The following is a 57,671-nucleotide window of genomic DNA, read 5'->3' as shown; positions in this document are numbered from 1 at the left end:
TGAACCCTCGAAATCATGATGCGAGGGCGGCGACGTGAGCCCCTATCTTAATCGAAGCACGGCCTCCTGCGCATAATCCAGGAACGGGCCGGGATAGATCCCCAGCAACAGCACCACCGCGGCCGCGGCGGCCAGGACCATGACCACCCCGGGCGGGGCCGCCACCTGAACCGCCTCGTCGGGTTCCTTCATGTACATCACCATCACGACCCTCAGATAGAAATAGGCCGAGACCGCCGTGAAGGCCACCCCGAGGACGACCAGCCAGGTCAGGTGCGCGTGCACGGCCGCCATGAAAATGTAAAACTTCGCGACGAAGCCGGCCGTCGGCGGGATCCCGGCCAGCGAGAACATGAAGACCAGCATGGCGAAGGCCGTCAGCTTGTCTTTGCGGGCCAGCCCAGCGAAGTCGCGGAGCTCGTCCCCCTCGACCCCCTCCCGGCGGAGCAGCATCACGACCCCGAAGGCCCCCACGGTCATGAAGGCGTAGACCAGCATGTAAACCATCAGGCTGAAGACCCCGAGCGAATCCCCGACGATCAGCCCGATCAGCGCGTAACCCGCATGGGCGATGCCGGAGTAAGCCAGCATCCGCTTGACGTTGGTCTGTACCAGCGCCACCACATTGCCCGTGATGATCGTGACGACCGCCAGGAAAATGAGCAGGATGCGCCATTCGGCCTGTATCCCGCCCAGGGCTTCGATGAAGACCCGGAGGAAGACGGCGAAGCTGGCGGCCTTGGAACCGACCGAGAGGAAGGCGGTGACCGGCGTGGGGGCCCCTTCGTAGACGTCCGGCGCCCACATGTGGAACGGCACGGCCGCGACCTTGAACCCGAAACCCACGACGAGCAGGATCATCGCCAGGATCCAGCCCGGGTTCTGGAGCTCCCCCCCGTGGAGGTGCGCGGCCAGGGCCTGCAGGTTGGTCGTCCCGGACAGCCCGTACAGCAGCGAGATGCCGAACAGAAGGATTCCGGAGGAAAAAGATCCCAGTATGAAATACTTGGCCGCCGCCTCGAGCGATTTTTCCTCGAAGCGCTTGAAGCCGGCGAGGATGTAAAACGAAATCGACATCAGCTCCAGCCCCAGGAAAACCGTGATCAAGTCGGACGCGGACACCAGGATCATCATCCCGCACGTGGCGAAAAGGACGAAGGCGTAGTACTCCCCCAGCTCGATCCTCTCGCGCTTGAGATAGCCCATCGAAAGCAGGATCGTCATCGCCGCCGCAACGTAGAGGATCAGCTTGAAGAAATTGCCGAACGGATCCAGGACGAACATCCCGTTCATCACCGTCAGATCGGCCCACAGGATCCGCGACGTCCCCCAGAAGCCCAGGCCCAGCGCCGCGAACCCGAAGTAGGCCGGCACCTCCCGACGCTCTTTCGGAAGGAAGGGCTCGATCAGAAGGATGGCGCAGGCGTAGACCGCCACGAGGATTTCGGGAAGCACCGCCCCGATTTCGGTGACCGAAAAATTCATGGCCGCGTCCAGACCTCCGAGAGCTGAAACGGCGCGGCCGCGTTGACCTGCGACAGGAGGTGATCCACGCTGGCGTGCATCAGAGACAGCAGCGGGTCGGGATAGACCCCGATCGCGAACACCAGGACGAACAGCGGGGCGAGGATCGCCATCTCGCGCGTCCCCAGATCCGTCAGCCGCGCAGGGTCGGACCGGGTGATCGGCCCGAACAGCATGCGCTGAACCATCCAGAGGAGATAGACCGCGGCCAGGATGACCCCCAGCGTGGCCGCGACGGCCAGGCCGGCATGCCTCATGAAGGCCCCCAGGAGCACCAGAAACTCGCCCACGAAGCTGTTCATCCCCGGGAGGCCCAGCGAGGAGAGGGCGAAGATCGCCAGCATCGTCCCGTAGCGGGGCATCGGCCGCGCGATCCCGCCGTAGTCCGAGATCAGCCGGCTGTGCGTCCGGTCGTAGATCATCCCGACCAGGAGGAAGAGGGCCCCGGTCGTGATCCCGTGGTTGACCATCTGGAGCAGCGCGCCCTCGATGCCCTGGGCGTTCAGGACGAAGATCCCCAGCGTCACGAATCCCATGTGGGAGACCGAGGAATACGCGATCAGTTTCTTGAGATCCGTCTGCGCCAGGGCCATGTACGCGCCGTACAGGATCGCGATCACCGAGAGGGCCAGGATGAAGCCGGTAAAGGAGCGCGAGGCCTGGGGCACCATCGGCAGGCCGAAGCGCAGGAAGCCGTAGCCGCCCATCTTCAGCAGGATGCTGGCCAGGATCACGCTGCCGGCGGTGGGCGCCTCGACGTGGGCGTCCGGAAGCCACGTGTGGAACGGAAACATCGGGACCTTGATCGCGAAGGCCAGGAAAAAGGCCCAGAAGATCCAGAACTGGATCGCGGCCGGATAGGGCTGACCCATCAGCCGGAGGATGTCGAAGGTCCGACCGCCGTTGAAGTACAGGACGAGAATCGCCACAAGCAGCAGGAGGCTTCCCGCCAGGGTATACAGGAAAAACTTGATCGCGGCATAGATCCGGTTGGGGCCGCCCCACACCCCGATGATCAGGTACATCGGGATCAGCATCGCCTCCCAGAACACGTAGAACAGGACGAAGTCCAGCGAGACGAAGACGCCGATCATGGCGCCCTCCATCACCAGGAGGGCGATCATGAACTCCTTCACCCGCACGGCCACGGAGGTCCAGGAGGCCAGGACGCAGATCGGCGACAGGAGCGTGGTCAGCAGGACGAACAGGAGGCTGATCCCGTCCACGCCCACGGCGTATTCGATATGAAACGCCGGAATCCACGGAACCCGCTCGACGAACTGCATCGCCGGACTGGAGGGATCGAAGGACGGGAGAAGGGTAAGCGAGAAAAGGAAGGCGGCGGCGGTCAGGCCCAAGGCCATCCGGCGGACGCCGGCGTCGTTGCCCGGGAAGAAGGCCAGGACGACGGCCCCCGCCAGCGGAAGGAAGATCAGGATGCTCAGGAGATGGCCCGGATTCTCAATCATCGGTCGTTTTGTTCCCGCCTTTATCGAATGATCAAGTAGACCGTCAGGATCACGAAAGTGCCCACCATCATCGCCAGGGCGTAATGCTGGAGCTGGCCGCTCTGGAGAAGCCGGAGGATCCGTGCACCGGCCAGGGTCGATCCCCCCACCCCGTTGACCGCCTGGTCGATAGTCCGGACATCCACCGTCCGCCAAAGCCGGTCCGCGAGGCGGGTCGTCGGGCGGACGAAGAGCCAGTCGTACAGTTCATCGACGTACCATTTGTTGAGCGAAAGCCGGTAGAGCGCGGCCGCCCGCGTCGCCAGCCGTCCCGGCAGCTCCGGCCGGGTCAGATAAAAATACCGGGCCGTCATCCATCCGCCCAAAGCCACCGCGACCGAGACCCCCATCAACACCCACAGGAGTCCGGCATCCGGTTCGGACGGTTCGCCGGGCGAGAGGACCGGGCCCAGGATGGCCGCGATCCCGTTCCAACCGTCCACCGGCAGCCCCGCCCATCCCGCCGTGACGGACAGAGCCGCCAGCACGACCAGGGGAATCGTCATCACGAGGGGGGATTCGTGCAGTGAGGCGGCCGCCTTGGGATCGACGCGGGACGGACCGTGAAATACGGTATAAATGAGACGAAAACTGTAGAAGGCCGTCAGGAAAGAGGTCGCGACCCCCACCCCCCAGAAAAGGATCCCGGCCCCGCCGGAAAAAAAGGCCCGGAACAATATTTCATCCTTGCTGAAAAAACCGGCCAGCGGCGGAATCCCGGCCAGGGCCAGCGCGCCGATATAAAACGTGGCGTAGGTCACGGGCAGGCGAGATTTCAGCCCCCCCATCTTTCTCAGGTCCTGTTCCCCCCCCATCGCGTGGATCACGCTCCCGCAGCCGAGAAAAAGAAGCGCCTTGAAGGCGCCGTGGGTGAGGAGGTGAAAGATACCGGCGATCGACGCCCCCAGGCCGCAGGCCATGACCATGTAGCCCAGCTGGCTCACGGTGGAATAGGCCACGACGCGTTTGATATCGTTCTGGGTCAGCGCGATCGTGGCCGCGAACAGGGCCGTGGCCGCCCCGGTCGTCGCGATCACTTCCATCGCCGCGGGGGATAGATTGAAGATCGGGATCAGCCGCGCGATCATGAAGACGCCGGCCGTCACCATTGTGGCGGCATGGATCAGCGCGGAGATGGGCGTCGGTCCTTCCATCGCGTCGGGCAGCCAGACGTGAAGCGGTAGCTGGGCCGATTTTCCGACCGCGCCCATGAAAAGCAGCAGCGCGATCAGCGTGACGGCCGGCAGTTCGAGCCCGGCGATCGGGATCGTTTCGGCCGCGTGCTTCGGAAGCTCGGCAAAGACCTGGCCGTAGTCCAGCGAGCCGACGAGGCGGAAGACGAGGAAGATCCCGAGCGCGAACCCGAAGTCTCCGATTCGATTGACGACAAAGGCCTTGGTGGCGGCTGCGGCGGCCGGGGGCCGTTCATACCAATGCGCGATCAGAAGATAGGAGCAGAGGCCGACCGCTTCCCAGAAGATGTACAGCTGAAGCAGGTTTCCGGCCGTCACCAGCATCAGCATCGAAAAGGTGAACAATCCGATATAGGCGAAGAACCGGGCGTAGCCGCGGTCGCCGTGCATGTAGCCGACGGTGTAGAGATGAACGAGGGCGCTCACGATCGTGACCAGCAGCAGCATCACGGCCGTCAGGGCGTCGACGTGGATCCCGATCGAGGCCTGGAAGGTTCCCGAAACCGCCCAGGTGTACAGGGGCAGGTCGTGCGGGCCGCCTGAGAGGACCGAGCCGAAGGCGACGACCGAAAACAGCAGCGAGCCGAACACGGCGGGCACCGCGATCCAATGGGCGCGGGGCCCGAATCCGGGGCCGAAGAGCTCGCCCAGTCCGAGGACCGCGAAGGCCGCGAAGGGAAGCAGTGGAATGAGCGCGTCCGTCATCACCATTTCATCAGGTTGACGTTCTCGATATCGACCGTGGCCTTCCCGCGATAGAGCGCGATGATGATGGCCAATCCGACGACCACCTCGGCCGCGGCCACCGTCAGGACGAAAAAGACGAAGACCTGGCCGTTGATGTTCCGAAGATAGTGCGAAAAGGCGACGAAGTTGATGTTCGCGGCGTTCAGCATCAGCTCGATCGAGAGCAGGATGATGATGATGTTCCTCCGGATCAGGACGCCGACGACGCCGATCAGGAATACGATCGTGCCGAGAATCACGTAATACAACAACGGAACCATTAAGTCTCCAGAAATCGACGGAGAAGCGGGTCCTGTCCTTCGCCAGCCCCACCGTGCTCGCCACCCCGCCCGGTGTAGGGACCCCGGCTCCGCTCGGTGGGGCGCCCCGCCTGTGGCCACCCGCTTCTCAAATCTCTTTGATTCAGAATCGCCTCTCTTCCTTACCGAACATTCCCTTCTTCGCCAGGATGATGGCCCCGATCATCGCGACCAGCAGGATCAGGGAGGCCACCTCGAAAGGAAACAGATAGATGGTGTACAGGGCCCGCCCGATCCCCTCGGTGTTGCCGGGGAGGACGTCGGGCGCCGGCCCCGCGGCCGGCAGCGCACGGTCCGCGAATCCGGAGCGGTTCAGGATCAGGACGGCCTCGATCAGAATCGCCAGCCCGACCATCATGCCGACGAGATATTGCTTGTTATAACCCTCTTCGGCGCGCAGATTGAGCAGCATCACCACGAAGAGATACAGGACCAGAATGGCCCCGGCATAGACGATGATCTGAACGGCCGCGATGAATTCGGCGTTCAGCAGCACGAACAGGCCGGCCACGTGAAAGAACATGACCAGCAGCGATAGCGCGCTGTTGACGGGCTTCCGCGACGCGACCACGAGGACCGCCGTCGACACGATCACGCCTGCGAAATACAAGAACAAGACGGTTGTCATGGTGTTGTCTTCAACGGCGCGCGGCGGCCCCGCGGGGTCTCGCCCGACGCCGCTTGAAACGAACCGATGGTTTTGATCCGACCTGGAAGGACCAGGCCCGACAGGCGCGGCGCATCATTTGGCGGGATAGCCCCGATGCGCCACGTTGAAGAAGGCCGCATGGGGATGTTGGAATTCGACGCGCGTCTCCCGGGCCGGGAAGGCCCTGTCCCCGATGGCCAGCAACTGTTCCTTGTTGAGCTTGAGCCTGCGCTTGTCATACGTCGCGTATTCGTACTCTTTGGTCATGCCCAGCGCGTTGACAGGGCAGGCCTCCACGCACAACCCGCAGAAGACGCAGCGGGTCATGTCCATGGTGTATTCCCTGGCGTAGCGTTTGAGCGGCTGGCCCTCCACCTCGGCGCTGATCACCGTGATCACGCGGGACGGACAGGCCGCCTCGCACAGGTCGCAGCCGACGCATTTCTCGGTTCCGTCGTCGTAGCGCAGCAGCGCGATGAAGCCGCGATAGCCGTTGGGGAGCACCCGTTTTTCGTGGGGATACTGGATCGTGACGGGCCGGGTGAACAGATGACGGAAGGTCGACGCGAGACCCACGAGGATTTCCAGAAACAGGACCTGTTGGATGAACCGTCGCAGGCCTTTCATCTCACCCCCTGACAAAATACAGAACCGTGGACGTGACCAGGATGTTGGCCAGCGCCAGCGGAATCATCACCTTCCACCCGAACATCATCAGCTGATCGTAGCGCAGGCGCGGAAGCGTTCCCCGAATCCAGATATAGAAGAACAAAAAGAAGTAGACCTTGATCACGAACCAGAGGATCGGGGGGATGAACCCCAGCGCTTCGAAGGGCGCGTGCCATCCGCCCAGAAACAGGATCGTGGCGATGCAAGAAACGAGGATCATGTTAGCATACTCGGCCAAAAAGAAAAAGGCAAATCGCATGCCGCTGTACTCGGTGAAGAAGCCGGCCACCAATTCGCTTTCGGCCTCCGGAAGGTCGAAGGGCAGCCGGTTGGTCTCGGCGATCGCGGAGATGAGATAGATCACGAAGGCCACGAACTGGGGCAGGATGAACCAGTGCAGCAGCCCCCCGCCCTGCGCCTCCGTGATCTTGACGAGGCTCAGCGAGCCGGCCATCAGCAGCACGCCGACGATCGCCAGGCCCAGCGACAGCTCGTAGCTGATCACCTGGGCCGCGGACCTCAGTCCGCCCAGGAGCGAATATTTGTTGTTCGAGGCCCAGCCGCCCAGCAGGACGCCGTACGCGCCGATCGAGGCGAAGGCCAGGATGTAGAGGATTCCGATATTGATGTCGGTGACGAACGGGCGGAAGGTCAGGCCGAAAATAGAAATCGTGTCACGCCCGAAGGGGATCACCGCAAAACCGATGAGGGCCGGGACCAAAACCAATATCGGCGCCAGGGTGAATATGATCTTGTTGGCCTGGGCCGGGACGATGTCCTCCTTGAAAAAAAGTTTCAGCCCGTCCGCGATCGGCTGCAGCAGCCCGTGGTAGCCCACCTCCATCGGACCCATCCGGTCCTGCATCCAACCGAGGATTTTCCGTTCAAAATAGGTCAGGTACGCCACGTGGAGCAGCACCGTGACCATCACGACGCCGATCGTCACGAGCACCACGATTAAATTCAGCGCGATATTCACCATGTCATCCGTCTCCAAATTCTTGTAGGGGCCCCGCCGACTGCGCCCGGATAGGGGCAGGGCAAGCCCTGCCCCTACGTTATCTTCTCAATGATGACCTCGGCCGTCTTGAAGGCCGGGACCCGGGACGCCTTGTCCAGCTCGACCGTCAGCAGATCCTTCACCGGAGGCTCGTTGAAGGATTCGGGGAAGAAGACCATCCCGGGCGGATATTTCGCGTCGATCTTGACCGCGACCTCGACCGATCCCGGACCCTGGGGCGAACGGAGCCGCACCGACCCCCCGTCTCCCACCCCCAGCCGCCCGGCATCCTCCGGCGACATGTAGAGAAAGGACCGGTCCTGAATCGTGGTCAACCCTCCGGCCTGGAGGGACATTTTTCCGGAATGGAACAACAAGGGCCCCACCGCCAGATGAAAACGCCCGTCGGAGGGCGGCGAAACCCTTTCCACGGAATCGACGCGATACCGCTCCGAAATCCCCTCGGCCAGCCGCTCGGCCCCGTAGCGCTCCGCCGCGACGGCCGGCCCCGACCGTCCCTGAATTTCCCGCCAGCCGGGCCAGAGGCGCGCGATTTCGTGCGAGACCTCGGCGCCGTCCTGGTATTCCATCGGATGACCCATCTCGACCGCGAGCTGGGAGAGGATTTCCCAGTCCGGCCGTGTCCCGTGAATCGGCTCGATGGCCTTCCGCACCGCCTGGACGCGTCCTTCCTGGTTCGTGAAAGTTCCGTTCTGCTCGGCGAAGCTGGCGGCCGGCAATACCACATCGGCTAAATTCCCGGACTCGGTCAAAAACAGGTCCTGGCAGACGACGAACTCGGCGGTCGCAAGCGCCTCGGCCGCGGCGACCGAGGCCGGAAGCGTTCCGACCGGATTCTCGCCCATCAGGTAGAGCGCGCGGATCCTCCCCTCGCGGGCCGCTCCGAGCATTTCGATCATCGTGAGACCGGGGCCGGCCGGGATCGCTTCCCGCCAGGATTGGCGGACGCGATCCCGATCCGTTTCCCGATCCACACGGCCGAGGCCGGGCAGACGGTCGGGAACGACGCCCATCTCGTAGGCGCCCATCTCGTTATTTTCCTCGTACAACGGGGCCAGACCGCAGCCCTCCGCGCCGAGCTTTCCGCCTAGCCAGGCCAGGTCGCCCAGAACGCGTACGGTATCGTAGCCGTCCCGCGCCCGTACGATCGACTCGCCGAAAACGATCACGGCCCGTGCGGCCGCGGCCCATTCCTCGACGGCGGCCCGGATCCGCTCGTAGCTCAGACCCGTGGCGGATTCGATCTGTTTTTGGGAAATTTTCGAAACCATCTCGCGCAGCCGGGCGCTTGAAGAGGGCTCGGCGGATCCCGCGGCCGCCCTTCCCGGCTCCAACGCGGCCTTCACCATTCCGATCGCGACGGCCCGCTCCGCGCCCGGGCGGTGGGCCAGATGGCACGTCGCCAGATTGACGATGTGGCTCAAGGTGCCGACCCTCGGCCGCAGCGGCGAGGCGACGATAAGCCTCGCGCCCCTCTTCGCGGCGGCCTTCACCTTCAGCCCGACGATCGGGTTGGAATGCGTGATGTCCGTCCCGATCACGAAGACCAGATCGGCCCCGGCGATCTCCTCATACGAGGGAAGCCATCGCGGCGTTCCGGTCAGCTCGGTCATCGCGCGGGCGGCGTTCGCCATCCCGTAGCGCACGCTGCTGTCGATGTTCGGGCTTCCGAGGACGAGCCGGACGAATTTCTGGAAAACATAGAGATTCTCGTTCGTGCAACGGGCCGAGGCCAGCGCCCCGAAGGCCGCGCCGCCGTGCCGGCTTTTGATCCGGCCGAACCCTTCCGCCACGCGTTCCAGGGCTTCTTCCCAGGACGCCTCGACCAGCGGGGCGTCCCGACGGCCGTCCTGGCGCACCAGCGGCTTCGTGAGACGGTTCGGGCTGTTGACGAAGGGATAGCCGAAATACCCCTTCGCGCAGAGATCGCCCTCGTTCCGTCCCTTTCCCCAGACGCTCTTCGTCTCGTTTCCCCAGAACGAGGTCACCTCGATCACCTCGCGGGTCTGCGGCCGGCTTTCGAGCCGGAGCGAGCAGCCGTCGGCGCAGTAGGCGCAGGTCGTCTCGGTCCGGGTCAGCATCCATGGCCGGTATTCATACAGCGGAAGACGGTTGAGGAGCGCGCCGACCGGACAGATCTGGACGCAGCCGCCGCAGAACTCGCAGTCGAGCTGCTTGTCGGCGTAGTGGCCGATCTCGATTTGGTAGCCCCGGTTGACGGAGGAAAGGGCCTTCGAATCGATCACCTCGTCGCAATAGCGGACGCAGCGCATGCACTGGATGCAGCGGTTCATCTCCTTCTCGATCAGCGGGCTGAAAAACTCCTTTTCATAAATCCGCTTCTCTTCCCTGTACTGCCCGTAGGCGGTGTATTTCTGGGAATAGTTCTGGAGGGGGCACCGGCCGCCCTCGTCGCAGATCGGACAGTCCAGCGGGTGATTGGCCAGGAGAAAATCCAGGACGCCCTTTCGCGCCTCCTGCACGACGGTCGTGTTGGTGTGGACGACCATGCCCTCGGTGGCCGGGATGGAGCAGGAGACCTGGAGCTTCGGCATCTTTTCGACCGCGACCAGACACATGCGGCAGTTGCCGTCGGATTTCAACTTCTGGTGATAGCAGAAGAAGGGGATCTCGATCCCCAGGTTCCGGGCGGCCTCGATCACCAGCGTGCCCTTCGGGACCTCCACCGTCCGGCCGTCGATCGATAACTTCACCGTGTCGGTTTTGATTTGGACCGCGTCAGACAACCGTGTTTCTCCTCACCCTGATTCCGGCAGGGGCGACGCATGCGTCGCCCCTACTACAGGGATTCAATGTTTTCCAATCGTCAGCAATTCCCCGCCGCGATTTCCGACCACGCATTTTTTTTCCTTGACGTGGTATTCGTATTCCGACCGCCAGTGCCTGAGCGTGCTCAGAATCGGGGCGATCTCGGCATCGCCGAACGCGCAGACCGTCTTGCCGCCGATGTTGTTGCAGATCCGGACCAGATGATCGAGATCCTCCGTTCGTCCGTGTCCGTGCTCGATCCGCCGCATCATCTGAACGAGCCAGGAGGAGCCTTCCCGACAGGGGGAGCATTTTCCGCAGGTCTCGTGGGCGAAGAATTCCATCAGGTTGAGCGCGGCCCAGACCATGCAGGTATCCTCGTCCATCACGGTGACGCCGCCGGAGCCGAGCATCGATCCGACCTGCGCGATCGCCTCGAAGTCCATCTTCACATCGAGCGAACTTTCGGTCAGGAAGGCGGCCGAGGCGCCGCCGGGAATGATCGCCTTGATCTTCTTGCCGCCGCGGACGCCGCCGGCCTGCTCGAAGATCAGCTCCCGGAGCGTGATCCCCATCGGCACCTCGTAATTGCCCGGCCGGTTCACATGGCCGCTCACCGAGAAGATCCGCATCCCGGGACTCTTGGGCGGCGATCCGATGGAGCCGAACCATTCCGCGCCCCGGTTCACGATGTGCGGGAGGTTGCTCAGCGTCTCGACGTTGTTGATCACGGTCGGCTTTCCGTACAGGCCGTGGATGGCCGGAAAGGGCGGCTTGTTTCTCGGAAGGCCGCGCTTTCCCTCGATCGACTCCAGAAGCGCCGTCTCCTCCCCGCAGATGTAGGCCCCGGCGCCGCGATGAAGGTAGATCTCGACGTCCGTGCCGCTTTTCAGAATTTTTTCCCCCAGATAGCCGGCCCGGTAGGCCTCGGCCAGGGCCCGCTCAAGCACCCGGGCGCCGTAGACGAATTCCCCGCGGACATAGATGTAGGCGACCTTGGCGCCGATGGCGTAGGCCGCCAGGATCATCCCCTCGATCAGCTGATGCGGGTCCCGTTCGATCAGCTCGCGGTCCTTGAAGGTTCCCGGCTCGCTCTCGTCGGCGTTGCAGCAGAGATATTTGGTCAGGGCCGGGTCCTTCGGAAGGAAGTCCCATTTCATCCCGGCGGGAAAGCCGGCGCCGCCGCGGCCGCGAAGGCCGGCCCGCTTGACCAGATCGGTCAGCTGCGCCGGGGCATACTCCTTGAGGGCCTTTCGGATCGCCCGATACCCCCCCTGCCCTTCGTAGTCGGCCAGGCTTCCGGTGTATCCGGGGGTCTCTAAATTTTTATGCAGGACCTTTTCGTATTTCATTCAACCGAGTCCGCTTCTTTTTTTGCTCTGACATTGGAGCATTGGAACATTAGACCGCAACGGAGTCTTTTTTCCCTATCCGATTCTCCACTGTTCTATTGCTCCATTGCTCTGAGGCAAACGCACAAGGCGCGTTTGCCTCAATTCTCCCCCATCGGTTTCAGCGCCGGCGCATCGCCGCCCTTCAAATCCTCCAGAATCCGGTCCACTTTCTCACGCGTCAGCTTTTCGTAGAACGCCCCGTTGATCTGCATCACCGGCGCCGTCCCGCAGGAGGCCAGGCATTCCACCGTTCTCAGCGTGAACAGCCCGTCCGGCGTCGTCTGGCCGACCTCGATCCCCAGCCGCTGTTTGAGGTGGCCCAGGATATTCTCGGACCCGACCAGGGCGCAGGAGAGCGTCCGGCAGAGCTGGATCAGGAACTTTCCCACCGGCCGGTCGTTCAGCAGCGTGTAGAAGGTCAGCACCTCGTACACCTTCGGGGGCGTGAGGTCGAGCCAATGCGCGACCAGGACCATCACCTCTTCGCTGATATAGCCGAACTCGGCCTGGGCCAGGTTCAGGACCGGGAGCAGCGCCGAGCGTTTGTCGGGATAATGCGTCAGGATCTCCTCGATCTGTTTGCGGGTCTTCTCGGAGAATTCCAGTTTTTTCGTTTCGGGATTCATCATTCACAATCGGGCGTGATGAATCACGCCGCTACTGTCGGGCGGGCACATGGGTCCGTCCCTACATTATTTTGGGCGCACGCCGTGCGCCCCTACTCCCATTACGCCTCACGGCTTTTAACGATCGCATTCCCCCATTACAATGTCGTAGGTTCCGAAGATCGTGATGATGTCGGCGATCATGTATCCGCGCGCCATGTGATCGAAGGCCCCCATGTGAACGAAGGAAGGCGAACGGATCTTGAGCCGGTAGGGCTTGGGCCCGCCGTCGCTCACGATCGAGAAGCCGAGCTCGCCCTTCGGGGCCTCCGTCGCGCAGTAGACCTCCCCTTTGGGCGGCCGGAACCCCTCCGTAAAGATGATGAAATGGTGGATGAGGCTCTGCATGTCCTGCATCACTTTTTCCTTGGGCGGGGCGACCACCTGCGGAACGTCGGTCAGGACCGGTCCCTCCGGAAGCTGATCCAGACATTGCCGGATGATCCGCGCGCTCTGCTTCATCTCCTGCATCCGGACCCAGTACCGGTCGTAGGTGTCACCGTTGGTTCCGAGCGGGACCTCCCACTCCACCTTGCCGTAGGCCGCGTAGGGCTCGGCCTTCCTCACGTCATAGGAAACGCCGGAGCCCCGGAGCGTCGGGCCGGTCAGGCCGAAATTGACGGCGTCTTCGGCCGAGATCACGGCCACGTCCTTCATCCTCGAGATCCAGATCCGGTTGTTCATCAATAGCCGGTCGTACTCGTCGATCTTGGACGGAAAGTCGGCCAGGAACTTACGGAGCGGCGCGATCACCTCCGGCTTCAGATCGCCGTTCACGCCCCCGACCCGGAAATAGTTCATCGTCAGCCGCGCGCCGCAGGTCCGCTCGAACAGGTCGAGCAGGACCTCGCGCTCGCGGAAGGTCCAGAAAAAAATCGTCATCGCTCCGATGTCCAACGCCTGCGTCCCCAGCCAGAAGAGATGGCCCACGATCCGCTGCATCTCGGCGATGATCGTCCGGACGTGCTCCCCGCGCTCCGGGATCGAAACCCCGAGGAGTTTCTCGACCGCGCGGACGTACGCGAAGTTGTTCGTCATGGAACAGATGTAGTCCAGCCGGTCGGTATGGGGAATGATCTGCTGATAGGTCAGGCCTTCGCAGAGCTTCTCGACGCCCCGATGGAGATAGCCCAGGTCGGGGGTCGCCCGGATGATCTTCTCGCCCTCCAGTTCCAGCACCACGCGGAGGACGCCGTGGGTCGCGGGATGCTGGGGGCCGAGGTTCAGGAGAAGCTCCTCGCTCCGGCGGAGCGGAAGGTCCTCGGTGATCGGCCGCGGCTCGGTGTCGTGAAGGGGACCCTCGTTCAGGCCCGTCGCGGGGTTCTGTGGGGTTTTGAATTCCATCCTGCGGCTACGTCTGCGGCTCCTCGGTGGGAAGGAACTCGAAGGTGTTGCGCCACCCTTTTCCCTCGGCGGGATACTCCTTCCGAAGGGGATGCCCGTCGAAATCCTCCGGGAGGAAGATCCGCCGGAGGTCGGGATGGTTCCGGAACCGGATCCCCATGAGGTCGTACACCTCGCGCTCCAGAAAACCGGCCGCCCGCCAGACCGTATAGACCGAATCGATCTCGCAGCGGTCTTCCCGGAGGAGGGTCTTGAGCCGCAGACGATGGCGCTTCGGGATGGAGTTCAGCAGATAGACCACCTCGAACCGCTCTTCGCCCGATCCGCCTGAGGCGGAGGACCGCACGGAGTTGTCCACCGAGTAGATGTCCGAAAGGTGATCGAACTCCGTCGAAGGATCGTCCCGCAAAAACCGCGCGATCTCGACGATCCGGTCCGGCTTCACGGTCACGGTCCATTCGTTCCGGAATTCATTCGTCCCGACAAATTCTCTCGGGAACTTTTCCTGGATCTTCTGGGTGATTTCCTGAGTCATAATTTATAGGGGCTCACGTCGCCCCCTCCATCCGCCTGAGGCGGAATGGAGCCTCCCCCTCTCGCTTGCGTTGCTCGCTGAGTAGATTCCTACGGGCTTACCCGTAGGCATCTACTTTACAAACACCTTCTCATGCCGGATCTTTTCCTGAAGCATCATCAAGCCCTGAAGGAGCGCCTCCGGACGGGGCGGACACCCGGGAACGTAGACGTCCACCGGAACGATCTGGTCCACCCCCTGAACGACGCTGTAGCTGTTGTAATGATTCCCCGACGTGGCGCAGGAGCCCATCGCGATGACGTAGCGCGGCTCGGGCATCTGGTCGTAAATCCGCCGGATCACCGGCGCCATCTTCCGGCAGACCGTTCCGGCGACGATCATCAGGTCCGACTGCCGGGGCGAGGCGCGGAAGACCCCCGCGCCGAAGCGGTCGATGTCGTAGCGGGAGGAGACCGTCGCCATCATCTCGATCGCGCAGCAGGCCAGGCCGAAGGTCATCGGCCAGAGCGAGCCCTTCCGGGCCCAGCTGATCACGGAATCGACATTGGTGGTGATAAAGTTGGCCTCGAGCTGTCGGTCGATCAATCCCATTCCAACGCCCCTTTCTTCCAGGCATAGAAATAGCCGACCAGCAGAACCAGGATGAACAGCACCATCTCGATCAGGCCGAACAGCTTCAGCTCTTTGTAAACCACGGCCCAGGGATACAGGAAGACCGTCTCGATATCGAAGATGACGAAGATCATCGCGATGATGTAGTAGCGAAGCGGAAACGGCGCGCGGGCGTCCGAAAATGGGATGCTGCCGCTCTCATAAGGCGTCAGCTTGGCCTTGTAGATCCGGCTGGGCCGCAGGATTTTTCCGAGCAGCAGCGTCACGCCCCCGAACGCGAGCGCGATCGCGATGAAGACCACGATCGGAAGATAATTAGTCGGTACAAATTCTCCGGGCATCGTAAAACCTGTGTTATATCCGGGTCAATTCCCTGCGGGAAATTGACTCGTTTGAAAAGATGAAATTCTCTCTAACTCATTGAGTTCAGTATAAAACAGGCCGGGAGCTTAAACAAGAGCGAATATCATAAGAAATCACGACGATATTGTCAAGGGAGAAGGGGGGATCGAAGGGGATGAAAAAGAGGCCGGTGGCCTGCCCTGAGCGTAGGGACGCGCCAGAGCTGCATGCAATCGATCTGCGTGCATCTCATGCCTCTATCGTCACACGACAATTATCCAAGCGTGACCCTTTTTCCATTCTATCTTTTTAAATCTTTTCTGCCTTTAGATAAAAACCAAAGGCCTACGATGCATATCACTCCTCCTCCAATCATATGGTAAATAGTTCGTGGTCTTAGCGTATTAATGGCCACTGCTGTAAAAATAAGTACTCCACCTATAATTTGGTATGTCGTTGGTAAGATTTTCACCCTCCTAAATCCTCTTCACCACCAGTTATTGCCTTCATTTGTTCTTAGATGAATTCGAAATCCGGGGCAGGCTTGCTTTATGGCTATTCCGGTCTTTAGTTCACGCCGCGGACTTCGCTTTTTTATCGATCAGGCTGACCGAAAGTTTCAATCCGAACGGCCGAAGCAAACGATTGAGCGTTTCTTGCGTCGGATTGTGTCTTGGATCGATCGCCCGGACGATATTGGGACCGGGAATCTTTGTCTTTCTCGAAAATTCCTTTATCCCGTACGCACGAATGACTTTGCCGAGCACAACCTGTATCGGCAAACCCTCTTCCAAAGCCGCTTGTATGAACTCCTTGACGAATTTAGGATCACGGAGATCTTTCGCCAGGCCTTCATTCCAATCTTTCGCGCGTCTTGCCATGTCTCCCTCGCTCTAAATATTCCGACCAAAATTTTCTGGCCTGATCGATGTCCCGACTTTGGGTGCTCTTTGTGCCCCCACAGAGAAGCAAAAGCAAATTCAGCCCCTCCATCCCGAAATAAATCCGGAATCCCGGGCCGAAATCCAACCGAGCTTCCCGTACCCCTTCGCCGATGGGTTTGCAATCGCCCAAATTTCCAGATTCAAATCGCAGAATCCGGGCCTGGATGCGGGCCTTCACGGGAACATCCAGACGGTCCAGCCAGTCTCGAAAGGGGCTCCTCCCGCTTGCCGTAAGATACTCACGGACTATATAAGAGCCGGCCGCTTTCATCCGATCGTCATTACGTTAAAGATATCTTATATGATAATTATTGTCAAGGATATTTCGTCTGCGGTTCTCAAACGTCGCAAACGATCAGAGCGACAAGCGCCGGAGGCGGAGGGCGTTGGTGATGACCGAGACCGAGCTGAAGCTCATCGCGGCCGCGGCGATCATCGGGCTTAGGAGCAGGCCGAAGGCCGGGTACAAAACGCCGGCCGCGACTGGGACGCCCAGGCTGTTATAGATGAACGCGAAAAAAAGGTTCTGGCGGATGTTGCCCATCGTGCCTCGGGAGAGCCGGATCGCGCGAACGATCCCGCGAAGATCGCCCTTGACCAGCGTCACGCCGGCGCTCTCGATGGCGACGTCCGTGCCGGTGCCCATCGCGATTCCGACCTGCGCCTGCGCCAACGCCGGCGCATCGTTGATCCCGTCCCCGGCCATCGCGACGACCCGGCCGGAGGCCTGAAGACGTTTGATCGTGTCGGCCTTCTGATCCGGGAGCACCTCGGCCAGCGCCTCGTCCAGTCCCAGCTTCCGTGCCACCGCCTCGGCCGTGGTCCGGTTGTCCCCGGTCAGCATCACGGTCCGTATGCCATAGCTTTTCAAGGTTGCGATCGCTTCGGGCGTCGACGCTTTGACCGGGTCCGAAACACCGATCAGACCGGCCGGCCGCCCTTCCACCGCAAGCCAGACCACGGTCTGGCCTTCCTCTCGGAAGGGTTCGCACCGTTCGGCCAGATCGCCGGGCCTGACCCCCAGCTCGTCAAAGAGCGCGCGGTTGCCGAGCGCGACGCCACGGCCGCCGATCTTCCCGACCACGCCTTTTCCCGTGATCGACCGGAAATCCTGCGGCGACTCGAGCGGAAGGTTTTTCTCCTTCGCTCCGGCCACGATGGCCGCCGCCAAGGGATGCTCGCTGCCCCGCTCAAGCCCGGCCGCGAGTCTCAAGACCTCGTTCTCGTCGTGACCCGAAAGCGCCAGGACCGTATCGAGCCGCGGCCGGCCCTCGGTCAGGGTGCCGGTCTTGTCCAGCACGAGGGTGTCCACCTTTTCCAGAAGCTCCAGCGCCTCGGCGTTCTTGAACAGCACGCCCGCCGTCGCGCCCCGCCCGGTCCCGACCATGATCGACATCGGCGTGGCCAGACCCAGCGCGCAGGGACAGGCGATGATCAACACGGCGACGGCGTTCACCAGCGCATAGACCATCCTCGGCTCGGGGCCGACCAGGGCCCAGACCATGAAGGTGACCACGGCCGTCAGGACGACGATGGGGACAAAGTAACCCGAGACGGTATCGGCCAGCCGCTGGATCGGCGCGCGGGAGCGCTGGGCCTCGCTCACCATCCGTACGATACGGGCCAGAAGCGTGTCGCCGCCGACCCGTTCCGCGCGCATGACGAATCCGCCGGTGCCGTTGATCGTCCCGCCCGTGACGAGGTTTCCCGGCCCCTTCTCGACCGGAATCGGCTCCCCCGTGATCATCGCTTCGTCGACGGAGCTGCTTCCTTCGATGACGACCCCGTCCACGGGGATCCCCTCGCCCGGCCGGACCCGCAGCCGGTCGCCGGGCTTCACGAGATCGAGCGATACATCCTCCTCCGTTCCGTCCTCGCGAAAGCGCCGCGCGGTCTTCGGTGCAAGATTCAGGAGAGAACGGATCGCGGCGCTGGTTCTGGATCGCGCGCGAAGCTCCAGGACCTGACCCAGAAGGACCAGGACCGTGATCACGGCGGCCGCTTCGAAGTAGACTCCGACCTGCCCGTTTGCAAGGCGAAAGGATGGCGGAAAAAAGTCCGGGAAGAGCGTCGCGACAACGCTGTAGAGGTAGGCCGTTCCGGTCCCGATCGCGATCAGCGTGAACATGTTCAGGCTCCGGTTCACGATCGACCGCCACCCTCGCTCGAAGAACGGCCAACCGGCCCAGAGCACGACCGGCGTCGCGAGCGCCAATTCGATCCAACCCAGAATCCGCGACGGGACGGCCTCCATTTCCATGTCACCCGGGATGAGTTCCGACATCGCCAAGAGAAGCAGCGGCACGGTCAGGCCCAGGCCGATCCAAAACCGGCGCGACATATCGATCAGCTCCGGATTGACCTCCTCGACCGTGACCGTCCGGGGCTCGAGGACCATCCCGCAGATCGGACAGGCGCCCGGATGATCCTGGACCACTTCGGGATGCATGGGGCAGACGTATTCCATGCGCGTCGCCGGTGCCGCCACGGTTTCCGGCTCGAGCGCCATCCCGCATTTCGGACAGGCGCCGGGCTCCGGTTGACGGACTTCCGGATCCATCGGGCACACGTAGTCGCTGCCTGCCGCCGCATCGGGCCGGGGTTCGGCTGTCGACGGCTCCAGATAGCGTCGAGGATCTTCGCGGAACCGTTCGAGGCAGGATTCGTTGCAGAAATAATACGTCCGGCCGTTATAGGGATACGCCCCGGCCGCATCCGACGGTGCGATGTCCATCCCGCAGACGGGGTCCGTCACGCTCGGCGTCGTTCCCGTCCCGACCGGATCCTCTTCACTTTTGGAATGCCGATGGGCTTCGTCCTTCATTCCCCTCCCTCTTCTTTCTACCGCTATTCTAACAGGTCTCATAACTCAGGCACAACTAAAGGCTTCGGTTATCATTGACAGCCCCGTATACTTGTTGTAGGGTCTTTTCCATGCCGGACGAAATATTCGCCGTTTATAAGCCGATCGGGATCACAAGCCATCAAGTGGCGATTCGTCTGAGCGAGAAGCTCGGCACGGTCGTTACGCACACGGGCAGTCTCGATCCCATGGCCGAGGGAGTTCTCGTGCTCCTCGTCGGGCCGGTGGCCAAGAGAAGGCAGGCCGAACTTCAGGCCGTCGATAAGGAATACGAATTCGATCTTCTGTTCGGGTTTTCGACCGATTCCTACGACCAACTCGGACTCGTTACCGATGCCGCCGCCTATGAACCGGAAAATTTTCCGGAGAATAAGTTAAACGATCTCCTCGCCCGGTGGGTCGGGAAAAAAGAACAGGAACTTCCGCCCTTTTCGTCCGCGGTCATCCGGGGGAAACCGCTGTTCTGGTGGGCGAGGGAGGGCCGGATTCATGAGGTCGGCCTGCCGGTGCGGGAGATCGAGGTTTTCGAGGCCGGGTTGGTGAGGCGGAGCGAGATTACAAAAAGGGATCTTGAAGGGTTGATCATGAAGAATGTCGGCTCGGTCGAGGGCGACTTCCGCCAGGACAGAATCAAGGAACGGTGGCAAACCGCGCTGGCCGGTCATCCCAACGGCCGCTTCTCGGTCGCCGCGATCCGGATGACGGTCGGGTCGGGGACCTACGTTCGATCCATCGCCCACGAACTCGGGCGGGCGCTCGGCCTTCCGTCCATCGCCCTGCGGATTCTTCGCACACGAAGCGGCCGCTTTGATCGGACCGGCTGCAAGCTCTTATCCGATTTAATCCCGCTGTAAAACGATTCCAGCGAGCAAAGCGAGCGACCTGCCTGCCGGACAGGCTGGGAGGGAGAGGCTCCATCCGGCTTGGCCGGTGGATTAAGCGAGGATCAGGCTTGGCCTGTCCGAGCGCGGGGTCTGGGGGCATCGGAGGACGCGAAGCCCGCACGGGCCCCCAGATAAGATAAGCGGCGGCGCGAGCCCTTACAAATCAGAGCCGCTTCTTGATCCAGTCTTCGATCGCATTTCCCGCGCCCGGCGGCAGGTCGAGAAAGCGGATGCCGTAACCGGGCTCCAATTTATCCTTGGGATGGTATTTTCGCATCCAGACCACCTCGCACTTGCAACGGACCTGAATCTCGGTATCGGGAATATGGAAGGAGATGATGAAGCGCTCCCCGGGCTCGCGGGGATTGACCGATTGAATAAAAAGTCCCCCGCGGCTGATGTTCTTTGCGTATCCGAACAAATGCTGCTTTTGCCCCCCGCTGGTCACCTTGAGAATGATTATGGGGTAACGCAAATATTTGCGCTTGTCCGCGGCCTTTTTAGGCGTCTCCCTGGCCTCCTGGTTTTCCGGGTTATTTTGGTTCTCGTCCGTCGCCATAATCTCCCCGCAGTTTAATCAAATCCATCACCCGGCCAGTACATCGTTAAAATACGGGCGGAAGGTCAATCCCTCCAGCGGGGGAGGGGTGAGCCCCTTGTGCTGGATGAGGACCTTGAACACCCCGCCCATGCTCTCCCGCGCCAGCAGGCGTTTTACGGACAGCATCTCGGGACTCTCCGGATCGAACCGTTCCATCTCCCGGGCGATCCCGAGGCTCATCAGAAAATTGAGCTGATTCGTAAACCCGGTCACGGACAGCCCGGCCTCGGCGCCGGCCCGGGCCAGCCCGGTGAAATCAACATGGGCCGTGATATCCTGCTCGCCGATCCGGGCGTAGGGATCGTCGTTGACGGTATGACGGTAATAGCAGAGAAGGCTCCCCTTTTTCCGGTGCGGCGCGAACAGTTCCGAGGCCGGGTAGCCGTAATCGATCGTGATCACAAAACCCAGGTCCAAGGCCTTTCCGACTTCACGAATCCACCGGGCCGCTTCCAGATTCACCTCGGCCCGCTGGCCCTCGGCCAAGCGGATTTTCAGCCGCTTGAAATAGGCCTCCAGATCCGGCGTCGAGGGAACCTCTCTCGTCTCAACGAAGCGGTCCCCGTCGACATCGACATAAATTTCATCCAGCCCGTCTTTGGTCGCAACGACCCGATGGACCGGGAAGGCGTCCACAAGTTCGTTGGAAAGGACGCACCCGACGAGGGAACCCCCGGCCTGGACCTCCTCGATATCCGAATACCAGCGGACCGGCGACGCCAAATCGGAGAAGGCCAGCAGCGCTTTCTGCCGGGCGGCCATCGCCGGGCTGCGCTCGATCACGGCGTAACGAAACCGCCTAAAATCCTCCGGCGCATCCGTCTTCAATCCGGCCAGGATGTCCCTGGCGAGCAGCCCCTTTCCGGCCCCCATCTCCAGGATCGTAAAAGGCCCCGGCCCCGGTAGGAGCGTTTCCATCTGCCGGATCTGCTTGGCCAGCAGGCGGCCGAAGATCGGATGCACCTCGGGGCTGGTGTAATAATCCCCGCCGAGCCCGATGCGCTCTCCCGATGAGGTATAATAACCTTCTTCCGGATCATACAGCGCCCGCTCCATGAACCGGGCGAAGGTCATCCGCCCTTTTTGTCGGATCTCCTCCTGGATTTTATGAATCAGTGGGGCTCGGCCCTCGTCCGGCATACGGCCACGATCTCCTTCCCGTTCCACGGCTTTTCCGTATCCACCGCGACCACGGACCCCGCCTCCTCCGGACCGAAGGGCTCGAACGCCGAGAGTTGCCGCCGCATGATCCCGGCATCGGCATCCGAAACGTCCGTCCCCTCGGCCGTCCTTTGCGCCAGACGGGCTTCAAGAACGGCGGGGGGCGCGGTGCAATGGAGGATCACGAAAGGCAGGGTCTTTTTTTTGGCCCACGAACTTACGACCGATCGGTGCCGCATCCGGGCATATGTGGCGTCGAGAACGGCCCAGCGCCCGCTCGCGATCACGTATTCGGCCCGTTCCAGAAGGCCGTCATAGGTTCGTTCGGTCATCTCGGACGTGTAGATGCCGCGGCCGTAATCCGTCGCGCTTCGCGCCTCCGGACCCGCCCCGGCCAGCGATTTGCGCACGGCATCCGAACGAATCACGACCCCCTCCAACGACTCCGCGACTTCCCACGCGACGGTGCTCTTTCCCGTTCCGCTCACCCCCGCCATTAAAATCAGACCGGGGCGGCGGTCGGCCAGATAACGCTCGGCCAGCTCGAAGTAGGACGAGGCGCGCTCCCGGGCCATGGCCTTTTCCACCTCGGTGATATCGGGGTCCTCGATAAGAATGCAGGCCACCTTCGCCCTCACGCAGGCCCGGTAGACGAGATAGAAATCCAGCATCGACAGTCCCTGGTAGTCCTGGGTTTGCTCCAGATAGGCGTTGAGGAAGCGACCGCCCGGCGCCGAAAGGCCGCGATGGTCCAGATCCATCAACAAGAAAGCGATCTCGTTGACGACGTCGATATGATTCAGGGCGTCGTTGAACTCGATGCAATCGAAGACGATCAAGCGGCCCCCATCGAGGCAGATATTCTGAAGGTGCAGGTCGCCGTGACAGACGCGGATCGCGCCGCGCTTGATCCGCTCACGGAACAGGAGCGCTTTCTGGGTCAGAAAATGTTCCGAATACTCCCGGAGCCTCGAAAATCGCTTCGGTGGCACGACGCTCTCCTGGAATTTCGCCGTCTGCTCGAAGTTCCGGAGCACATTCTCCCCGACCGCCTCCGGTGTCCCGAATACGTCGTCGGCGCGCTCGGCGGACCGGTGAAAGCGGGCGATCCGGGAGGCCAGTTCCACGATCGTCCCGCGCGACAGTTCGTCCCGCTCGGCCATCGCATCCAGGAGTCCTTCCTGGGCGAACTGGACCATCTTCACGGCGTACTCCACCGGCTCCCCTTTCCCATCGACGCGGAAACGCTCGCCGTCCCGCGTGATCGGCACCACCCCCAGGTAGATCTCCGGCGCCAAGCGGCGGTTCAAGGCCACTTCCCGCTCGCAATAATAGCGCCGTTTTTCCAGTGTAGAGAAATCGAGGAATTTCAAATCGACCGGTTTTTTGATCTTGTAGGCAAACGGCCCGGTCAGGAAGACGTCCGAGATATGCGTCGCCAGATGCCGGATCTCCCGGACGGGATGCGGGTAAGCCGCAGGGTCCATGAGCGAGCGATACCAGATCATCCGCGCCTCCCTTTCAATCGATATCATTTTAGTCAGTTATCGATAGAAAGTCAAAGAGGCCGGTCCGGGAATTTCTCCCGGTTCAACCAAAAGAGTTGCCCGAAACGGGTTTTTTGATTTATAAACGTGGTATATTTTATATTTAAAGTATTATTCTACGGATAAACGGAGGGCAAATCGATGTCGACGAAATCCGTCAACGTGATTTGGAGAACCGCCGCCCTGGCGGTGCTTACGGCAGGTCTGGCCGGCTGCATTTATGCCAATACCACGATGCCCCTGGCCTGGATTTCCAACACCCGCCTGGACGTGAAAGACCTGACCTTGGATAATCAAGAGATCGTGGGTCAATCCACCGCCCATGCCCTGCTCTTCGGAATGATCTCGTGGGGAGACGCGGGGCTCGATGCGGCCCTGGAGGATGCGAAGCGGAAGGCCGGGGTCGAGGTCAAGGAGGTTTATGATGTAAAAACCGACCAGAGGGTGTTCAACGTTCTCGGCTTGTATATCAGCCGAACCATCATCGTCACCGCCAAGGCGGCGCATTAAACGCAGGAGGGTACGGCTCCCGTGATCCGCACGATCGTCCTGATTCTTTTCATCTTATTCTGTTCCTATCCGGCGCGGGCCGTCGGACCGCACGGCGATGGAGCCATTGGCAGCATGATGGACCGTGCGGAGCTTCCGCGGGGGTTTCCCATTTATCAGGACTACGACGCCCCTTACGCTTATCCCTCGATGACCCGTCGGGATCTCATTCCGCTGATTCAGGAGGACGAGGTGATCGAGGTCGAAGGCTCAAGCAGGATGACGGGGTTTTTCATCCCGGTCGGATTGTTCATCGGCCTCGGGCCCATGTCCGGTTTTTCGGTCGATATGGAGGATCGAAGCATCCGCGCGGCCATTGCGGATGCCCAGAAGCGATACGACGTTCGCCATCTGTACGACATCCGGGTCGACGAGCGTTATTTCTCCATCCTGGGGATTTACAACACGAGGACCACGATCGTCCACGCGAAGGCCGTCCGGGAAAGAACGAACCCGCCCCACGAAGATCCACCCCGATAGAATCGCCGGTCCTCCGAATTTTCGACGGAACGCACGCGGGTTGACTTCTCGGACCCGCGCGGATAGAATCGGGCGCATGGAAATTGTTCTCGTCATCGGGATCGTCGCCGTCATCGGGCTGTTGATCGTCGTCCTGCTGCAGGGCAAAAACAAGCCGCCGGACACCGGGATGCTGGTGATGCAGCAGCAGGTGGACGCGCTGCGGCAGCAGATCACCGAAACGATCGCGGGGAACACAACCGCCCTCAACCAGCAGCTCTCCTCCGTCACGCAGCAGGTCAACCAGCAGCTCGCCGCGATGGTCCAGCAGCTCCAGAACGCGACGGGACAGATTGGGACGCGCCTCGACAACGCCGCCCGGGTGGTGGGCGAGGTGAAACAGAACCTGGGCGAGCTTTCGAAGGCCACCCAGCAGGTGTTCGATGTCGGGAAGGACATCGCCAGCCTGCAGGAAATTCTCCGGGCCCCGAAACTCCGCGGGATTCTGGGCGAGCTTTTCTTGGGAGACCTCCTGGCCCAGATCCTCCCGCCCAACCATTTCACGCTTCAACACCGCTTCAAAAGCGGCGAGGCGGTGGACGCGGTGATCCGGCTGGGCCAATTCCTGGTGCCGGTGGATTCGAAGTTTCCGCTGGAGAATTTCCGGCGGGTGGTCGAATCCAAAAACGACGAGGAGCGGAAGGCCGCCCGAAAAAAATTCAACGCGGACGTCAAGAAACACGCCGACGCCATCGCCGACAAATACATCCTGCCGGACGAGGGAACCTTTCCCTTCGCGCTGATGTACATCCCGGCCGAGAATGTCTACTATGAAACCATCATCAAGGATGAAAACCTCGGCGACGAAAAGAGCCTGTCGGCCTACGCCCTCGAACGCAAGGTGATCCCCGTCTCGCCCAACAGTCTGTACGCGTATCTCCAGGCGATCGTGATGGGCCTCAAGGGGCTTCAGATCGAGAAGAGCGCCCAGATCATCATCAGCCACCTGGAACGTCTGCGGGGGGACTTCGAGCGGTTCCGGAAGGAATTCGAGGTGATCGGCACGCACCTCACCAACGCCAAGGGCCGGTATGAGGAGGCCTCGATCCGTCTGGATCGGTTCGGGGAGCGCTTGATCTCGGCGGGCCAGGGGGACGCGTTGCCCGGAGAATTGAAAGACGATCCGCTAAGCCTCAATCCGCACGGCGAGCGCAACCCCTCCCCGTGAAGGCGGGGTGCTTCAATTAGTGGGCGCGGGCCCGGGTCCGCGCGGCGCGCTTCTCGGCGATGCAAACCTGGTCGCGCCCGCTGTTCTTGGCCAGATACATCGCCTGGTCGGCCATCCGGACAAGATCCCGCTTCGTCATCGCATGCTCCGGATACCCCGCGATCCCGAAGCTGGCCGACATATTGATCTGCAATCCTTCGTCCTTCAAGAACTCGTGAGCCTTCAGGCTTTTGTGCAAGCGGTGGGTGATCCGGGCGGCCGTCTCGACATCGGTTTCCGGAAGGACCACGACGAATTCGTCGCCGCCGTAGCGCGAGATGATGTCCACGTCCCTGAGGTTTTCAACCAGGATACGCGCCACCTCCACCAGGACCTTGCTGCCCATGAGATGCCCATGGACATCGTTCACGTGTTTGAAGTAGTCCATGTCGAAAAAGATGAGCGAGAGAATGGACCCGTAGCGCCGGCAGCGATTGATTTCGCGGTCGAGGATTTGGTCCAGGTAACGGAAATTATAAAGCTTGGTCAGGTCGTCCGTGATCGCCAGATTCGACATGCGCTCATAGAGGCTGGCCCGCTCCAGCGCGATCGCGGCCTGATCCACGAGTTTCCGGAGGAGATCCTGGTCGGTTTCATCGAAGGGTTTTCGGTTCTGTTTGTTGATCATTTCCAGGACGCCGATCGTCCGCTTTTTGTTGACGATCGGCACGCACAGAACGGAGCGGGTCTTGAACCGGGTGATGCGGTCCGCGGCACGGCTGAAGCGCCGGTCCTTCCGGATATCCCGGATGATCAAGGGCTGGCCGGTCTTGGCGACCCAACCGGCGATGCCCTGGCCCACTTTTAAGCGAACCTTGTTGACGCCCTTGGTCCCCTTGGCCGCGACAAAACGGAGCTCCTGAACCTCCTCATCCAAGAGCAGCAACGACCAGGCGTCGCACTTGATCAGCCGCTGCGCCCTTTCCATGATGACCCGGAGGATCTTGTTGAATTCCAACGTGGAGGTCAGGGCCTTCCCGCTGTTGATGAAGAAGGACAGTTCCTTGGAGCGTTGGGCGAGGGCGCTGCGCAGACGGCCGTTCTCGGTCCGGTAACGATTGAGAAGGTCCAGCGTCTTCATGGTTGTGCGAGTTCCCCGTAGAGTTCGGGCCGACGGTCCCGGAAAAAGGTCCAGATGTCTCGCGTTTCCTGAACCTCGTTCAGGTTAACTTCCGAAAACACGACGGCGTCGTTTTCCCCGGCGGGCGAGGCGATCAGTTCTCCGAAGGGATTGACGCAGAAACTCCGACCGTAGAACGTTTGCCGTTCCTCCTGGCCGGCGCGGTTGATCCGAAGAATGAAGACGTTGTTCGCGATGGCGTTGGCGCAGATCATCTTCTCCCAGCGGGACTGGGAAGCGAAGGCGGCCGCCGTGGGGGCGAAGAGGATCTGCGCGCCCTGCAGGGCCATGATCCGGCTGCCCTCCGGGAAAAAATTGTCCCAGCAGATCTGAATGCCGATCCGCGCTAGGGAGGTTTCAAAGACCGGGAATCCGAGATCCCCCGCCTTGAAATAATACTTCTCCTCCCACAACGGGATCTGGGGAAGATGCACCTTTCGGTAACGGCCGACCAAGGTCCCGTCTTTCTCGATCACGGCCGACGTGTTGTAGTGGGCATCCCCGTCTTTTTCGAAAAAAGTTCCGATCAACACCACGGCGTGTTTCCGGGCTTCCGCCCGAAGGGCTGAAACGGTCGGCCCGTCGATGGGCTCGGCCCACCGAAAATGATCCTCCCGGCTCTCGAAGGCAAACCAGGGCAGGTTGAAAAGCTGTTGTGTGGAGATGATTCCGGCCCCCCGTTCCGCGGCCAGGGCGATCATCTCGATGGCTTTTCGGAGATTAGAGTCGGGGTCCTTGGAGCATCGCATCTGGATGCCGGCGATCTTCAGCATGGGCTCCCGATCATTGTCCGTGGCATTTTTTATATTTCTTTCCGCTTCCACAGGGGCAGGGGTCGTTCCGGCCGACCTTCTGAACCTCCCGCTGCACCGTTTTGGGCTGGGCCGCGGCATCGCCCCGGCTGAACTGAAGGCGGGGCGGTTGGGGTAGCGCCGCCGGCCGGGCCGCCGGCGCGGGCTGATCCTTGACCACCTGGATCTTGAAGAGATGTTCCACCGCATCGGTCTTGAGGCGGTCCATCAAGGCCGAGAACATCCCGAACCCTTCCCGTTTGTATTCCACCAAGGGGTCCTTCTGCCCGTAACCGCGCAGGCCGATTCCCTCCTTCAGGTAATCCATCGCGAGGAGATGATCCTTCCATTGGGTGTCGATCACCCGAAGCGTCACCATCTTTTCCAGCTGCCGCATCAACGGCTCGCCCAATTCGGCCTCTTTATTTTTGTAAGCCTCGTCAATTTTCTGGATGAGATGCTCGCGCAGGGCCGTTCGTCCCAGGTCTTTCATCTCCGATTCGGACTCGGGATTCATCGCAAACTGGCGGGCGAGCGCTTCGTTGAGCCCTTTGAGATCCCATTCCTCGGGATAAACCCCTTCCGGACAGTACAGTTCCAGGATCTCGTCCAAACGGTCATCGATCATGCCCAGAAACAGATCGGTCAGATTTTCACCGCGAAGGATCCGCCGCCGTTGTTCGTAGATCACCTCGCGCTGTTTGTTCATCACGTCGTCGTATTCGAGCAGCTGCTTCCGGATATCGAAATTATGCGCCTCCACCTTCTTCTGGGCGTTCTCGATGGCGCGGGTGACCATGCGGTGCTCGATCGGGATCCCTTCCTCCATGCCGAGCCGTTGCATCAGGCCCGAAATCCGCTCCGAGCCGAAAATCCGCATGAGATCGTCTTCCAGGGAAAGGTAAAAGCGCGACGATCCCGGATCCCCCTGCCGGCCGGCCCGTCCCCGCAACTGGTTGTCGATCCGGCGGCTCTCATGGCGCTCGGTGCCCAGGATGTGAAGCCCGCCCAGCGTGACCACATCCGCTTTTTCGGCCTCGCATTCCTTTTTGATCCGCTCAAAAAGCCGGGCCTGCTCGTCCGGGGGCATCTCGGGTTGCTGGATGAGATGCCGTTTGAAGAGAAAATCAGGGTTCCCTCCCAGGAGAATGTCCGTGCCGCGCCCGGCCATGTTGGTCGCGATCGTCACGGCCCCTTTGCTCCCGGCCTGCGCGATGATCTCGGCCTCCTTTTCATGGTATTTGGCGTTCAAGACGGAGTGCTTGATGCCCTGGCGCTTGAGGAGCCCGCTCAACCGTTCGGATTTTTCGATGGAGATCGTGCCCACGAGAACCGGCTGACCGTTTTGATGGAGTTCGCCCACTTCTTCGACGATCGCATTGAATTTTTCGCGTTCGGTCCGGTACACGACGTCGGCAAAATCCTTCCGGATCATGTTCCGGTTGGGCGGGATCACCATCACGTCGAGATTGTAGATTTTTGCAAACTCCGCCGCCTCGGTATCGGCCGTACCCGTCATCCCGCCCAGTTTTTTGTACAGCCGGAAGTAGTTTTGGAAGGTAATCGAGGCCAGCGTCTGGTTTTCGTTGGCGATCTTCACCCCTTCCTTCGCCTCGACCGCCTGGTGCAGCCCGTCGCTCCAGCGGCGGCCCGGCATCAGCCGGCCGGTGAATTCATCGACGATCATAACCTCGCCGTCCTTGACGACGTAGTCCACGTCCCGCTTGAAAAGCGTGTGGGCCTTCAGGCCTTGAATGACGTGATGCACCAGATCGATGTTCGACAGGTCGTACAGATTCGAAACCCCCAAAAGCCGCTCGACCTTTGCGTTGCCTTCCTCCGTCAGGGTCACCGTTTTGGTTTTTTCCTCTACGGTATAATCCTCGGTTTCCTTCAGGGACGGTATGATTTGATTGATCCGATAGTATTTGTCGGTGGACTCTTCGGTCGGGCCGGAGATGATCAGCGGCGTCCGGGCCTCATCGATCAGGATGCTGTCGACCTCATCCACAATGGCATAGTGAAGCTCCCGTTGAACGCCCTGATTCAAGTCGACCGTCATGTTGTCCCGGAGATAGTCGAATCCGAACTCGTTGTTGGTCCCGTAGGTGATATCGGATTGGTAGGCCTCGGGTCGACTCACCGGCCGCAGGTATTGGAGGCGGCGGTCGGCCGCCTGGTAGGACGGGTCGAAACGAAAGGCGGCCTCGTGCTGAATCACCCCCACCGATAATCCCAGGGCATGGTAGATCGGACCCATCCACTGGGCATCGCGTTTGGCCAGGTAGTCGTTTACCGTCACCAGATGGGCTCCGAGCCCCGGCAGCGCGTTCAGATACAGCGGGAGCGTGGCCACGAGCGTCTTGCCCTCGCCCGTTTTCATCTCGGAGATCTTGCCCTCGTGCAGAACGATTCCGCCCAGGAGTTGCACGTCGAAATGCCGCATCCCCAAACGGCGTTTCGATGTTTCCCTCACCACGGCGAAGGCCTCCGGGAGGAGATCCTCCAGCGACTCGCCGGCCGCCAAACGGGACCGGAACGCTTCCGTTTTCGACCGCAGTTGCTGATCGTCCAAGGATGCGACGGCCGGTTCGAAGGCGGAAATTTGCTCCACCTTCGGAGCCAGTCGTTTCAGCTCCCGGTCGTTCTTCGTTCCTATGACTTTTCGGATCAGTAGTCCCAACATCATGAAGTCCGTTAAAAAACGATTCTATTATACTACCACAACACGAAAAAAGAACGCAAAAAGACGACGGGGATAAAAAACCCCGACAAAGCGGACGCCTTGTCGGGGTTTTCATACATCATCATTCGTTTGGTTGGTTATTGCGCCTTGGTCACATTCGATGCCTGCGGACCTTTTTTTCCTTCCACGACATCGAACTCCACCTCCTGACCCTCGGTCAATGTTTTAAATCCATCTCCCTGAATCGCCGAGAAATGGACGAAGACGTCTCCGCCGCCTTCTTGTTCGATAAACCCGTACCCTTTCTTCTCGTTGAACCACTTCACCTTTCCTTTACTCATTACGCTGACCCCTCCCTACAACGCGCTCCGGAACCCAGACCGGAACCGCGATTGATAATCGAGCAAGCGGGCCATGCAATAGTCCACCTGCTCCCCGCCAAAATGATTTTATTCAATGGAAATGGGCTAATTAAGGATGTACCTCAAGGGATTAACCGGGACACTATTGACCAAGACTTCATAATGAAGATGGGGACCGGTCGACAATCCGGTATTGCCGACAAAACCGATCACGTCCCCCCGCTTGATTTTTTGCCCGATCCGGACATTGACCTTGGACAGGTGTCCGTAGACCGTCTGCATGCCGTACCCGTGATTGAGCTTGACCATCTTGCCCAGACCGCTGTCGAATCCTTCATAACTGACCACCGCGGCCGCCGACGCCATGACCGGCGTATCGCGGCGGGCAGCCAAATCGATCCCGTTGTGCATCGCGACGCTTCCGGTGAACGGAGAGATCCGGTTTCCAAATCCCGAAGTCAACCAGCCTCGGACGGGCCAGATAGACGGGGTGGAGGCCCACAAGGAACGTCGGTCTTTCATGGCCTCGGTCAGTTCCGCGAAGCTCAATTCCTGAACCGCCGCATCCGACCTGAGCCGGCTGAGGTCCTGGTCCATTTTACGGAGGTCCTCCGGCTGAACATTTCCGGTTTCAGACACCGAATCCGTCCCGGGCTCTTCCGGCCCACCCATGCCCTTGAGCTGGTCGTTTTCAGGGGGCGGACCGATATCCGCGATCACCCGCAGCTTGGTGTCCAAATCCTTTATGCGCGTCATCTGTTTTTCCAGATCGGTAATGTTGGAAGCGAAGGTCTGAATTTGGATCTTCTGGGCCTTTGTTTCTTTCCGGAGCGACTTCAATTCCCACATATCACGGACCATGGAAAAATACTGAATAACAAAAACCACGAGAAGAATGGCCGAGACTATCGTGCTTCCTATGATGGTCCTGAGGGCCTGCTTGCTAAGGCTGAATCTGTACGCCCTGGAGGTGGGCGTCGGTATGATCATTACAGTGTACGAATCCTTCAATGTTTTCATATAGTAACCTCACAAAAATGCCGGCAGATGGTAACATACACTAAGAGGCTTGTCAAGAATTTTTTGCTCATTATAGTACCCCTTTTTCCATTTTGCTACCATCTTTATGTATTTAAGATAGCAGAAATTCCGATTCCGGCAAGCACCATTATAGGGCTTAAGATACTATATATAGACATATTTTATCAAAAACTACCCTATTTTGGGGTGTTTTCCATTCAGGTAAACCTTTAGAGGACATTCCTGGCAAACCGGCGTTGGTTTGCAATGCTCCTTACCAACCTTGACCAGCAGTGCATGGTACTCATTATAGACAGCGACCCGCGGTTGAAGTTGATCCATGAAGAATCGTTGCAGGCGATCGTAAGATACCTTGGCAGGGGTCAAGCGGTGCCGGTTTAAAACCCGCCGCGTGTAGGCATCGATGACAAAAATGGGCACATCCAATGCGTACAGAAGAATCGAATCGGCGGTTTCAGGCCCGATACCTTTCACGGAAAGCAATTGGGAACGGAGGACCCCGGACTGCTCAGACATCATGCGTAATAAATCACCCTCATATTGTTGAATCAGGAACCGCACGAACGCCTTTACCCGACCGGCCTTGACCCTGAAGTAACCGGATGGACGGATCGCCTCGGCCAAGCGCCTCACGGAGACCTTACGGAGCGCCTGCGGCGTCATGAGCCCCTCCCGTTTTAAATTGGCCACGGCCCGTTCGACATTTCTCCAAGCGGTATTTTGGGTCAGGATCGCCCCGATCATGATTTCAAACCGACTGTCCGCGGGCCACCAGTGCTGGGGGCCGTAAGCGTTCAGCAGCCGCCGATAATACCGCTCCAGTGGGGGGGTGGTTCGCTTTTTTTGCTTCATGGAAGGTCGGACCGCTACCGTGTGGTTTCACGGATCCACCGGAGGTACTCCTTGGAACCCCGACTGATCGGCAGGGCAATAATCTCCGGAACGGAATAACGGTGGAGAGATTTAACGCGTTTCACGAGACGCTCGAAGGCGGCCCGCCGGGTCTTGACAATCATCAACGCTTCCCGTTTTTGGTGAATCCGACCCTGCCAGAAGAAGACCGATTCGACCCGGGGGATGATATTGGCGCAGGCCGCCAGTTTTTCCTCGACCAGTTTTTTCCCGATGGCCCGGGCTTCCTTCAATGTTGGGGTCGTAATCATGACGACCACCTCTTTCGGCAAGGTTCAGCTCCGTTTGTAGATCGAGGGTGTGATGAAGATCAAGAGCTCATTTTGGATGTCGTTCTTGCTGTCATGCCTGAACAGCCATCCTATGATCGGGATGCGGTCCAGGAAAGGAACCCCCGAGACGGCCTTCGATTCATTTCGAGTATAGATTCCGCCGATGACGATCGTTTCCCCGTCCTTGACCATAAGATCCGTCTCAGCCGTCCGCGTATCCAGGGGGGGGATGCCCTGGACCTCCCGGGTGAAATCGGGATCTTTCTTGTCAGCTTTCACATGCATGATGACTTGGTTGTCCGGCGTGATGTGGGGCTTGACGGTCAGCTCCAACTTTGCGTCGATCTGAACCACGCCGTTGCCGCCGCCGACCGGGGTTATCCCGCCCGTCGACCCGCCCCCGGATGAGGTCGATACGGTCGTCCCGGCAATCACCACGCTTTGAACGAAGATCTCTGTCCCGGTTGCAATCATAGCCTCTTTATTATCCATGGTCAACACGCGGGGATTGGATAGGATCCGGCCGTTGCCGGAGGTTTCCATGGCCGATAATTGAAGATCCAATTGTCGGGTGTTGGACACGTTTCCAAAGGAAAACGCGCCCACGCCGCCGGACCCCAGTGTGACGGCCGCCGGGAGATTGACCACAAAGGGGTTGCCGCTCAATCCCAAACCTCCGGTCATCGGCGACGGCGTCGAACTCGAACCGCCTGGGTTTGTAATGCCTCCGGTTGCGGTATAGGTTCCCCCGTTCGTCTGATTGGTGAATTTGCCCCCCCATTGGATCCCGAGTTCCCGCGCAAAACTCGTGCTGGCCTCCACAATGCGCGCTTCGATCATCACTTCCGGCGTTTTGGTATCGAGGCTTTTCATGATGGACACGATCTTAGCGACGTTATCCGGAAGATCACGGACAATCAGCGAATTGGTCCGCAGATCGACGGATACGCTGCCCTGTTGACTTAAAAAATTCTTGATGGCCTCGGCGTTTATTTTCGCATCGCCAAAGTTTACCGGAATGATCTCCGTCGTCATATTATTTACGCCCTCCGCAAAGGGCGACTTTACCACCCGCACGATCGTCCCATCCTGAAATGAGACCAGGTTGTTGATCTTAAGGATGGCGGCAAACGCTTCGCGCACGGTGACCCGCTGGAAACTTAAGGTCAGCCGCCCACCCACATCATCCCTGATAATCACGTTGAGCCCCTCCTCCTGCCCCAACGCCCGGAGGACATCTTTCAGATCCGCATCCCGGAATTCCATGGTAAAGATGGTTTCGCCCCCCTCGCTTGACTCCTTGATTACATTGATCGTCCCCGGTCCGGTTGGAGCCGCCGCGACCATCGAATGGCTCATCATCCAAACCATGACGATCAGGATCCAAATCATCCGAACCGTTATTTTATGACGCCCCAACCCCATGGGGACCTCCTCTCAGGTCTAATGGCCCAAAACAAATTTATTGACCCGCAATTCCTTCTCCCCCGAGGGTCCTTGCAATATCACGCGATCCTCCAGGATCTCGGTGATCTGGTTTCCTTCAATCGTATCACCCGTTCGCAGAATCTTGTCGTTGATGATCGCCACCCCCCCTCCCGACCGGTAGATTATAGCGCTGAGATGGAACTCCCCCGTCTCCGATCCCGCAACGCCCGATCGGCTGGGAAGCACAAACGGATCCCGGCCCCACTGCAGGGCTTTCTCCTGACGTTCCAGCCGTTGGGTGCTGATCTCTGAATGCGGCTGGGCCCCAAGAGAAGCAGGGGTAAGGAGTAAGGAGTAAGGGGTTAGGAGCAGGAATAGAATGATCAAAGATCCCATCATGTTCATCTTTTTCACCTCACCCCTTACTCCTCACTCCCCACGCTTCACTCTTTCCCTAAATACGTTATCGTCTTCAAATGCGCCAATACCGATGGGGTCGTGTCGGGCTGCGCCTCGATTTTGATCTCTTTCACGACGACCGCGCGCGGCAGGTCTTCCAACATCAGGAGATAGTCTCCCAATTCGCGAAAGCGGGACTGGACGTCGATTTGAAGCGTCATCTGAAGATAGGCCCCCTTGTCCTCGACCGAATCCGGACGTATCGAGACGAATTCGATCTGCCGCAGATGGGCCAAGCGTGTTATTTCCTCCAACAGCGCCGAAAGCCGGCTCCCCTTCGGAAAGAGATCCCCCGCGTTTCCCGCCAACTCGGGGTGGGTCTCCTGGCCCTGCGCCGATTGACGAAGTTTTTCGGCCCGTTCTCGGAGCAAGGGGATCTGCGCCATTCCCTGGTCGATCTCGGCCTTGAGAGAAATTTTTTGCGCCGCCAACTCTTTGGCGCTGCGGACCGTCGGGATCAAGAAATAACTCAAGAAAATGAATAAAACCGCGCCGACGGTCAGGACCGCCAGACCGCGTTCCCGCACCGTGAGTTTTCCAAAGTCCAGTTTTTCAAGTGTGCCGGTCAACGTCATGGTTTGCCCGAATTAATGTAAATTTGCCGTCAACTCAAAATTCATCCCCTGGGCGCCGGCGCTTCCCTTTTCAGCATAAACCAATGCAACATACCCGTAATGGGGCGACCGCTCCAGGGCCGAAATAAAACGGTTGATCGCGGCCTGCGATTGGGCCACGCCGACGAAGCGAAGCCCGTTTTCGGTTGCGGAAACGGGCATAAGACCGCCGGATTTCGGATCCGTGCTTTCCATTCGCGTCAGCCAGACCCCCTCCGGCACCAGATAGCTTGTCTCCCGCAGGACATTCGACCAAAGGATGCGGTTTTTCAGAAGGTCCTTCATCGCCGCCAGTTGCTGCGCCGTGATTTCTTGGCCGGCCTGCGTCTCCTTGGCCAAGCCACCGACCTCCTCGTTGAGCCGGGTCAATTCCAGTTGGGTTTTGTCCCGTTGAACGGTGAGGTCCCGAACGTCTTTCTTGAGCAGGCTCTCTTTCCAAAGAAGGCCCAAGGAAAAAACGCCCAGAAAAAAAACGCCGGCGGCCACGCCCATCGGACCGGCCTTCTGTTTGAAGGAAAAAGGTTTCTCCCCCAGCAAAATCTCGGCCGCGATCAAATTGATATGCGACTTCATGGATCCTTCACGCTCAGATGTTTAATTCTCTCACCCATCCATTGTCCTCAGGGCCAGGCCCACGCCGGTCGAGAATCGGGGGGACATCAACCGAACCTCCCGGAACGCCGTTTCATCGCAGAGGATCTCGGCGAACGGGTCATCCAGTTCCACATGGGAGTCAAAATACGACGCGAAGTATTCCTGGAATCCCGGCATGAGCGCGGCTCCGCCCATCAGCACGATCTTCTTGACCGAGCCCTCGCGGAACTGGGCCCGGTAGTAATCCATGGATCGTTGCGTTTCCAGGACCATCCGGTCCACCTCGGCCTTGATGATCTCGAGCCGCCGGCCGTCCCGATCCACGGTGGAGGCGGCTGCGCCTTCGCCCGACCCTGCGCCGGAGAGCCCTTTTTGCCGTTTCAGCTGCTCCGCCTCCTCGCGTTCGACCCCCAGCCCCTGCGCGACCGCCCGGGTAATTTCCTCCCCTCCGAGCTGAACATTTCGAGTGAAACGCAAAACACCCCGTTTCGAAATGCTGATGTCCATCTTTTCGGCGCCGATATCCACAAAGACCAGGTTTTCATCCAGATCCGATTTGTAATTTAATTTGACGGTGTTGAAGAGCGCCATGGGATTGACGTCCATCGCCGTGACGGGAAGATTGATCCGCTTGAGGGATCCGAGTTGGTTCATAACGGCCGTCCGTTCGGCCGCGACCAACAATACTTCGATCCGTTTGAGATCGCGCTCCTGAGTTTCTCCGACCACGAGATAATCCAGCACGGCCTCCTCGATCGGAAACGGGATCAGTTTCTTGGCCTCCCAACGAACCGCCTCCGCCAATTCATCTTTGGGCATCTTCGGCAGCAAGATATATCGGATGATCGGGTTTCGCCCGCCAAAGTTGATCACGATCTTCTGTCGTTTGAGCCGGCCTTTTTGAAGCACATCGAGAAGAACCAGAGGCGCGTCCCCTACCGGGTCCGGTTGAGCGGTTCGGTCTGGGGGAGGCAACTCGGTCAGCCCGGCGTACTTTAGAACCAAACCCTTCCGGGTCGAGGCCAATTGGACCACCTTGATCGCGCTTCGGCCGATGTCTAATCCCAGGAGATGCCGCTTCGGTTTCACCCAAGCCAGAAAAGATCCCGTCATGGTTTCCACCTGATGCCATCCATCAAGACGACTCACCGACCGGGACGCCGCTTCCATCCAACTCCTCGATCGCCTTTTGATAGGCTATCTTGTGCTTGAATCCCCGTTTTAGATATTTCCAGATCAGTTTGATCTTCAGTGTGTCCTCTTCCGAATATTCACGCGCCTCCAGATCGCCCATCGGAACCCGTTTGGGCGTAATGTATCCCTTTTGTTCAAGGTAGTAGAGCTTGTGTCGGGGAATATCGACTTTCTTTAGAATTTCGGCGGTTTTCATTGTCTTATTCCCGCGGTCCATGTATAAATCTCGGGTATTAATCTAATTGTAAATTTATTTTTCTAAGGTTGAGTGTACCAAAATAAGGGGGGCTGTCAAGCGCACCCCAGGTCCTGTTTCGTCCTTTTCCACCCTTTCGGTTCCAGAAACCGGCGCTTTATCGTAGCCGGCCCAGAAGATAAGCATAAAAGAAGAGGAATACCGCCGCCAGTATCAGGCTGACCCCGAAGCCAAAGCGATACTTGATGACCTGCTCGTCTATCCGGGTCACCATCCGGTTCATTTGGTTGCTAATATTAAGTAACGCCTGCGGCGAAGCGATCAGCAACCCGCCTACGACCAGTGCGATCAGACCCATAAAAATTATCCAGCCCATGATTCCCTCCTATGTCATGTGTGCATGCATTGCCATGTCTCAACGTTCGGTCCGCGCCTCATGGAAAATCCTCCCGCGTGGCGCCGGTGCCAATCGAGTTTGGATTCGGACTTCCGGTGTTAAACGCGTTGACGGTGACATCCGTTGTTCGGGTGACGGATATATTGTTCGTATCTGTAATGGTAATCTGGAAGGTGGCGGTTCCAGCCGAAGCGGGCGTCGTGGGAAAGGCCAGATTGAAGGTGCCGTCCTTGGCCGAGCCCGCGACGAGGGGAAGGATATTCGTGCTCGCGCTGGGAGGTAAGATCGTCGCGGTGAAGTTGACGGGATTGGCGCCGGATACCGTCCAGACATCCTCGATGGGGGTCGTCCCAGGATTGGGCGGATTAAACTGCTCGACCATCGAATAGGTCTCCGTGGCCGGCAGACCCCAGCCTGCGGGGACCGAGATCTGGACCTGCTTGACGTCGGCGCAGCCGTTGTTCGTGATCGCCCAGCTCAACTCCTGATTGGTGCTGTTGGCGTTGACGGTGGCCGGACTCACTGTCGGCGAATACCCTCCGTACGTAACCGTACTCGACGTCACACTGGGCGTGGTCCGTGCCGTTCCTGGGCCTCCGGTCTGCTCGGTCCCGGCGGCCGATCCGGTGAAGAAAAAGGACGGTTGAGGATAAGTACCGGTGATTTGATAGACCCAGGTAAAGTCAAACGTCCCGCCGTTGGCCGGCACCGGTCCGTTGGGCGGTGCGGGGGTCGGGCCGGAGATCAACGTGATCGGCGCGCCGGCGGAGGGGGTCAATGTGGGCGTGACATTAATGATGTTGTTTGTATAATTGTCCGTCAGCGTCATCGTCACGGTTAAATTCTGACCGGAAAGGACGCAGGTTGCTGATAAATTGAGAGCGGCCACGAACTTGCCGACCGACAGCGTGGTCGATGTGGCCGTGATGGATGTGGACGTGTTGGCACTGTTTCTCGCATTGGCTGTAAAATAGATCGTTCCCGCATCTGAGGATTGGGTAGTGAAGGTGAACGTTATTGTCCCGGAGGCCCCCGCAGCCAAGGTAAGTGGGTTGGGGCTGTACACCGTCGATGTCAAACCTTGTGTCACCGTCCCGGTCTTTACGGCCGTCGGCGGATTGGGATTCGTGGTAATCGTGGACTGCGTCGCCGTGGAGTCGTTCCGCACGGTCATCACGAGTTTAAAGCTCGTACCGGCTGTGATGGACGAAATGGGAACCCCGCTCAGATCCGTGATCTGAAACCCGGTAACGCGAAGCGCTTTAAGGGTCCAAGATCCGATACTGGCGCCGCTGTTTAACGTTGCACTCGAATCGGACCTCGTCGGCGGCCACGGGCTCGTCGCGTTCTGGAAATAGGCCCGGACGTCCCTTAAATGCTGGGTCACGTCCGGGGATGAACTTCCCGCCGTCAAATTCAGCGTAAAATTCACCGCGGTCGTCGGCCCGGCGGCGCATCCGCCCGTGGCGCAGACGATCGCATCGTTCGCCGTATTGGCCCGAAATGTGATTGACGTGGTGGAAAAGGCCGTCCGCGTCCAACCCGCCGGGGCAGCCGTTGTATTCAAGAAGACCGTGCCGTAGGTGTTGATGCGGAATCGGACTTGATAGATCCGCTCGCTCACGTTCCCTCCGGTGCTGGTGTTTTTAATCTGAAACGTGACGGACACGGGGGTATCTTTCATGGTGAAAATAACCGGCGTCGGGTCGATCTCCGTCGAGCTGAAGTGGTAGGCGGCATCGGCCCCGGTCTGCCACAACCCGACGAGGATTATCGTCATCGCGAAAGGGATCCATTTCGTCTTCATCGGAGCACCCGCTTTCGTCACCGTCGGACCGTCTTCCGAAGCACGCGGTTTGCGTTTCCCACAACCACAACGGCCGTTGTCCCCGCTGAGAGGATCTCGGCCTCGTAATCCGGAGGATTCGGCGGATCGTCCACCAAAATTGGCGTGATGGGGTTTCCCGCCGCCTGGGCGGCCGACGCAGTCCCATCCTGGCAACGTTTGACGCCGTACAACGTCATCCTTCCTCCGGCCCGTACCGAACTGGTGTAAGTGATCTGCTCCCAATCGATCGAACCCGGAGTCGTATCGGTAAGAATCGAAAGCGACCCGGCCGTCAGAAATTTGGAATTATCCGCAATTTGAAGTGAGGCCAGGGAAGTGCAGTTATTCGCGAGGGCACCCACCAGGGTCGTAACCGGATAAACCAGCTCACCCCGTTCATGAGAACCGGCCGTTCCGGAAACTCCAGCGATTGTTTGGTCACGCGTGATCCCGGTGAATTGGGCGCCGCAGGCCGCGTTGCCGACGCCGGTGTAATGAACATACTCGAAGGGATCCATTCCGTCATCCCCGATCATGAGATTTCCACTCGTTGGAAACCGGTTCGTCGTATAAACGCAGATGTTTGCCGTTGTAGCCCCATCTTGAATCCGGTGCCGAAGCCGAGTCCCCGGCAGATCGGTCTGTACCGTAAAGCTGCCCGAATTCGGAGCCGTGCCCAGCGTCCGGACCGAGGTCGGCATGGGATCCGACAGGCTCCGGTACCAATCCACGTTCTGCGCCAGGTTGTACTGCTCGAATTCCAATCCGCCGTCCGCGATCCCGAACGCCAACAGACCGGCCGACTGATTCATGGCCGTGAAGCTTTCATTGCCCACGAGTGAAACCAATGCCGCGCCGATCATCGCAATGATCACCAGCATCGCCAAAACGATAATGAGGCTGGCGCCGCGCTGGGGACCGTTCATGAGACGTTTTCTCCCTTTCTTCATCAGAAACTCCGCGGGTGGACGCGGGAGCGGAACTGAACCGCCGATGGGCCGCTGCCCACCGTGAGGTCGATCTGGACCCACCAGATATCCGTCGCGGCCGGGGCGACGGCCGGGGTCGCGATCGTCGCCCCGGTGTTGTCCAAATAGGTGAAGGTCAGACCCGAAATGTTTGCGGCCAATGGATCGGTCGTCGCAGTCACCCGGTTGAGGTTGTTTCCCGCCAGGGTAAAACTGATCGTGTTGTTGCTCGTGTCCACGAACTGGAATGTCGTGGCGCCGGCTGCAAGGACGCTCGTGTTGTCCGCCACATTCCGGATCTCGCGAACCATCCGGTCCATCGCCATCCGGTTCACCTGGGTCGCCTCACGGACATTGTTCCCGGTCAGGACGCTTTCGGTGGAGTAGAAAAAGACATTGGACGCCACGACACCCACGATCCCGATCAGAACGATCGAGAGAATCATTTCGATCAATGTGACGCCGCGCTCGTTTCGCATCCCTCTCCTAATGGTTCGTGACCAATGTGACCAGGACGGCGCTCGGCACGTTCGTTCCGACGCCCACCGCTTGGACCGTGACCTCCACCTTCTTGTAATGGGTCGGACAGAGCGCCGTCGTCGTCAGGGTGCTGTTCGTGAAACAGGTGATCGTCACGCTTCGGTTATAATTCGGAAATCCGGCCACGGGATTCTCGGCCGGATAATTTCCGGCCGTGACATAGCCGAAACCGCGCGCCGGGTTCATCCGATCGCCTTCGATCTGCTCCATCCTTTCCTGCGCCAGATCGGCCGCGGTCGTCGTCCCGATCGTGTTGACCTGCCTGGCCGTCATGAAATCAACGGCGGAGAACACGCCCGGAATTGCGACCGCGAGGATCACGATGGTTAGAATCACCTCAATCAATGTAAGCCCTTTGGAGTTTATCATCGTTAATAAGTCAAGTTGCCCGTGTTCTGTTGAATTGTAATCGTGTGGGTGTTCCCCGAATAGCTCAGGGCCACGCTGCTATTGCATGCCAGGACCGTTCCGGCCGTGTCTGTCGGCGCCCCGAGGCTGTTAAACTCCATGACGCCCCCCGCCCCCCCGCAAAACGGTGTCGCCGACCCGAACCGGACGCCGTTCAACTGACCCTGCCGGTACGTGTCAAAATTGACCACGAGCGTCTGTCCTAGGCTGGATGGATCTGCGACGGGGACATCCGGGTTCGGGGAGGCATCCCGGTAAATCGTATACTGCGCCGTCGAGTCGACCGTCATGCCATAACGGCTCTGCGTGCTGATGGCGAGTTGCTGGGCATATCTCAGATCGCCCACGACCTTATTCACGGCCTGATCGAGCCTTGTGGTCGAAAGACTGGAAAGGCTGAGCGATACGACGACACTTAAGATGATGACAATAATGATGGTCAGCACCAGCTCGATCAGGGTAAAGCCGCGCTCATCTCGAAGGGTCACCATTTTTTCTTGGAGATGCGTCTTCATTCAATAAATATACCACCTCATGCAAAAGGCCGCAGACGTTTATCATCTGCGGCCTCGGCCAACGAGCGAATCGGTCCAACCGACCCCGGTCTGTATTTAATGGGCAACATAGGGAGCAAGCCCCCCCAGCACGCAAGCGGTGCTCCTCTTTCTTCAAGAAAAAGCAGGGAGAGGGGAATCCCCTCTCCCTGTCAGATTTAATCCCCGGGTGAAAATCCCTCTTCTTCAGGGCTCAAACAGGGATCCACCGCCAAACCCCTCTAACAGGTTGTCGGTCCGGCAGTAATGTTGATAAGCCCGGGGGTCGCGCTGGCGGGCCCGTTATAAGTAACAGTAATTTTCCGATCCACTCCTACGACGCAGGCATTGGTTCTCAAATCAAACGTGCAGTTGTTCGCGGCGCACGCGATATTGGCCTTGGAAATTCCGGTCGAATACAGCAATTTACCATAGACCTCTGTCCCGAAATCCGGACTCGCGGCATTGGCTGCGGCGGGAAGCCCCTTGGCCGTGTTTACGGCAATGGCCAACTGGGCCGATGCCGCACCAAAGGCCCCTTGTAAGGCCGCGTCTTTTGCATCGGTCGTGACGTTTCCGAATTGGACCATCGCCACCGCCGCAAGGACGCCCAGGATTACGATAATCAATACCAACTCTATCAACGTGAAACCTCTTTCATTCCTCAACGTCTTCATGCTCGCTCTCCTTTGTTTTGGTATAGGGTTTAGGAATCGATGATCGCTCTTTCTGTCATTCAATCATTCACCGGTCCTCTCCGTCTCACCGGTCATCAAGAACTGTCAATCACCACCTTTCGTATCCTTTCGTCGTCGAATAAACGCGGCCGTTCGCGGGATCGTAACCGAATCGATGGCCGAACGGATCAACCGGATAGCCCGCTTCATCTAAGGCATTGGTCTTCAAATATTGATCGGTAAAGATGGTTCCCTCTTTGATGGGAAAAATAAACCGTTCCTGCACCAAAACCTTCAGGTCGGCGGGAATTTTTTGTCGGGTGAGCTGATACACCTGAATCGCCTTTCGGAGATTCCCCAGCGACATCTGCATGGCCGTTTCCCGAGCCTCCTGCGCCACCCGTTGGTACTTGGGGAGCAGCACCCCGATGAAGATCGAGATCAGGACCACGACGATCAGCGTATCAACAATCCCGAGGCCCTGCTCACCTTTGAACCGCATCTATTTTTTCTGAATCCACGCTCCGGGTGGTATTTAAACCGCTTCTATAAGTAAGCAAGGCCCATGCCGACGGACCCGGGCGGTCATGGTGCGATTAATCAATCGGTTAACCCTTATTATTATAGCAGGCGCCCAAAAAAGTGAGGAATCCTGCACACAGATGTCACCGCCATTACATATATATCGGCTTTTTTTAACAGAAACCGGCTTTGACAAGCGGAATTGTGGATGCCGTCAGAATTTATCGCTTAACGGGCATACTATGAGTAATGCCCGTTACAATTATCGGGCAGCACAAGAGGGGAAGGGATACGCCGTACCCGCCGGGGATCTACCCGCCCCCCTTGAAGACATTGATCAGGTTCCACCAAGGCATAAATATGGCCAGGGCCAAAAACAGGACGACCCCGCCGATGACGGCCAGCAAAAGCGGTTCCAAGGCGGTGGACAGATTTCGGATGGAGTACTCCACCTCTTGATCGTAGTATTCGGACACCTTCATCAACATCTCTTCCATCTTTCCGGTCTGCTCGCCGACCGAGACCATCTGGATCACAACCGGCGGGAAGATTCGACTGACCTGCATGGGCTGGACGATGCCCCGGCCCTGCCGTGCGCTGTCCCGAATGTTGTCCACCACCCGCGAGATGACGGTATTGCCGACCGTCTGAGATACGATCTCGAGCGTTTGCAGGATCGAAAGCCCGCTTCGGGTCAGGGTGCCGAAGACGCGGGAGAACCGGGAAAGGGCCGTCTTTAAAAAAATGGCGCCGAAGACCGGCAGATGGAGCTTCACTCCATCCCACCAGAGCCTCCCCGCTTCCGTCCGGATGTAGCTCCGAACCCCGAAGACGGCCCCGACGATGACGGCCAGGATCAGCCACCAATAGCTTTGAAACGCGTTGTTGATCCCGATGAGGATGCGGGTCGGCAAAGGCAGTTGAACCTTGAAATTGGCATACAACGCCGCAAAGCGGGGAATCACAAAATGGAGCAGGACGATGAACGCGATGACCAGGGCGCCGATCACGATTTTGGGGTAACGGGTGGCGGCCTTGATCCGGGCGCGGGTTTGGGCTTCATGCTCGGCCAGGGTCGCCAAGCGTTGCAGGATTTCGTCCAGCACGCCGCCGGTCTCCCCGGCGCGGATCATGCTCACGTAAAGGTTGCTGAACACCGTCGGATGTTTCGCGAGGGCGTCCGAAAAGGAGCTGCCGCCTTCCACATCCCTGCGGACCTGCACGATCACCTTCTTCAGCCGTTTATTGTCGGTCTGCTCGATCAGGGCGTCGAAGCTGGTCATAAAAGGCAGGCCGGCCGAGATGAGCGTGGCGAGCTGCCGCGAAAAGATGATCAGGTTCTCGGGGGAAATCCGAATGAACCGATCGAAGAGTTCGGTCGCCCCGAACTCCCCCCGGATCTCCTCGATCGAAACGGGGTGGTAACCGAGATGATCCAGCTGGGAGGCCACGGCGTCTCGGTTGGAGGTCTCGATGGTGCCGGTGGATAATGAACCGTATTTATCCCGCGCGCGATACTGGTAAACCGCCATTTACCCCTCGATTTCTTGGGTGACGCGCAAGACCTCTTCCACGGTGGTGATGCCTTTGACGGCCGCGGCGAGTCCCTGGGGACGTAACCCGATGAACCCGGACTGGACCGCCCGATTGCGGATCGCGCTGGAAGAGGCCTTGGCGACGATCAGGTTCCGAATCGCCTCATCGATCGGGAGCAGCTCATAGATGCCGATCCGGCCCGAATACCCGGTATTCCGGCATTGCGGACAACCGGCCCCCTTCACAAGACGGACCTCCTTCCGTCCGTCAAGGAGCTTCTCCAGATCCAGGCTCTTGACCTGGTCCGCCGGCGGGATGTAAGGAACCTTGCAATGGGCGCAGACTTTTCGCACCAATCGCTGGGCCATCACCCCGATGAACGACGAGGCGACCAGAAACGGCTCGGCGCCCATATCCAGCAGCCGGGCCACCGCCCCCGCTGCGTCGTTCGTGTGCAGGGTTGAAAAAACCAAATGGCCCGTCAGCGCGGCCTGGATCGCGATCGAAACCGTCTCGGTATCCCGGATCTCGCCCACCATGATCACGTTGGGGTCCTGCCGCAGGATGGACCGCAGGCCGTTGGCGAACGTAATGCCCACCTTGGGATTCACATGAACCTGATTGATGTACTTGAGTTGATATTCGACGGGGTCCTCGATCGTGATTACATTTTTCTCGATGGAACTGATGCGGTTCAACGCGGCATAGAGCGTGGTGGTCTTCCCGCTCCCGGTCGGGCCGGTCACGAGCAGGAGCCCGTGCGGCCGACGAATCATTTTCTCGAACGTCTTCAACGTGTCCGTCGAAAGCCCCATCTCCTCCAAACCCAAAAGGACGCTGCCCTTGTCCAGCAGCCGCATCACCAACTTCTCGCCGAAGATTGTGGGCAGGGTGGACAACCGGATGTCCACGTCCTTTTCGCCCACCTTCATCTGGATCCGGCCGTCCTGAGGAACCCGCTTCTCGGCGATGTCCAGATCGGCCATAATCTTGATTCGGGAAACGACGCCGGCCTGGAGATTCCGCGGCGGGTTCATCACCTCCCGGAGCATTCCGTCCACCCGGTAGCGAATCCGCAGGACCTCGGCGTCCGGTTCGATATGAATATCGCTGGCGCCTTCCCGAACGGCCTGGGCGATCATGGTATTCACCAGCTTGATCATCGGCGTGTCGTCCCCGATGCGCTGGAGATCGATCACCTGTTCCTCCGGCATCACGCCGTATCCCTGGAGATCGGCCTCCTTCGCCGCTTCTTCCATGGTCGACGTCGCGCTGTAGAATCGATCGATGGCCTTCATCAGCTCGGTCTCCGACGTGACGACCGGCAGGATCTCCATGCCGGTCGCCCGTTGCAGATCGTCGATGGCAAACACATTCAACGGATCGACCATCGCCAGGGTGAGGGTTCGATTTTTCTTGAAGACCGGGATGACTTGATGCCGGCGGGCCAACGTTTCCGGAATGATCGTCACAACGTCCGGATCGATGATGATGCTGGAAAGCGTCACGGGCTGAATCCCCATCTGCTTCCCAAGCACCTTGATGATTTCTTCTTCGGTGACGAAGCCCATGCTCCGGAGGATCGTTCCGATCCGGCCGCCGTGTAGCTTCTGCTCGCTGAGGGCGCGATCGAGCTGTTCGCGGCTGAGCAGCCCTTCGGAGATCATCATTTCCCCGAGCATCTTCCGTTTCTGTTGTGGCAGGGGCATAGTCCATCCTCCACAGAGCCGTTCCCTGTGTAAAACGCAGCGGAATAGCGTATGGATTTAGATTTCTAATGTTTATGCGTTGTTAGATAAACGCCGGGCGAAATAACAGGCGTTCATGCATATTAAAGATAGCACACGGGGTTAGGTTGTCAATTGGAGGGCCGTCCGGAAATAATCCACCGTCATCTTCAGTCCGTCATAGAGTTCGACCTTGGGTTCCCAATCGGTCGCCTTCTTGAGCTTGGTATAGTCCAGGACGCTTCGGGTTTGCTCGCCCCGTTTCTCCGGGCCGTAGACTTCCTTGACCTTCGCCCCTGAAATATCGACCAAGTGACGGAAGAGCTGGTTGACCGAAGTCTCTTTGCCGGTGCCGACATTAAAAATCCCCTTGATGCTGTTTTCGATCACGGCCATGTGGGCCTCGACCACGTCCTCCACAAAGATGTAGTCCCTCGTCTGTTTTCCGTTGCCGTTGATGATGGGCTGGTCGTTCATCAAGGTCTTCTGACTGAAGATGGCCACCACGCCGGCTTCCCCGAAGGGATCTTGACGCGGGCCGTAGACATTGGCGTAGCGCAAGGCGACATAATTCAGGCCGGCCACCTGCTGGTAGTAGTAAAGGTAGTGTTCGCCGGCCAACTTGCTGATCCCGTATGGAGATACGGGGTGCAGCGGATGCGTTTCGGGGGCCGGGAACACCTGCTGTTCGCCGTACACCGCGCCGCCGGAAGAGGCGAAAATCACCTTCTTCGTCCCGTGCCGAACGGCGTTCTCCAGGACATTGAGAAGACCCAAAACGTTCACATGGGCGTCAAAGATCGGGTCGGCCACGGACCGGCGCACGTCCATCTGGGCCGCGTGGTGACTGATCAAATCCGGTTTTTCCTTCTTGAAGATCTTTTCGATCCTCGGGTTGAGAATATCGGCCTTGTAGAAATGGGCATCGCGGTTGATATTCTTCTTTTTTCCGGTGGAAAGATTATCCACCACCACCACGTCGTGCCCCTCCTGGATCAGCCGGTCCACAAGATGCGATCCGATGAATCCCGCTCCTCCGGTCACCAACACCTTCATGGATTCTCCTTGTTGAAATTTTTATTTTTCCGATACCATTCCACAAATTTTCTCAGACCGTCCTCGATGGACGTCCGGGGCTCGTATCCGAGAAGCCGTTTGGCCTTCCCGACATCCGCGAAGGTCAGCGGCACATCCCCGGCCTGGGACGGCATCGCCCGAATTTGCCCCTTCTTGTTCAAGGCCTGCTCGATCTTCGCCACCAGGTCCCGCAGTTCGGTGGTCCGGGATTCCCCGATGTTCAGGATTTCATACGGCCGGGGTTGCGTCAGCGCCCGGAGGACTCCCTCGACGGCATCCGAGATATAGGTGTAATCGCGGCGCGAAGTCCCGTCGCCGAATACGGGAACCGGGAGTCCCTCGTCCACCAGCCGCGTGAATTTATGGATGGCCATTTCGGGGCGCTGACGAGGACCGTAGACGGTGAAGAAGCGCAAACAGGTCACCGGGATTCCGTACAAATGGTGATAGGTGTAACACAGCAATTCTCCGGCCCGCTTGGTGGCGGCGTAGGGCGAGATCGGAAAGTCGGCCGGATCTTCTTCCGAGAAGGGAACGCGGTTGGAAACGCCGTACACCGAGGAGGAAGACGCAAACACGAAGTTTTGGACCGGGGCCGACCGGGCCGCTTCCAGAAGCCGTGTGGTTCCGTGGACGTTCACATCATGATACAAAACCGGATCCTGAATCGAAGGACGCACCCCCGCCCGGGCCGCCGCGTGAAAGACGGACTCGATGCGCTCTTCCCGGAACAATCGGGCCAGGGTCGGCTCGTCCCGGATATCGCCCTCGACCAGCCGAAAGTTCGACTGTTCGAGGGCCCATCGAAGGTTCCCCCGTTTGACAGCGGGATCGTAAAACGGATCGAAGTTATCCAGACAAACGACCCGGTTCCGCTCCGACAGCAGACGTTCCACCACATGGGATCCGATAAACCCCGCGCCGCCGGTGACCAAAACGGTCTTCATGGTTTCACAAGGTGAATGAGATACTCGACATTGCCTTTTTGTCCCGTGATCGGCGAAGGCATTACGCCCTTGGCGATCCATCCCGCCGATCGGGCAAAGCGGACGACACCGTCCAAGGCGCTTTCGCGCTTCGCCGGATCCCGGACGACGCCCCCCTTCCCCACCTCTCCTTTCCCCACCTCGAACTGGGGCTTGACCAGCGCCACGATTTCACCGCCCGGCTTCAGGAGTTCGGCCGCCTTCGGCAGCACCTTGGTGAGTGAGATGAAGGAAACATCGATCGTCGCCAGATCGGCGGGCTCCGGAATTCGGCCGGACGCGAGGGTTCGGATATTGGTTCGCTCGATCACCCGGACCCGCGCGTCCCGGCGCAAGGACCAGGCCAGCTGGCCGTAACCCACATCGACGGCATAGACGCGGGCCGCGCCGTGTTGAAGGAGACAGTCCGTAAAACCCCCGGTCGACGCGCCGATATCGACCGCGATCTTCCCTTCGAGGTCGATGCCGAAATGCTCGATCGCGGCCTCGAGCTTCAGGCCGCCGCGACCGACGTAGCGGAGGGCCGTCCCGGCCTCTTCTTCCCGAATCCGGACGGCCGCTCCATCCTCGACCGGTATCCCGGCCTTCGTCGCCCGCGCCCCGTCCACCTCGACCGCGCCGGCCAGGATCAGGGCCTGCGCCTTCTCCCGGCTGTCGGCCAGGCCGCGATCAACCAGGGCCCGGTCCAAACGATTCTTGACGCGTTTTTTGACGGGGCGGGAGATCACCGGATCAACCCACCCGCCGCGGCACTTCCACGTTTGGATGGCCCGCCTGTCTCTGCGCCTCCGGCAGACGGAGGGGGGAGAGGCCGGCCTGGACAAAGAATTGGATGTCGCGAAGAAGCGTTTCGGCCGTGAAACCGAAGCGCTCGCGCAACGTTCGGACCGCGCCGTGCTGGATAAAATGGTCTGGCAGGCCGATCCGTTTCACCTCCACACCAGACAGGCCTTCCTCTTCCAGGACTTCCAATACGGCCGAGCCGAAACCGCCCTGCAAAACATGCTCTTCCACGGTCACCAGGCGCCGCGTCCTCCGGGCCAGCTGCGATATCAATTCGCGATCGAGGGGTTTGACAAAACGGACATTCGCCAGGGCCGCCGAAATCCCCTCTTTTTCGAGCTCGCGGGCCGCCTCCAGCGAAGGGTAGACCCCGTGACCCAAGGCCAGAATCGCCACATCGTTCCCGTTTTTCAGCAACTCGGCCTTACCGATGGGAAGCCGCATCAACCGCGCATCCATTCCCACCCCGAGACCTTCCCCGCGCGGATAACGGATTGCCACCGGTCCCTCGTGTTTGGTCGCGGTGTAGACCATGTGCTGCAGCTCGTTCTCATCCTTCGGGGCCATGATCACGAGGTTGGGAATGATGCGAAGGAATCCGATATCAAAGATCCCGTGGTGCGTGTGGCCGTCTTCTCCGACGAGACCGGCGCGGTCCAGACAAAGCACGACCGGGAGGTTCTGAATGCAGACATCATGAAGGATCTGATCGTAGGCCCGTTGCATGAACGTGGAATAGATCGCGACCACCGGGCGGAGACCCGCGGCCGCCAGCCCGGCCGCAAAGGTGACGGCGTGGGGCTCGGCGATCCCGACGTCATAGCAACGATCCGGAAATTCCTGGGCGAACCGGGAAAGTCCCGTGCCCTCCGGCATCGCGGCCGTGATCGCCATGATCTGTTTATCCCGCTTGGCCAGCCGGCCCAATGTCGAGGCGAAGACCTGCGTGTACGTCGGAAAACGGGGGGTCTTGCGGGCCTGCCCTGTCTGGACTTGAAAAGGCGAGGCCGCATGGAGCGTGACCGGATTCCGTTCGGCCGGCTCGTATCCTTTGCCTTTTTTCGTGATGACATGAACCAGGATCGGGCCCTTCAAGCGGCTGATATTCTCCAGGGTCGGGAAGAGATGCTCGAAGCGGTTTCCGTCGATCGGACCGATGTATTGAAATCCCAGTTCCTCAAACAGAAGACCCGGCCCGATGAACCCTTTGGCCGATTCCTCCACCTTGTGCGCGGCCTTGATCATGGGCGGCCCGATTCGGGGGATTGTTTTCAAAAGGTGCTTGGCCTCCTCCTTCACCTTGGTATAGAACTGGCCCGTGATGATTCGGGATAGGTAGGCCGAGATCGCCCCGACATTCTTCGAGATCGACATCTCGTTGTCATTGAGGATGACGATGAAATCCTTTTTGGAGGCCCCGGCCTGGTTGAGCCCTTCGTAAACCATTCCGGCCGTCATCGCGCCGTCCCCGATCACGGCGATCACCTTGTGATTCTGTCCGAGATGATCGCGCGCCTCCACCATGCCCAGCGCAGCCGAAATCGAGGTCCCGGCGTGGCCGGCATTGAAAGAGTCGTACGGGCTTTCTTCGCGACGGGTGAACCCGCTGAGCCCCCCGAATCGTCGGATCGTGTCAAACTGCTCCCGCCGGCCGGTGATCAATTTGTGCGCATAAACCTGATTGCCGGTATCCCAGACGATCTTGTCCCGCGGCGCGTCGAAGACGGCGTGCAACGCCAGCGTCAGCTCGACAATGCCCAGATTGGTCGCGAGGTGGCCTCCGTTGATCGAGGTGACCCGGATGATTTCTTCCCGTATTTCCTGCGCCAGCGCCGGGAGGTCCGTCCGGGGAAGTTTTTTCAGATCCGACGGGCTGTTGATCCTGTCCAACAAACGCATGAATGACTCCTTCTATAAAAAGACGCCTTACCGATTGGCTTTCCGGATCAAGACTTCCTCTCGACGATGAACCGCGCGATCGCCCGGAGGGGATCCGCCTCGGGGCCGAAAGAGGCCAACGCCTCATCGGCCTCGCGGATTAGCCGATCGGCAAAGCGCTTGGACGCTTCCAGGCCCACGACCGTCGGGTAGGTTAATTTGCGATGGGCATCGTCTTTTCGAACACGCTTCCCGGTTTCCTTCTCCGTCCCTTCCAGATCAAGGATGTCGTCCGCGACCTGGAACGCCAGTCCCGCCTTCTCCCCGTAGGCCGTCACGGAAGACAGCGCTTCCGTCCCGGCCCTCCCCAGAAGCGCCCCGATCCGGACGGCGGCGCGGATCAGCGCGCCGGTTTTATGGGAATGGACATAGCGGAGGGTTTCTTCCGATACGGTCTGCGATCCGATCAGGCCCTCGGACTCCATGTCCACGAACTGTCCCCCGACCATCCCAAGGCTCCCGGCCGCCAGCCCGAGTTCCTGAATGACCGATAGCAGTATATCCGGCGGGATCGTCCGATTCAAGTCTCGATCCGAGAGAAGGGCAAAGGCCGCGCTCAGAAGCGCGTCGCCCGACAGGATGGCGGCCGCCTCGCCGAACTTTTTGTGGCTGGTGAGCCGACCGCGACGATAGTCGTCGTCGTCCATCGCCGGAAGATCGTCATGAACCAGGGAATAGGTGTGGACCAACTCGATGGAGGCCACGACCGGCAGTATCGAGTCTATTGTATCGGGGGGCCGCCCTTCTCCCGAGACCGCTTCGAAGGCCGCGATCGCGAGAATCGGCCGGATCCGTTTCCCCCCGGCGAAAAGGCTGTAGCGCATTGCCTCGTGAAGCCGCTCCGGAACGGTCATCGCGGTCGGGAGGTAAACCTCCAGCGTCCGGTCGATCCGGGCCCTCCGGTCTTCCAGATATTGCTTCAGTTCCCGTTCAATCCTGGTCTTCAGCATCGGGGATGTCTTCGTGGACCCCTTCCCGGTCTTCCTTTTCCATTTCAAAGGGCCTGGGGCGTTTCCGGCCGTCCTTATCCTGCAACAGGATCTCCACCTTGCGTTCCGCCTCTTCAAGCAACTTCAAACAATTTTTGGAAAGCCGGACCCCCTCCTCGAAGATCTTCAGCGAATCTTCAAGGGGAAGATCGCCCTTTTCGAGCTGTCCAACGATGGTTTCAAGTCGGGCCAGCGCATCCTCAAATTTGAATTGGGCCATCGGATTATCCCTCGGTTTCTTCGACACGGCAGATCAAAGCGCCTTGATGCAAGCGGACTTGCACGCGCTCGCCCGGATCCACTTCCTGCGCCTTTTTGATGAGCCCCAGCTCCGGAAGCTTCCGCGTAATGCTGTATCCGCGGCTTAAGATGGCGAGCGGGCTTAAACCGTCCAGGGCGGTCAACAGGGATTCCAGACGATTCCGCTTTTGGCGGAGATAATACCCCGCCTGGAGTTCAAAGCGCTTGGTCAGCTCCTGAGTCTGCGTCCCGAGCCGGTGCAGGCGGTCCACCGGGCTGCGGTGCCGGAGGCTCTCACGGGCATGCCGCAGGCGCTGGGCCTGTTGCCGCAACGTGTTGAACAGTCCCCGACGGATGCGCCCCTCCAGCTCGTCCAGGCGGAGCAGATGGGCTTCGATGGACTTGCGTGGATCGCGAAGCGCCCGTTGAAAAACGTTCAGACGGCTCCGGACCCTGTCGAATCCGCGTTGCATTTCGTGGCCCATACGAACCCTTTGAAATGCGACCCGATCCTGCCATTCCCGGCGGGCCTGTATCACCCGTTCGGCCGCCGCTGTCGGGGTGGGGGCCCGATGGTCCGCGACGAAATCCGAAATGGTATAATCCACCTCGTGACCGACGGCCGAGATGACCGGAATTTTGGACCGGAAGATCGCCCGGGCAACGGCTTCCTCGTTGAAGGCCCACAGATCTTCCAACGAGCCGCCGCCGCGTCCGACGATCAGGAGATCGAACGGGCCCCGGTCGTTTAATTCGTCGATGGCCGCGGCGATGGCCTCCGCGGCGCCTTCCCCCTGGACCGGCACCGGATCGATCACGATCTCCAGCCTCGCCCGGGGTCCGTTCAACACCTTGAGCATGTCCCGGATCGCCGCGCCCGTCGGCGACGTCACGATGCCGATTCGGCGCGGAAGCGCCGGGAGCGGCTTTTTGCGCGAAGGATCAAAGAGGCCTTCTTTCTGAAGGCGCTCCTTCAGTTGCTCGAAAGCCGCCTGGAGGGCTCCGATCCCCCGGGGCTCGATGGAATCGACGACGATCTGATACTCCCCCCGCGGCTCGTAGACCGTCATACGACCGTGGCACAGGACCTGCTGTCCTTCTTTTGGAATAAACTTGACGGAACGTCCCGAGGATCGAAAAAGCACGGCCCGAAGCTGCGCGCTTTCATCCTTGAGGGTGAAATAAAGGTGCCCGGAGCCCGGCATTCTCAGGTTGGACGTTTCTCCTTCGACCCAGACGTCGACGAAGCGGTTCTCCAGCTGCTGCTTGATGAGCCGCGTCAGGGCCGACACCGAAAGAATCGGGGCGTGGGAAGCGTTTGGCATCATGGCCTAAGAGGACGTGCGCTCTAATCCGTATCCTTCACCTGCAGCCGGACGATGGACTGGGCCCGTCCGTTGACATCGACGGTCAGGAGGGCGGCCGAAATCACGCACGGACCGCCGCCCATCTCGAACCGCTGCGGCATCTGGTGCAGAAAGCGGTGGATCACTTGATCTTTATTCATTCCGATGACCGAATGCATCGGCCCCGTCATGCCGGCATCCGTGAGATAGGCGGTGCCCTTCGGGAGGATCTCTTCGTCGGCCGTCTGGACATGGGTGTGGGTTCCCACGACCGCGCTGACCTCGCCGTCCAGATACCACCCCATGGCCCGCTTCTCCGAGGTGGCCTCGGCATGCATGTCCACGATGATGATCGGGGTCTCGGCCCGGAGACGTGCGACCTCGCGCCAGCCGATCTGGAAAGGACAGTCCGTGGTCGGCATGAAGACCCGGCCCATTAACTGAAGCACCGCCACCTTTTCCGTCCGGCTGAGGCTGATCACGGCCGAACCGGCTCCGGGCGTCGAATCGGGATAATTGGCCGGCCGAAGAAGACGCGGCTGCTGCGTGATATAGTCCACGATCTCCTTCTTGTCCCAGACGTGGTTTCCGGTGGTGATCACATCGACGCCCAGAAGGTACAACTCTTCGGCGATCTTGGGAGTGATCCCGAACCCGCCCGCGGAATTCTCTCCGTTGGCGATCACGAAATCGATTTCGTAGGTCTCCATCAGATGGCTGAGCTTCCGGGCCAGAATATTCCGTCCGGGCTCGCCGATAATGTCCCCGATCATTAAAATTTTCACGAAAGCTTATCCCATTAACGATGTAGGGGCGATGCATGCATCGCCCCTACGATTACCGGGCGTACTCGATGTACCGGTTCTCGCGGATCACGGTCACCTTAATCTGGCCGGGATAGGTTAATTCCTGTTCCACCTTCTTGGCGATCTCCCTCGAGATCATGGCCGATTCGGCGTCCGACACTTCGTCCTGCTTGACGATAATCCGGATCTCGCGGCCTGCCTGAATCGCATAGGCCTTTTCCACGCCCTTGAAGGAGGTGGCCAGCTGTTCCAGTTTTTCCAGGCGCTTCACGTAGGATTCGACGGATTCCCTCCGCGCCCCCGGCCGCGCCGCCGAAAGTCCCTCGGCACCCATCACCAGAACCGACTCGATACAGGTGGCCTCGATTTCCCCGTGGTGCGCGGCGACCGCGTTCACCACCTTCGGCGACTCGCCGTAACGCTTCACGAGGTCGGCGCCCAAGGCCGCATGAGAGCCTTCTTCCTCATGACTGACGGCCTTGCCGATGTCATGGAGGAGCGCCGCCCGTTTGCTCAGCTTGACATCCATGCCCAGCTCCGAGGCCATGATCCCGGCGATGAAAGCCGCTTCCCGCGCGTGGGCCAGATTATTCTGTCCGTAACTGGTCCGGTACTTCAGGCGGCCCAGCGTCTTCACGATTTCGGGATGGAAGTCCTGAAGTCCGAGGTCGAAAATGATCTTCTCGGCCTCTTCCTTCATCAGCTTGTCCAGCTCCTTCTTGACCTTCTCCACCATCTCCTCGATGCGGGCCGGGTGAATCCTCCCGTCCGACATGAGACGCTCCAGGGCGATCTTGGCGATCTCCCGACGGTAGGGATCGAACCCGGAGACGATGACGGCGTCCGGCGTGTCGTCGATGATCAGGTCGATGCCCGTGGCGCTTTCCAGGGCCCGGATGTTCCGACCCTCGCGGCCGATGATACGGCCTTTCATCCCTTCATTGGGCAGATTCACGACCGAGATGGTCGCCTCCGCGATATAATCCCGTGAAAGACGCTGCATCGCGGTGACCATGATCTCTTTCGATTCGCGTTCGGCCTTCTCGCGGGTTTCTTCCGTGATCCGCTTCATCATCTTCGCCGCGTCGTACCTCGCCTCTTCCTCCATGGCGTGGATCAACTGCTTCTTGGCCTCCTCCGCCGTGACGCCCGACAAGCGCTCCAACTGCTGCCGTTGCTCGCGGAGCCCGTCTTCCAGGGTCTTTTCTTTGTCGCGAATTACTTTCTCGCGCGCCACCTGGTCCCGGTCGATCCGGTTCAGGTCGCCCTCGCGACGGTCCAGCTGGGTGGCCCGTTTGTCCAGATGTTCTTCCCGCTGGCTCAACCGACGATCCAGCGCGGTCAGTTCCGATCGGCGCTCCCGAATTTCCTTCTCAAACTCGGTTCGCTCCTGCAGGATGCGGCTCTTGCTTTCAATCTGGGCCTCCCGCCGCTTGTTCTCCGCTTCCTGCTCGGCGTTGCGGAGGACCCGGGCGGCCCCTTCCTCGGCCTCGCGTAATTTTCGGGAGATCCCCTCTCGACGAAGATACAACCCGACCGCCACCCCGGCGGCGCCGCCCCCGGCGGCTGCGATGACTGCAATGATCCAGGTAATAATAATCGTCACCCCCTCCACATTCTGTTGAAGAAACTCCTTCGATGCTGTTTGTTGTACGGGGGAAAACAGACGGGCCGATTAGGACAGCTGATCAGGAAGACCGACGCTGGGATGGAAGGCGGAGCAAAGGCTATCGTTCGGGGGACCGGTTCCCGGAATGCGTTTCGACCGTCGCCCATGGAAAGGCGCAAGACAATCGATCATCGTTCCATTCCCGCCGCCCGGTCAAAATAGAAACCGAATTCATTCCTCCCGCCTTTTTTCAAGCTCCAAGATATTCCGGCCGGCCTCGATCCAATCGATAAAACCGCCGGAAGAATTCTCTGTCCATAAATTCAAGACCTTCCCCATCCTTATCGTCTCAGTTCAGAAGCCTCGGAACCTTTGCCCGAAACCCGTTTTCTCCCGTTTTAATTAGGCCCCCGCGATTGCCGTGGCAGAGCGGAATGTCTTGAACCCGGTTTTCCAGGTGGGCGCCGTGATGGGAATTTCAGGCTTCCCCTCGTTACGATGGGGCGTGCACACCATTCCCAGGGCATGGCTCCCAAAGACAAGGCGTTGGGTCAAAATTTCTCACCCCTCACCAACAACGCAGGGGCGACGTGTTCAGCCCTTGTAAAACTCAAAACGTTACGCTTGGCACTATAACAAACCCCAAAAAAGAATTCAAGCGAAAAATCCGTTCGGCCGCCCGGAACTCTCCGGATCCGCCGATCCGGCAGGCTTGACAATTCGAGAAAGTGGGTTAGCTTTTAAAATAGTATGGAGAAACGGTCGCTGATACGCATTCCGTTGACCAGCCGGGGAAAAGCCGCGACGCTTTTGTCGGCCGAAAGCGGGGTCATCTACACGGCGAACATCAGCCGCCAAGGCCTCTGCTTCTATTCGAAGACCTCCCTTCCGCTGGACGCGGAGGTCATCCTCGAACTTGAACTGAGCCGTCCCTCCGAAGCGGTCGCGATCGAGCATTTTCATGGACGGGTGCTCTGGAAGCGGGAATGGGATGGATTGACGGCGCACGGAATCCATCTTTCAACCCCTTTAAGCCGCTTTAAGAACCCCCGCGCCTTCGATTTGACGAGCGACCGGGAATTTCCGGAGACCGCGGACGAGCCAAAGAGCGCCGACTCGGTCCACGGAACGGATCGGCTGACAAAACGGGAGCATGAGATCACCCGCCTGATCGCACAGGGGTCCAACAATCGCCAGATCTCCGCGCGCCTTTCGATCAGCATCAAAACGGTCGAAACCCACCGGGCCAACATTTACTCCAAGCTCAAGGTCCACAACGCCGTGCAGCTACTGCGAATGTTGGAAAAAAGCGGGACCTGGGTGGTGAACCGGGATCAAGCCCCCCGCCGGTCCGCGAATCATTCAACCTAGGCCGGATTTATCGACCTTCCCCTCCCATCGCCCTTAAAACCCGTTCATACACCTCAAAGGCCATCGTGCCGAAAAGGACAAAGCGGACCAAGCGGATTCCTCGATGACCTTCGAGATAGTCCCGCACGACGCCCAGCGCAATCTGTGCCGCGGCCTCGATCGGATACCCGTAGGC

At 59.6% G+C, this 57,671-nt stretch carries 57 protein-coding genes and 1 other RNA gene; 5 read left to right on the top strand and 53 right to left on the bottom strand.

Annotated elements, in window-relative coordinates:
- Positions 1-42: 42 nt before the first annotated feature.
- From VMN77_11440 to VMN77_11360, 17 genes are all read right to left on the bottom strand, one after another.
- Complete coding sequence (locus VMN77_11440; GenBank protein HTN44397.1) at positions 43-1,485, bottom strand: NADH-quinone oxidoreductase subunit N; 1,443 nt, start codon at positions 1,483-1,485, stop codon at positions 43-45.
- A complete protein-coding gene (locus VMN77_11435; protein HTN44396.1) occupies positions 1,482-2,993 on the bottom strand; it encodes an NADH-quinone oxidoreductase subunit M in 1,512 nt (503 codons plus the stop codon). Before VMN77_11435 ends, VMN77_11440 begins: the two co-directional genes overlap by 4 nt.
- A gap of 20 nt (positions 2,994-3,013) precedes the next feature.
- On the bottom strand, positions 3,014-4,930 hold the full coding sequence (gene nuoL, locus VMN77_11430) for an NADH-quinone oxidoreductase subunit L (GenBank protein ID HTN44395.1): 1,917 nt from the start codon (positions 4,928-4,930) through the stop codon (positions 3,014-3,016).
- Positions 4,930-5,232, bottom strand: a complete 303-nt coding sequence (gene nuoK / locus VMN77_11425) for an NADH-quinone oxidoreductase subunit NuoK (GenBank protein HTN44394.1) — start codon at positions 5,230-5,232, stop codon at positions 4,930-4,932. The genes nuoL and nuoK overlap by 1 nt, the downstream gene beginning before the upstream one ends.
- Positions 5,233-5,374: 142 nt before the next feature.
- A complete protein-coding gene (locus tag VMN77_11420) occupies positions 5,375-5,899 on the bottom strand; it encodes an NADH-quinone oxidoreductase subunit J (protein HTN44393.1) in 525 nt (174 codons plus the stop codon).
- 114 nt (positions 5,900-6,013) lie between these two features.
- A complete protein-coding gene (gene nuoI / locus VMN77_11415; GenBank protein HTN44392.1) occupies positions 6,014-6,547 on the bottom strand; it encodes an NADH-quinone oxidoreductase subunit NuoI in 534 nt (177 codons plus the stop codon).
- A gap of 1 nt (position 6,548) precedes the next feature.
- Positions 6,549-7,571, bottom strand: a complete 1,023-nt coding sequence (gene nuoH, locus VMN77_11410) for an NADH-quinone oxidoreductase subunit NuoH (protein HTN44391.1) — start codon at positions 7,569-7,571, stop codon at positions 6,549-6,551.
- A 71-nt stretch (positions 7,572-7,642) separates the two neighbouring features.
- Complete coding sequence (gene nuoG, locus VMN77_11405; GenBank protein ID HTN44390.1) at positions 7,643-10,357, bottom strand: NADH-quinone oxidoreductase subunit NuoG; 2,715 nt, start codon at positions 10,355-10,357, stop codon at positions 7,643-7,645.
- Positions 10,358-10,420: 63 nt separating this feature from the next.
- The gene (gene nuoF / locus VMN77_11400; protein ID HTN44389.1) at positions 10,421-11,731 is read right to left on the bottom strand and encodes an NADH-quinone oxidoreductase subunit NuoF; all 1,311 of its coding nucleotides are present in this window, start codon (positions 11,729-11,731) and stop codon (positions 10,421-10,423) included.
- Between the two features lie 140 nt (positions 11,732-11,871).
- Complete coding sequence (nuoE, locus tag VMN77_11395; protein HTN44388.1) at positions 11,872-12,402, bottom strand: NADH-quinone oxidoreductase subunit NuoE; 531 nt, start codon at positions 12,400-12,402, stop codon at positions 11,872-11,874.
- 114 nt (positions 12,403-12,516) lie between these two features.
- Positions 12,517-13,782: an NADH dehydrogenase (quinone) subunit D gene (gene nuoD / locus VMN77_11390; protein ID HTN44387.1), complete on the bottom strand. Its 1,266-nt coding sequence runs from the start codon at positions 13,780-13,782 to the stop codon at positions 12,517-12,519.
- Positions 13,783-13,789: 7 nt separating this feature from the next.
- Entirely contained in the window at positions 13,790-14,317 is a 528-nt protein-coding gene (locus VMN77_11385) for an NADH-quinone oxidoreductase subunit C (protein ID HTN44386.1), read from the bottom strand.
- 111 nt (positions 14,318-14,428) lie between these two features.
- On the bottom strand, positions 14,429-14,908 hold the full coding sequence (locus VMN77_11380; protein ID HTN44385.1) for an NADH-quinone oxidoreductase subunit B family protein: 480 nt from the start codon (positions 14,906-14,908) through the stop codon (positions 14,429-14,431).
- On the bottom strand, positions 14,899-15,270 hold the full coding sequence (gene ndhC / locus VMN77_11375) for an NADH-quinone oxidoreductase subunit A (protein HTN44384.1): 372 nt from the start codon (positions 15,268-15,270) through the stop codon (positions 14,899-14,901). Before ndhC ends, VMN77_11380 begins: the two co-directional genes overlap by 10 nt.
- A 573-nt stretch (positions 15,271-15,843) precedes the next feature.
- Positions 15,844-16,152, bottom strand: coding sequence for a hypothetical protein (locus tag VMN77_11370; GenBank protein HTN44383.1), 309 nt, complete (start codon positions 16,150-16,152; stop codon positions 15,844-15,846).
- A complete protein-coding gene (locus VMN77_11365) occupies positions 16,124-16,486 on the bottom strand; it encodes a type II toxin-antitoxin system RelE/ParE family toxin (GenBank protein ID HTN44382.1) in 363 nt (120 codons plus the stop codon). Before VMN77_11365 ends, VMN77_11370 begins: the two co-directional genes overlap by 29 nt.
- An 84-nt stretch (positions 16,487-16,570) precedes the next feature.
- Entirely contained in the window at positions 16,571-19,039 is a 2,469-nt protein-coding gene (locus VMN77_11360; GenBank protein HTN44381.1) for a heavy metal translocating P-type ATPase, read from the bottom strand.
- A gap of 110 nt (positions 19,040-19,149) precedes the next feature.
- Here VMN77_11360 and VMN77_11355 point away from each other — a divergent pair, with 110 nt between their 5' ends.
- Positions 19,150-19,932, top strand: coding sequence for a hypothetical protein (locus VMN77_11355; GenBank protein HTN44380.1), 783 nt, complete (start codon positions 19,150-19,152; stop codon positions 19,930-19,932).
- A gap of 193 nt (positions 19,933-20,125) precedes the next feature.
- Here the strand turns inward: VMN77_11355 and VMN77_11350 are convergent, their stop codons facing one another.
- Genes VMN77_11350 through VMN77_11340 form a run of 3 tightly spaced genes read right to left on the bottom strand, consistent with a single transcriptional unit; the run spans position 20,126 to position 23,232 of the window.
- The gene (locus VMN77_11350) at positions 20,126-20,521 is read right to left on the bottom strand and encodes a PilZ domain-containing protein (GenBank protein HTN44379.1); all 396 of its coding nucleotides are present in this window, start codon (positions 20,519-20,521) and stop codon (positions 20,126-20,128) included.
- A 27-nt stretch (positions 20,522-20,548) separates the two neighbouring features.
- On the bottom strand, positions 20,549-21,703 hold the full coding sequence (locus VMN77_11345) for an SAM-dependent methyltransferase (GenBank protein HTN44378.1): 1,155 nt from the start codon (positions 21,701-21,703) through the stop codon (positions 20,549-20,551).
- Positions 21,676-23,232 (bottom strand): AAA family ATPase, encoded by a 1,557-nt coding sequence (locus tag VMN77_11340; protein ID HTN44377.1) that lies wholly within the window; start codon positions 23,230-23,232, stop codon positions 21,676-21,678. Before VMN77_11340 ends, VMN77_11345 begins: the two co-directional genes overlap by 28 nt.
- A 180-nt stretch (positions 23,233-23,412) precedes the next feature.
- Here VMN77_11340 and VMN77_11335 point away from each other — a divergent pair, with 180 nt between their 5' ends.
- The 3 genes from VMN77_11335 (at position 23,413) to VMN77_11325 (ending at position 25,507) form a co-directional block, all read left to right on the top strand.
- Positions 23,413-23,781 carry a TRL domain-containing protein gene (locus VMN77_11335; protein HTN44376.1) on the top strand — a complete coding sequence of 123 codons (369 nt, stop codon included), beginning with the start codon at positions 23,413-23,415 and terminating at the stop codon, positions 23,779-23,781.
- A gap of 21 nt (positions 23,782-23,802) precedes the next feature.
- On the top strand, positions 23,803-24,300 hold the full coding sequence (locus tag VMN77_11330) for a hypothetical protein (GenBank protein ID HTN44375.1): 498 nt from the start codon (positions 23,803-23,805) through the stop codon (positions 24,298-24,300).
- A 76-nt stretch (positions 24,301-24,376) separates the two neighbouring features.
- Positions 24,377-25,507, top strand: a complete 1,131-nt coding sequence (locus VMN77_11325; GenBank protein ID HTN44374.1) for a DNA recombination protein RmuC — start codon at positions 24,377-24,379, stop codon at positions 25,505-25,507.
- A gap of 16 nt (positions 25,508-25,523) precedes the next feature.
- Here the strand turns inward: VMN77_11325 and VMN77_11320 are convergent, their stop codons facing one another.
- The 33 genes from VMN77_11320 to ssrS form a co-directional block, all read right to left on the bottom strand.
- Positions 25,524-26,627, bottom strand: coding sequence for a sensor domain-containing diguanylate cyclase (locus tag VMN77_11320; GenBank protein HTN44373.1), 1,104 nt, complete (start codon positions 26,625-26,627; stop codon positions 25,524-25,526).
- Positions 26,624-27,439, bottom strand: a complete 816-nt coding sequence (locus VMN77_11315; protein HTN44372.1) for a nitrilase-related carbon-nitrogen hydrolase — start codon at positions 27,437-27,439, stop codon at positions 26,624-26,626. The genes VMN77_11320 and VMN77_11315 overlap by 4 nt, the downstream gene beginning before the upstream one ends.
- Before the next feature lie 10 nt (positions 27,440-27,449).
- A complete protein-coding gene (gene secA, locus VMN77_11310; protein ID HTN44371.1) occupies positions 27,450-30,143 on the bottom strand; it encodes a preprotein translocase subunit SecA in 2,694 nt (897 codons plus the stop codon).
- 137 nt (positions 30,144-30,280) lie between these two features.
- Positions 30,281-30,484: a cold-shock protein gene (locus tag VMN77_11305; GenBank protein HTN44370.1), complete on the bottom strand. Its 204-nt coding sequence runs from the start codon at positions 30,482-30,484 to the stop codon at positions 30,281-30,283.
- A 126-nt stretch (positions 30,485-30,610) separates the two neighbouring features.
- A complete protein-coding gene (locus VMN77_11300; protein ID HTN44369.1) occupies positions 30,611-31,525 on the bottom strand; it encodes a M23 family metallopeptidase in 915 nt (304 codons plus the stop codon).
- A gap of 192 nt (positions 31,526-31,717) precedes the next feature.
- A complete protein-coding gene (locus VMN77_11295; protein ID HTN44368.1) occupies positions 31,718-32,398 on the bottom strand; it encodes an endonuclease III domain-containing protein in 681 nt (226 codons plus the stop codon).
- Positions 32,399-32,412: 14 nt separating this feature from the next.
- Complete coding sequence (gene cutA / locus VMN77_11290) at positions 32,413-32,730, bottom strand: divalent-cation tolerance protein CutA (GenBank protein HTN44367.1); 318 nt, start codon at positions 32,728-32,730, stop codon at positions 32,413-32,415.
- A gap of 3 nt (positions 32,731-32,733) precedes the next feature.
- On the bottom strand, positions 32,734-34,155 hold the full coding sequence (gene pilQ / locus VMN77_11285; GenBank protein ID HTN44366.1) for a type IV pilus secretin PilQ: 1,422 nt from the start codon (positions 34,153-34,155) through the stop codon (positions 32,734-32,736).
- A gap of 18 nt (positions 34,156-34,173) precedes the next feature.
- Positions 34,174-34,572 carry a hypothetical protein gene (locus VMN77_11280; GenBank protein ID HTN44365.1) on the bottom strand — a complete coding sequence of 133 codons (399 nt, stop codon included), beginning with the start codon at positions 34,570-34,572 and terminating at the stop codon, positions 34,174-34,176.
- Positions 34,573-34,601: 29 nt separating this feature from the next.
- Positions 34,602-35,192: a type 4a pilus biogenesis protein PilO gene (pilO, locus tag VMN77_11275; protein ID HTN44364.1), complete on the bottom strand. Its 591-nt coding sequence runs from the start codon at positions 35,190-35,192 to the stop codon at positions 34,602-34,604.
- 12 nt (positions 35,193-35,204) lie between these two features.
- Positions 35,205-35,804 carry a PilN domain-containing protein gene (locus VMN77_11270; protein ID HTN44363.1) on the bottom strand — a complete coding sequence of 200 codons (600 nt, stop codon included), beginning with the start codon at positions 35,802-35,804 and terminating at the stop codon, positions 35,205-35,207.
- Positions 35,805-35,834: 30 nt separating this feature from the next.
- Complete coding sequence (pilM, locus tag VMN77_11265) at positions 35,835-36,995, bottom strand: type IV pilus assembly protein PilM (GenBank protein HTN44362.1); 1,161 nt, start codon at positions 36,993-36,995, stop codon at positions 35,835-35,837.
- Positions 36,961-37,215, bottom strand: a complete 255-nt coding sequence (locus VMN77_11260; protein ID HTN44361.1) for a MerR family transcriptional regulator — start codon at positions 37,213-37,215, stop codon at positions 36,961-36,963. The genes pilM and VMN77_11260 overlap by 35 nt, the downstream gene beginning before the upstream one ends.
- Before the next feature lie 157 nt (positions 37,216-37,372).
- The gene (locus VMN77_11255; GenBank protein ID HTN44360.1) at positions 37,373-37,591 is read right to left on the bottom strand and encodes a hypothetical protein; all 219 of its coding nucleotides are present in this window, start codon (positions 37,589-37,591) and stop codon (positions 37,373-37,375) included.
- A gap of 58 nt (positions 37,592-37,649) precedes the next feature.
- Entirely contained in the window at positions 37,650-39,419 is a 1,770-nt protein-coding gene (locus tag VMN77_11250) for a hypothetical protein (GenBank protein ID HTN44359.1), read from the bottom strand.
- Positions 39,420-39,436: 17 nt separating this feature from the next.
- On the bottom strand, positions 39,437-40,390 hold the full coding sequence (locus VMN77_11245) for a hypothetical protein (protein HTN44358.1): 954 nt from the start codon (positions 40,388-40,390) through the stop codon (positions 39,437-39,439).
- Entirely contained in the window at positions 40,390-40,887 is a 498-nt protein-coding gene (locus VMN77_11240; GenBank protein ID HTN44357.1) for a type II secretion system protein, read from the bottom strand. The genes VMN77_11245 and VMN77_11240 overlap by 1 nt, the downstream gene beginning before the upstream one ends.
- A gap of 7 nt (positions 40,888-40,894) precedes the next feature.
- Positions 40,895-41,317 carry a prepilin-type N-terminal cleavage/methylation domain-containing protein gene (locus VMN77_11235; protein HTN44356.1) on the bottom strand — a complete coding sequence of 141 codons (423 nt, stop codon included), beginning with the start codon at positions 41,315-41,317 and terminating at the stop codon, positions 40,895-40,897.
- Between the two features lie 2 nt (positions 41,318-41,319).
- Positions 41,320-41,871: a prepilin-type N-terminal cleavage/methylation domain-containing protein gene (locus tag VMN77_11230; GenBank protein ID HTN44355.1), complete on the bottom strand. Its 552-nt coding sequence runs from the start codon at positions 41,869-41,871 to the stop codon at positions 41,320-41,322.
- 260 nt (positions 41,872-42,131) lie between these two features.
- On the bottom strand, positions 42,132-42,566 hold the full coding sequence (locus tag VMN77_11225; protein ID HTN44354.1) for a type II secretion system protein: 435 nt from the start codon (positions 42,564-42,566) through the stop codon (positions 42,132-42,134).
- Positions 42,567-42,675: 109 nt separating this feature from the next.
- The gene (locus VMN77_11220; GenBank protein HTN44353.1) at positions 42,676-43,068 is read right to left on the bottom strand and encodes a type II secretion system protein; all 393 of its coding nucleotides are present in this window, start codon (positions 43,066-43,068) and stop codon (positions 42,676-42,678) included.
- 331 nt (positions 43,069-43,399) lie between these two features.
- Positions 43,400-44,620 carry a type II secretion system F family protein gene (locus VMN77_11215; GenBank protein ID HTN44352.1) on the bottom strand — a complete coding sequence of 407 codons (1,221 nt, stop codon included), beginning with the start codon at positions 44,618-44,620 and terminating at the stop codon, positions 43,400-43,402.
- On the bottom strand, positions 44,621-46,333 hold the full coding sequence (gene gspE, locus VMN77_11210; protein ID HTN44351.1) for a type II secretion system ATPase GspE: 1,713 nt from the start codon (positions 46,331-46,333) through the stop codon (positions 44,621-44,623).
- Between the two features lie 141 nt (positions 46,334-46,474).
- Positions 46,475-47,407 carry an NAD-dependent epimerase/dehydratase family protein gene (locus tag VMN77_11205; GenBank protein ID HTN44350.1) on the bottom strand — a complete coding sequence of 311 codons (933 nt, stop codon included), beginning with the start codon at positions 47,405-47,407 and terminating at the stop codon, positions 46,475-46,477.
- A complete protein-coding gene (locus VMN77_11200) occupies positions 47,404-48,375 on the bottom strand; it encodes a GDP-mannose 4,6-dehydratase (GenBank protein ID HTN44349.1) in 972 nt (323 codons plus the stop codon). Before VMN77_11200 ends, VMN77_11205 begins: the two co-directional genes overlap by 4 nt.
- Entirely contained in the window at positions 48,372-49,142 is a 771-nt protein-coding gene (locus VMN77_11195) for a TlyA family RNA methyltransferase (protein ID HTN44348.1), read from the bottom strand. Before VMN77_11195 ends, VMN77_11200 begins: the two co-directional genes overlap by 4 nt.
- Before the next feature lie 4 nt (positions 49,143-49,146).
- The gene (gene dxs / locus VMN77_11190; protein ID HTN44347.1) at positions 49,147-51,096 is read right to left on the bottom strand and encodes a 1-deoxy-D-xylulose-5-phosphate synthase; all 1,950 of its coding nucleotides are present in this window, start codon (positions 51,094-51,096) and stop codon (positions 49,147-49,149) included.
- Between the two features lie 47 nt (positions 51,097-51,143).
- Positions 51,144-52,085: a farnesyl diphosphate synthase gene (locus VMN77_11185; GenBank protein HTN44346.1), complete on the bottom strand. Its 942-nt coding sequence runs from the start codon at positions 52,083-52,085 to the stop codon at positions 51,144-51,146.
- Positions 52,066-52,344 (bottom strand): exodeoxyribonuclease VII small subunit, encoded by a 279-nt coding sequence (gene xseB, locus VMN77_11180; protein HTN44345.1) that lies wholly within the window; start codon positions 52,342-52,344, stop codon positions 52,066-52,068. The genes VMN77_11185 and xseB overlap by 20 nt, the downstream gene beginning before the upstream one ends.
- A gap of 4 nt (positions 52,345-52,348) precedes the next feature.
- Complete coding sequence (gene xseA, locus VMN77_11175) at positions 52,349-53,689, bottom strand: exodeoxyribonuclease VII large subunit (protein HTN44344.1); 1,341 nt, start codon at positions 53,687-53,689, stop codon at positions 52,349-52,351.
- 23 nt (positions 53,690-53,712) lie between these two features.
- A complete protein-coding gene (locus tag VMN77_11170; GenBank protein ID HTN44343.1) occupies positions 53,713-54,495 on the bottom strand; it encodes a TIGR00282 family metallophosphoesterase in 783 nt (260 codons plus the stop codon).
- 52 nt (positions 54,496-54,547) lie between these two features.
- On the bottom strand, positions 54,548-56,122 hold the full coding sequence (gene rny / locus VMN77_11165; GenBank protein ID HTN44342.1) for a ribonuclease Y: 1,575 nt from the start codon (positions 56,120-56,122) through the stop codon (positions 54,548-54,550).
- A gap of 406 nt (positions 56,123-56,528) precedes the next feature.
- Positions 56,529-56,714: non-coding RNA, 6S RNA (ssrS, locus tag VMN77_11160), on the bottom strand.
- Between the two features lie 161 nt (positions 56,715-56,875).
- Here ssrS and VMN77_11155 point away from each other — a divergent pair.
- A complete protein-coding gene (locus VMN77_11155) occupies positions 56,876-57,496 on the top strand; it encodes a helix-turn-helix transcriptional regulator (GenBank protein HTN44341.1) in 621 nt (206 codons plus the stop codon).
- Positions 57,497-57,671: the final 175 nt, after the last annotated feature.

It is taken from the genome of Nitrospiria bacterium, from assembly GCA_035498035.1.
Lineage (GTDB): Bacteria > Nitrospirota > Nitrospiria > JACQBZ01 > JACQBZ01 > JACQBZ01.
The sequence above is the reverse complement of the archived record's forward strand: the minus strand, read 5'-3'. Positions and strand labels throughout refer to the sequence as shown.

Bases quoted from the DNA above. Each gene is read 5' to 3' on its own strand.
- VMN77_11440 (HTN44397.1), bottom strand. From the start codon at position 1,485: ATGAATTTTTCGGTCACCGAAATCGGGGCGGTGCTTCCCGAAATCCTC.
- VMN77_11435 (HTN44396.1), bottom strand. From the start codon at position 2,993: ATGATTGAGAATCCGGGCCATCTCCTGAGCATCCTGATCTTCCTTCCG.
- nuoL (HTN44395.1), bottom strand. From the start codon at position 4,930: ATGACGGACGCGCTCATTCCACTGCTTCCCTTCGCGGCCTTCGCGGTC.
- nuoK (HTN44394.1), bottom strand. From the start codon at position 5,232: ATGGTTCCGTTGTTGTATTACGTGATTCTCGGCACGATCGTATTCCTG.
- VMN77_11420 (HTN44393.1), bottom strand. From the start codon at position 5,899: ATGACAACCGTCTTGTTCTTGTATTTCGCAGGCGTGATCGTGTCGACG.
- nuoI (HTN44392.1), bottom strand. From the start codon at position 6,547: ATGAAAGGCCTGCGACGGTTCATCCAACAGGTCCTGTTTCTGGAAATC.
- nuoH (HTN44391.1), bottom strand. From the start codon at position 7,571: ATGGTGAATATCGCGCTGAATTTAATCGTGGTGCTCGTGACGATCGGC.
- nuoF (HTN44389.1), bottom strand. From the start codon at position 11,731: ATGAAATACGAAAAGGTCCTGCATAAAAATTTAGAGACCCCCGGATAC.
- nuoE (HTN44388.1), bottom strand. From the start codon at position 12,402: ATGATGAATCCCGAAACGAAAAAACTGGAATTCTCCGAGAAGACCCGC.
- nuoD (HTN44387.1), bottom strand. From the start codon at position 13,782: ATGGAATTCAAAACCCCACAGAACCCCGCGACGGGCCTGAACGAGGGT.
- VMN77_11385 (HTN44386.1), bottom strand. From the start codon at position 14,317: ATGACTCAGGAAATCACCCAGAAGATCCAGGAAAAGTTCCCGAGAGAA.
- VMN77_11380 (HTN44385.1), bottom strand. From the start codon at position 14,908: ATGGGATTGATCGACCGACAGCTCGAGGCCAACTTTATCACCACCAAT.
- ndhC (HTN44384.1), bottom strand. From the start codon at position 15,270: ATGCCCGGAGAATTTGTACCGACTAATTATCTTCCGATCGTGGTCTTC.
- VMN77_11370 (HTN44383.1), bottom strand. From the start codon at position 16,152: ATGGCAAGACGCGCGAAAGATTGGAATGAAGGCCTGGCGAAAGATCTC.
- VMN77_11365 (HTN44382.1), bottom strand. From the start codon at position 16,486: ATGAAAGCGGCCGGCTCTTATATAGTCCGTGAGTATCTTACGGCAAGC.
- VMN77_11360 (HTN44381.1), bottom strand. From the start codon at position 19,039: ATGAAGGACGAAGCCCATCGGCATTCCAAAAGTGAAGAGGATCCGGTC.
- VMN77_11355 (HTN44380.1), top strand. From the start codon at position 19,150: ATGCCGGACGAAATATTCGCCGTTTATAAGCCGATCGGGATCACAAGC.
- VMN77_11350 (HTN44379.1), bottom strand. From the start codon at position 20,521: ATGGCGACGGACGAGAACCAAAATAACCCGGAAAACCAGGAGGCCAGG.
- VMN77_11345 (HTN44378.1), bottom strand. From the start codon at position 21,703: ATGCCGGACGAGGGCCGAGCCCCACTGATTCATAAAATCCAGGAGGAG.
- VMN77_11340 (HTN44377.1), bottom strand. From the start codon at position 23,232: ATGATCTGGTATCGCTCGCTCATGGACCCTGCGGCTTACCCGCATCCC.
- VMN77_11335 (HTN44376.1), top strand. From the start codon at position 23,413: ATGTCGACGAAATCCGTCAACGTGATTTGGAGAACCGCCGCCCTGGCG.
- VMN77_11325 (HTN44374.1), top strand. From the start codon at position 24,377: ATGGAAATTGTTCTCGTCATCGGGATCGTCGCCGTCATCGGGCTGTTG.
- VMN77_11320 (HTN44373.1), bottom strand. From the start codon at position 26,627: ATGAAGACGCTGGACCTTCTCAATCGTTACCGGACCGAGAACGGCCGT.
- VMN77_11315 (HTN44372.1), bottom strand. From the start codon at position 27,439: ATGCTGAAGATCGCCGGCATCCAGATGCGATGCTCCAAGGACCCCGAC.
- secA (HTN44371.1), bottom strand. From the start codon at position 30,143: ATGTTGGGACTACTGATCCGAAAAGTCATAGGAACGAAGAACGACCGG.
- VMN77_11305 (HTN44370.1), bottom strand. From the start codon at position 30,484: ATGAGTAAAGGAAAGGTGAAGTGGTTCAACGAGAAGAAAGGGTACGGG.
- VMN77_11300 (HTN44369.1), bottom strand. From the start codon at position 31,525: ATGAAAACATTGAAGGATTCGTACACTGTAATGATCATACCGACGCCC.
- VMN77_11295 (HTN44368.1), bottom strand. From the start codon at position 32,398: ATGAAGCAAAAAAAGCGAACCACCCCCCCACTGGAGCGGTATTATCGG.
- pilQ (HTN44366.1), bottom strand. From the start codon at position 34,155: ATGGGGTTGGGGCGTCATAAAATAACGGTTCGGATGATTTGGATCCTG.
- pilO (HTN44364.1), bottom strand. From the start codon at position 35,192: ATGACGTTGACCGGCACACTTGAAAAACTGGACTTTGGAAAACTCACG.
- VMN77_11270 (HTN44363.1), bottom strand. From the start codon at position 35,804: ATGAAGTCGCATATCAATTTGATCGCGGCCGAGATTTTGCTGGGGGAG.
- pilM (HTN44362.1), bottom strand. From the start codon at position 36,995: ATGGAAGCGGCGTCCCGGTCGGTGAGTCGTCTTGATGGATGGCATCAG.
- VMN77_11260 (HTN44361.1), bottom strand. From the start codon at position 37,215: ATGAAAACCGCCGAAATTCTAAAGAAAGTCGATATTCCCCGACACAAG.
- VMN77_11255 (HTN44360.1), bottom strand. From the start codon at position 37,591: ATGGGCTGGATAATTTTTATGGGTCTGATCGCACTGGTCGTAGGCGGG.
- VMN77_11250 (HTN44359.1), bottom strand. From the start codon at position 39,419: ATGAAGACGAAATGGATCCCTTTCGCGATGACGATAATCCTCGTCGGG.
- VMN77_11245 (HTN44358.1), bottom strand. From the start codon at position 40,390: ATGAAGAAAGGGAGAAAACGTCTCATGAACGGTCCCCAGCGCGGCGCC.
- VMN77_11240 (HTN44357.1), bottom strand. From the start codon at position 40,887: ATGCGAAACGAGCGCGGCGTCACATTGATCGAAATGATTCTCTCGATC.
- VMN77_11235 (HTN44356.1), bottom strand. From the start codon at position 41,317: ATGATAAACTCCAAAGGGCTTACATTGATTGAGGTGATTCTAACCATC.
- VMN77_11230 (HTN44355.1), bottom strand. From the start codon at position 41,871: ATGAAGACGCATCTCCAAGAAAAAATGGTGACCCTTCGAGATGAGCGC.
- VMN77_11225 (HTN44354.1), bottom strand. From the start codon at position 42,566: ATGAAGACGTTGAGGAATGAAAGAGGTTTCACGTTGATAGAGTTGGTA.
- VMN77_11220 (HTN44353.1), bottom strand. From the start codon at position 43,068: ATGCGGTTCAAAGGTGAGCAGGGCCTCGGGATTGTTGATACGCTGATC.
- VMN77_11215 (HTN44352.1), bottom strand. From the start codon at position 44,620: ATGGCGGTTTACCAGTATCGCGCGCGGGATAAATACGGTTCATTATCC.
- gspE (HTN44351.1), bottom strand. From the start codon at position 46,333: ATGCCCCTGCCACAACAGAAACGGAAGATGCTCGGGGAAATGATGATC.
- VMN77_11205 (HTN44350.1), bottom strand. From the start codon at position 47,407: ATGAAGGTGTTGGTGACCGGAGGAGCGGGATTCATCGGATCGCATCTT.
- VMN77_11200 (HTN44349.1), bottom strand. From the start codon at position 48,375: ATGAAGACCGTTTTGGTCACCGGCGGCGCGGGGTTTATCGGATCCCAT.
- dxs (HTN44347.1), bottom strand. From the start codon at position 51,096: ATGCGTTTGTTGGACAGGATCAACAGCCCGTCGGATCTGAAAAAACTT.
- VMN77_11185 (HTN44346.1), bottom strand. From the start codon at position 52,085: ATGCTGAAGACCAGGATTGAACGGGAACTGAAGCAATATCTGGAAGAC.
- xseB (HTN44345.1), bottom strand. From the start codon at position 52,344: ATGGCCCAATTCAAATTTGAGGATGCGCTGGCCCGACTTGAAACCATC.
- xseA (HTN44344.1), bottom strand. From the start codon at position 53,689: ATGCCAAACGCTTCCCACGCCCCGATTCTTTCGGTGTCGGCCCTGACG.
- VMN77_11155 (HTN44341.1), top strand. From the start codon at position 56,876: ATGGAGAAACGGTCGCTGATACGCATTCCGTTGACCAGCCGGGGAAAA.